Origin of the sequence: Novosphingobium sp. AAP83, assembly GCF_001295795.1 — a bacterium.
Taxonomy (GTDB): domain Bacteria; phylum Pseudomonadota; class Alphaproteobacteria; order Sphingomonadales; family Sphingomonadaceae; genus Novosphingobium.
Genome location: NZ_LJHY01000003.1, coordinates 1 through 57671 on the forward strand (window position 1 = coordinate 1; position 57671 = coordinate 57671).

General features: G+C 59.5%; 48 protein-coding genes, 2 tRNA genes and 1 pseudogene (1 of these 51 running past the window's edge). 18 read left to right on the forward strand and 33 right to left on the reverse strand.

Annotated elements, in window-relative coordinates:
• Position 1 precedes the first annotated feature (1 nt).
• The 9 genes from IP81_RS01765 (at position 2) to phoB (ending at position 7673) form a co-directional block, all read left to right on the forward strand.
• Positions 2-76 (forward strand) — tRNA-Glu (locus IP81_RS01765).
• 55 nt (positions 77-131) lie between these two features.
• Positions 132-206: transfer RNA gene (locus tag IP81_RS01770), tRNA-Glu, on the forward strand.
• Positions 207-359: 153 nt separating this feature from the next.
• Positions 360-1568: a cell wall metabolism sensor histidine kinase WalK gene (locus IP81_RS01775; protein WP_054106268.1), complete on the forward strand. Its 1209-nt coding sequence runs from the start codon at positions 360-362 to the stop codon at positions 1566-1568.
• A gap of 62 nt (positions 1569-1630) precedes the next feature.
• On the forward strand, positions 1631-2671 hold the full coding sequence (locus IP81_RS01780) for a substrate-binding domain-containing protein (protein ID WP_054106462.1): 1041 nt from the start codon (positions 1631-1633) through the stop codon (positions 2669-2671).
• A gap of 16 nt (positions 2672-2687) precedes the next feature.
• A complete protein-coding gene (pstC, locus tag IP81_RS01785; protein ID WP_054106269.1) occupies positions 2688-4070 on the forward strand; it encodes a phosphate ABC transporter permease subunit PstC in 1383 nt (460 codons plus the stop codon).
• Positions 4071-4080: 10 nt separating this feature from the next.
• Positions 4081-5349 carry a phosphate ABC transporter permease PstA gene (gene pstA / locus IP81_RS01790; protein ID WP_054106270.1) on the forward strand — a complete coding sequence of 423 codons (1269 nt, stop codon included), beginning with the start codon at positions 4081-4083 and terminating at the stop codon, positions 5347-5349.
• An 82-nt stretch (positions 5350-5431) separates the two neighbouring features.
• Positions 5432-6178: a phosphate ABC transporter ATP-binding protein PstB gene (gene pstB / locus IP81_RS01795; protein WP_304437622.1), complete on the forward strand. Its 747-nt coding sequence runs from the start codon at positions 5432-5434 to the stop codon at positions 6176-6178.
• Positions 6179-6201: 23 nt separating this feature from the next.
• Positions 6202-6885, forward strand: coding sequence for a phosphate signaling complex protein PhoU (gene phoU / locus IP81_RS01800; protein ID WP_054106271.1), 684 nt, complete (start codon positions 6202-6204; stop codon positions 6883-6885).
• A gap of 98 nt (positions 6886-6983) precedes the next feature.
• Entirely contained in the window at positions 6984-7673 is a 690-nt protein-coding gene (gene phoB / locus IP81_RS01805) for a phosphate regulon transcriptional regulator PhoB (protein WP_054106464.1), read from the forward strand.
• Here phoB and IP81_RS01810 read toward each other — a convergent pair.
• The 22 genes and pseudogenes from IP81_RS01810 to IP81_RS01915 all read right to left on the reverse strand — a co-directional run bounded on the left by IP81_RS01810 (position 7670) and on the right by IP81_RS01915 (position 29714).
• Positions 7670-9148, reverse strand: coding sequence for a mannosyltransferase (locus IP81_RS01810; RefSeq protein WP_197274487.1), 1479 nt, complete (start codon positions 9146-9148; stop codon positions 7670-7672). The genes phoB and IP81_RS01810 overlap by 4 nt on opposite strands.
• Before the next feature lie 14 nt (positions 9149-9162).
• A complete protein-coding gene (locus IP81_RS01815; RefSeq protein ID WP_054106273.1) occupies positions 9163-9435 on the reverse strand; it encodes a DUF1467 family protein in 273 nt (90 codons plus the stop codon).
• 5 nt (positions 9436-9440) lie between these two features.
• A complete protein-coding gene (locus IP81_RS01820; RefSeq protein WP_054106465.1) occupies positions 9441-11036 on the reverse strand; it encodes a ribonuclease J in 1596 nt (531 codons plus the stop codon).
• Between the two features lie 53 nt (positions 11037-11089).
• Positions 11090-11887 carry a type III pantothenate kinase gene (locus IP81_RS01825; protein WP_054106274.1) on the reverse strand — a complete coding sequence of 266 codons (798 nt, stop codon included), beginning with the start codon at positions 11885-11887 and terminating at the stop codon, positions 11090-11092.
• Positions 11871-12602, reverse strand: a complete 732-nt coding sequence (locus IP81_RS01830; RefSeq protein ID WP_197274488.1) for a biotin--[acetyl-CoA-carboxylase] ligase — start codon at positions 12600-12602, stop codon at positions 11871-11873. The genes IP81_RS01825 and IP81_RS01830 overlap by 17 nt, the downstream gene beginning before the upstream one ends.
• A gap of 13 nt (positions 12603-12615) precedes the next feature.
• Positions 12616-14079, reverse strand: coding sequence for an NADH-quinone oxidoreductase subunit NuoN (gene nuoN, locus IP81_RS01835; RefSeq protein WP_054106276.1), 1464 nt, complete (start codon positions 14077-14079; stop codon positions 12616-12618).
• The gene (locus IP81_RS01840) at positions 14079-15614 is read right to left on the reverse strand and encodes an NADH-quinone oxidoreductase subunit M (RefSeq protein ID WP_054106277.1); all 1536 of its coding nucleotides are present in this window, start codon (positions 15612-15614) and stop codon (positions 14079-14081) included. The genes nuoN and IP81_RS01840 overlap by 1 nt, the downstream gene beginning before the upstream one ends.
• Entirely contained in the window at positions 15611-17656 is a 2046-nt protein-coding gene (nuoL, locus tag IP81_RS01845; RefSeq protein WP_054106278.1) for an NADH-quinone oxidoreductase subunit L, read from the reverse strand. The genes IP81_RS01840 and nuoL overlap by 4 nt, the downstream gene beginning before the upstream one ends.
• Before the next feature lie 88 nt (positions 17657-17744).
• A complete protein-coding gene (gene nuoK / locus IP81_RS01850) occupies positions 17745-18050 on the reverse strand; it encodes an NADH-quinone oxidoreductase subunit NuoK (protein WP_054106279.1) in 306 nt (101 codons plus the stop codon).
• On the reverse strand, positions 18047-18664 hold the full coding sequence (locus IP81_RS01855) for an NADH-quinone oxidoreductase subunit J (RefSeq protein WP_054106280.1): 618 nt from the start codon (positions 18662-18664) through the stop codon (positions 18047-18049). The genes nuoK and IP81_RS01855 overlap by 4 nt, the downstream gene beginning before the upstream one ends.
• A 12-nt stretch (positions 18665-18676) precedes the next feature.
• On the reverse strand, positions 18677-19162 hold the full coding sequence (gene nuoI, locus IP81_RS01860) for an NADH-quinone oxidoreductase subunit NuoI (RefSeq protein ID WP_054106281.1): 486 nt from the start codon (positions 19160-19162) through the stop codon (positions 18677-18679).
• Positions 19159-20202, reverse strand: coding sequence for an NADH-quinone oxidoreductase subunit NuoH (nuoH, locus tag IP81_RS01865; RefSeq protein ID WP_054106282.1), 1044 nt, complete (start codon positions 20200-20202; stop codon positions 19159-19161). Before nuoH ends, nuoI begins: the two co-directional genes overlap by 4 nt.
• The gene (nuoG, locus tag IP81_RS01870; RefSeq protein ID WP_054106283.1) at positions 20199-22208 is read right to left on the reverse strand and encodes an NADH-quinone oxidoreductase subunit NuoG; all 2010 of its coding nucleotides are present in this window, start codon (positions 22206-22208) and stop codon (positions 20199-20201) included. Before nuoG ends, nuoH begins: the two co-directional genes overlap by 4 nt.
• The gene (nuoF, locus tag IP81_RS01875; protein WP_054106284.1) at positions 22208-23506 is read right to left on the reverse strand and encodes an NADH-quinone oxidoreductase subunit NuoF; all 1299 of its coding nucleotides are present in this window, start codon (positions 23504-23506) and stop codon (positions 22208-22210) included. The genes nuoG and nuoF overlap by 1 nt, the downstream gene beginning before the upstream one ends.
• 1 nt (position 23507) lies before the next feature.
• A complete protein-coding gene (locus tag IP81_RS01880; protein ID WP_054106285.1) occupies positions 23508-24176 on the reverse strand; it encodes an NAD(P)H-dependent oxidoreductase subunit E in 669 nt (222 codons plus the stop codon).
• The gene (locus tag IP81_RS01885) at positions 24176-24526 is read right to left on the reverse strand and encodes a nuclear transport factor 2 family protein (RefSeq protein WP_054106286.1); all 351 of its coding nucleotides are present in this window, start codon (positions 24524-24526) and stop codon (positions 24176-24178) included. Before IP81_RS01885 ends, IP81_RS01880 begins: the two co-directional genes overlap by 1 nt.
• Positions 24523-25734 (reverse strand): NADH-quinone oxidoreductase subunit D, encoded by a 1212-nt coding sequence (locus IP81_RS01890; RefSeq protein ID WP_054106287.1) that lies wholly within the window; start codon positions 25732-25734, stop codon positions 24523-24525. Before IP81_RS01890 ends, IP81_RS01885 begins: the two co-directional genes overlap by 4 nt.
• An 11-nt stretch (positions 25735-25745) precedes the next feature.
• Positions 25746-26360: pseudogene (locus IP81_RS01895) on the reverse strand (NADH-quinone oxidoreductase subunit C); the annotation flags it as partial.
• An 11-nt stretch (positions 26361-26371) separates the two neighbouring features.
• A complete protein-coding gene (locus IP81_RS01900) occupies positions 26372-26926 on the reverse strand; it encodes an NADH-quinone oxidoreductase subunit B family protein (protein WP_054106289.1) in 555 nt (184 codons plus the stop codon).
• Positions 26923-27309, reverse strand: coding sequence for an NADH-quinone oxidoreductase subunit A (locus IP81_RS01905; RefSeq protein ID WP_054106290.1), 387 nt, complete (start codon positions 27307-27309; stop codon positions 26923-26925). The genes IP81_RS01900 and IP81_RS01905 overlap by 4 nt, the downstream gene beginning before the upstream one ends.
• A 161-nt stretch (positions 27310-27470) precedes the next feature.
• Entirely contained in the window at positions 27471-28901 is a 1431-nt protein-coding gene (locus IP81_RS01910) for a coniferyl aldehyde dehydrogenase (protein ID WP_082355896.1), read from the reverse strand.
• Between the two features lie 27 nt (positions 28902-28928).
• Positions 28929-29714 (reverse strand): A24 family peptidase, encoded by a 786-nt coding sequence (locus IP81_RS01915; protein WP_082355898.1) that lies wholly within the window; start codon positions 29712-29714, stop codon positions 28929-28931.
• Between the two features lie 149 nt (positions 29715-29863).
• Between IP81_RS01915 and IP81_RS01920 the strand changes: the two genes are divergently transcribed.
• Complete coding sequence (locus IP81_RS01920) at positions 29864-31060, forward strand: acetyl-CoA C-acyltransferase (protein WP_054106292.1); 1197 nt, start codon at positions 29864-29866, stop codon at positions 31058-31060.
• A gap of 40 nt (positions 31061-31100) precedes the next feature.
• Here the strand turns inward: IP81_RS01920 and IP81_RS01925 are convergent, their stop codons facing one another.
• Complete coding sequence (locus IP81_RS01925; RefSeq protein WP_054106293.1) at positions 31101-31586, reverse strand: SH3 domain-containing protein; 486 nt, start codon at positions 31584-31586, stop codon at positions 31101-31103.
• A 129-nt stretch (positions 31587-31715) separates the two neighbouring features.
• Between IP81_RS01925 and IP81_RS01930 the strand changes: the two genes are divergently transcribed.
• Both IP81_RS01930 and IP81_RS01935 read left to right on the forward strand, forming a co-directional pair.
• On the forward strand, positions 31716-32735 hold the full coding sequence (locus IP81_RS01930; RefSeq protein WP_054106294.1) for a D-glycerate dehydrogenase: 1020 nt from the start codon (positions 31716-31718) through the stop codon (positions 32733-32735).
• 129 nt (positions 32736-32864) lie between these two features.
• A complete protein-coding gene (locus IP81_RS01935; RefSeq protein ID WP_054106467.1) occupies positions 32865-34190 on the forward strand; it encodes an ammonium transporter in 1326 nt (441 codons plus the stop codon).
• 124 nt (positions 34191-34314) lie between these two features.
• On the opposite strand, the gene IP81_RS01940 is transcribed toward IP81_RS01935, so the two are convergent.
• The 6 genes from IP81_RS01940 to IP81_RS01965 all read right to left on the reverse strand — a co-directional run bounded on the left by IP81_RS01940 (position 34315) and on the right by IP81_RS01965 (position 41844).
• Positions 34315-35724 (reverse strand): nitronate monooxygenase family protein, encoded by a 1410-nt coding sequence (locus tag IP81_RS01940; RefSeq protein ID WP_054106295.1) that lies wholly within the window; start codon positions 35722-35724, stop codon positions 34315-34317.
• Between the two features lie 27 nt (positions 35725-35751).
• The gene (locus tag IP81_RS01945; protein WP_054106296.1) at positions 35752-36492 is read right to left on the reverse strand and encodes a class I SAM-dependent methyltransferase; all 741 of its coding nucleotides are present in this window, start codon (positions 36490-36492) and stop codon (positions 35752-35754) included.
• Positions 36489-37616, reverse strand: coding sequence for a peptide chain release factor 2 (gene prfB / locus IP81_RS01950; protein ID WP_054106297.1), 1128 nt, complete (start codon positions 37614-37616; stop codon positions 36489-36491). Before prfB ends, IP81_RS01945 begins: the two co-directional genes overlap by 4 nt.
• Before the next feature lie 97 nt (positions 37617-37713).
• A complete protein-coding gene (locus tag IP81_RS01955) occupies positions 37714-38262 on the reverse strand; it encodes a peroxiredoxin (RefSeq protein ID WP_054106298.1) in 549 nt (182 codons plus the stop codon).
• Positions 38263-38315: 53 nt separating this feature from the next.
• Positions 38316-40850, reverse strand: coding sequence for a penicillin-binding protein 1A (locus IP81_RS01960; protein ID WP_054106299.1), 2535 nt, complete (start codon positions 40848-40850; stop codon positions 38316-38318).
• 64 nt (positions 40851-40914) lie between these two features.
• Positions 40915-41844: an N-acetylmuramoyl-L-alanine amidase gene (locus IP81_RS01965; protein ID WP_231626200.1), complete on the reverse strand. Its 930-nt coding sequence runs from the start codon at positions 41842-41844 to the stop codon at positions 40915-40917.
• Between the two features lie 649 nt (positions 41845-42493).
• Between IP81_RS01965 and IP81_RS01970 the strand changes: the two genes are divergently transcribed.
• Positions 42494-45316, forward strand: coding sequence for a ribonuclease E/G (locus tag IP81_RS01970; RefSeq protein ID WP_054106301.1), 2823 nt, complete (start codon positions 42494-42496; stop codon positions 45314-45316).
• 300 nt (positions 45317-45616) lie between these two features.
• Here IP81_RS01970 and IP81_RS01975 read toward each other — a convergent pair whose 3' ends face one another.
• Positions 45617-46249 carry a class I SAM-dependent methyltransferase gene (locus tag IP81_RS01975; protein ID WP_054106302.1) on the reverse strand — a complete coding sequence of 211 codons (633 nt, stop codon included), beginning with the start codon at positions 46247-46249 and terminating at the stop codon, positions 45617-45619.
• A gap of 86 nt (positions 46250-46335) precedes the next feature.
• Here IP81_RS01975 and IP81_RS01980 point away from each other — a divergent pair, with 86 nt between their 5' ends.
• The 5 genes from IP81_RS01980 to zapE all read left to right on the forward strand — a co-directional run bounded on the left by IP81_RS01980 (position 46336) and on the right by zapE (position 52153).
• Positions 46336-47772, forward strand: a complete 1437-nt coding sequence (locus IP81_RS01980; protein WP_231626201.1) for an amino acid permease — start codon at positions 46336-46338, stop codon at positions 47770-47772.
• Positions 47769-49475 carry an amidohydrolase gene (locus IP81_RS01985; RefSeq protein WP_054106303.1) on the forward strand — a complete coding sequence of 569 codons (1707 nt, stop codon included), beginning with the start codon at positions 47769-47771 and terminating at the stop codon, positions 49473-49475. Before IP81_RS01980 ends, IP81_RS01985 begins: the two co-directional genes overlap by 4 nt.
• A 296-nt stretch (positions 49476-49771) precedes the next feature.
• Complete coding sequence (locus IP81_RS01990; protein WP_054106469.1) at positions 49772-50554, forward strand: succinate dehydrogenase iron-sulfur subunit; 783 nt, start codon at positions 49772-49774, stop codon at positions 50552-50554.
• A gap of 67 nt (positions 50555-50621) precedes the next feature.
• Positions 50622-51023, forward strand: coding sequence for a PaaI family thioesterase (locus IP81_RS01995; RefSeq protein WP_369800697.1), 402 nt, complete (start codon positions 50622-50624; stop codon positions 51021-51023).
• Positions 51020-52153: a cell division protein ZapE gene (gene zapE, locus IP81_RS02000; RefSeq protein WP_054106305.1), complete on the forward strand. Its 1134-nt coding sequence runs from the start codon at positions 51020-51022 to the stop codon at positions 52151-52153. Before IP81_RS01995 ends, zapE begins: the two co-directional genes overlap by 4 nt.
• A gap of 273 nt (positions 52154-52426) precedes the next feature.
• On the opposite strand, the gene IP81_RS21205 is transcribed toward zapE, so the two are convergent.
• The 3 genes from IP81_RS21205 to xrtA all read right to left on the reverse strand — a co-directional run.
• On the reverse strand, positions 52427-54709 hold the full coding sequence (locus IP81_RS21205) for an EAL domain-containing protein (RefSeq protein WP_231626202.1): 2283 nt from the start codon (positions 54707-54709) through the stop codon (positions 52427-52429).
• 82 nt (positions 54710-54791) lie between these two features.
• Entirely contained in the window at positions 54792-56681 is a 1890-nt protein-coding gene (locus tag IP81_RS02010) for an XrtA/PEP-CTERM system amidotransferase (protein WP_054106306.1), read from the reverse strand.
• A gap of 10 nt (positions 56682-56691) precedes the next feature.
• Positions 56692-57671, reverse strand: partial view of an exosortase A gene (gene xrtA, locus IP81_RS02015; RefSeq protein ID WP_231626203.1) — the 3' portion only. 589 nt of this gene lie beyond the right edge of the window; 980 of the gene's 1569 nt are visible here — the last part of the coding sequence; the start codon falls outside the window, past its right edge — the gene reads right to left on this strand; it ends in the stop codon at positions 56692-56694.

The following is a 57671-nucleotide window of genomic DNA, read 5'->3' on the forward strand; positions in this document are numbered from 1 at the left end:
TGGCCCCTTCGTCTAGCGGTTAGGACGCGGCCCTTTCACGGCTGAAACACGGGTTCGATTCCCGTAGGGGTCACCATTCATCCTGCAAACGCAGAATGGTACAAGCAGCGCATGCCATGGGTTTTCCCAATGGCCCCTTCGTCTAGCGGTTAGGACGCGGCCCTTTCACGGCTGAAACACGGGTTCGATTCCCGTAGGGGTCACCAAGCGCTTTTCGCAACTTCTGCACAAGGCTTGTTTTTGACAGCGGCGTACTGCGCTTGCACTTGTCGATACCGCTAGCCTATCTCGACCTTGACGACGCCCGCTGAACCGGTTGGCGATTCGCATATTGCGGGCAAACTAAACGGCGTGATTCAATGACTGGTTTGTCGTTGCCCATTCCCAGCATCGTTGTTGCGCTGTGCGCGGCGGTAGTGATGTATTTTGCAGGTGCCGGGCTCTGGCTTTCACTTTCCATTCTGCTGGTCTGGCTAGCCACACTATGGCTGGCCCGCCCTGAGCCTACCGTCGAAACGCTAGCCCGCGATGATGGCAGCGTTTCGCGGCAAACCATGATAGAACTGGTGGAGCCGTTCGGCCTTCCGGTGCTGATGCTGGATGGGCAGCGCATCGCCGCAGCCAATGCCGCCGCACGCGAAGAACTCGGCACGCACCTTGTTGGACAGGACGCGCGCGTCGCCCTGCGCCATCCCGAAGCGATCCGCTTGCTCGCCAAGCCGGAAGGTCGCGCGCTAGTGCGCGGACTCACCGGCGCTCGCAGCATCTGGCAAGTCAGCCGCGTCCCGATTGATGAACGCTATTCGTTGATCGAAATGGTCAACCGCACAGCCGAAGCCGATATCAGCCGCGCACATACAGACTTTGTTGCCAATGCCAGCCACGAACTGCGCACGCCGCTCGCGTCTATCATCGGGTATGTTGAAACCCTTGCCGATCCTGATGCCAAAGTCGATGAGCCCACCGCTGCCCGTTTCCATGCAACGGTTTTGCGGGAATCGCGACGGTTGCAAAGCCTTGTCGAAGATCTCATGTCTCTCTCGCGGATTGAAGCCGAAAAGCATGAAGTTCCGCGTGACCGCATTGATCTTGGCCAACTGGTAGGCAGCATTGGTAGCGAAGTGGCGATGACATCCGGCGACGAGCGGATAGAAATCGATACCACAGAAGCCGTCGTGGGCGGAGACCGTCAGCAGCTTGACCAGCTCGTCCGTAATCTCATCGACAATGCTTTCAAATATGGCGACCAAACGGCTCCTGTAAAAGTAAAGCTCTCCACCGGCGCAGGCGAAGCGCATTTGACGGTGACGGACAAAGGCGAAGGTATCCATCCCGATCACCTGCCCTATCTCACCCGCCGGTTCTATCGCACCGATCCGGGCCGCAGCCGCACAGCCGGTGGCACCGGACTTGGCCTTGCCATCGTGAAGCATATTGTTGAACGTCACCGTGGAAAACTCGATATCGCCAGCACTCTCGGCGTAGGCACCACTGTTTCGGTCCGCATTCCTCTGGCAGCGCCAATTGTCGCAACGAGCGCTTCACCTGCCGCCGGATCATTGTCATAACGCTGTCACGAAACCGTCGCATTGGCCACAAAGCCAATAGGGATAGGGTCTTAAACATGTTGATGATTCGTAACATTTCGCTCTCCGTCGCTGCGCTTGGCGCGCTTTCGCTTGCCGGTTGCGGATCGCAGGATGGCGGCACGCGCGATCAGGTCCGCGCTGTTGGTTCATCCACTGTTTATCCTTTCGCCAAAGCGGTTGCTGAATCGCTGGCCAAATCCGACGCCTCGCTCAAATCGCCGATTATCGAATCGACCGGCACGGGCGCTGGCATGAAACTGTTTTGTGCAGGGGTCGGCGCACAATCGCCCGACATCGAAAACGCATCGCGCCGTATGAAGAAATCAGAATTCGAAGATTGCCAAAAGAACGGCGTCAAGGAAATCGTCGAAATCCAGGTTGGCCTTGATGGCGTCGCCTTCGCCGAAGCCGAAAACGGCCCCGGAATCGCGCTTACGCCTGAAGACGTTTACAAAGCGCTGGCCAAGAATCCTTACGGCAAGCCGCAAGCTGCCAAGACATGGAAAGACGTCAACCCGTCACTTCCCGCTCTCCCGATTCTGGTTTACGGCCCGCCATCAACTTCGGGCACCCGCGATGCACTCAAGGAACTGATTCTTGCCAAGGGTTGTGACGAGAGCGCCGAAATGAAGGCGCTCAAGGAAACCAACAAAGATTCGCACGAAAAGATATGTACCGAAGTGCGTGATGATGGCGCTTATGTCGATGCGGGCGAAAACGACAATCTGATCGTCCAGAAGATCGAAGCCAATCCCAAAGCTATCGGCATCTTCGGTTTTTCCTATCTTGAGGAAAATACTGGTCGAATCAAAGGCCTGGCCATGAAGGGTGTTGCGCCAACTTACGCCTCGATCTCGGACTTCAGCTATCCCGGTGCGCGCCCGCTCTACATTTATGTGAAGAAGGCTCACCTCAAAGCAATTCCCGGACTTCAGGCATTTGTCACAGAATGGTCAAAGCTTTGGGGCAAGGATGGCGCACTTGCAAAGCTTGGCATGGTCGTCGCACCTGACGATGTGCTTGCCGCAAGCGCAAAGGCTGTTAACGACCTTCCGGTTCTTGACGGTTCGCAGTTGAAGTAAGGGAATTTCGGGGGTTATGTCGTCTGCCATCCTGTTATTGCTCGCCTTTGGGCTGGGCCTGTTTGGTTGGCTGGCGGCACGGTCCCGTGCCTGGGCCTTCCGGCGATCCGCGCCGGGGGTCCGCCTGCATTCATTGCCCAATTTCCATGGCTGGTACGTCGCCCTTTGGGTGGCTGTACCGGCCGTATTGTTTGCAGGCCTGTGGAATGTAATCAGCCCAATGCTGATTACGGCGCAAGTGCTGGCCGATCCGGCTGCTTCCTTGCTCCCCACGTTCGGCTTTGAGCGGCAGACGCTTCTGGCCGAAGCACGTTCGGTCGCCGAAGGGCGCGCTTTCGGCGTGTTCAACGATGATGCGCAAGCTTTGATCGAACCATTCCGCACCGCGATCCAGTTTTATGGTTCGATCGGACTGGTCGTCACGCTGATCGTCGCATTTGCGGGCGGCGCGTTTGCGTTCACCCGGCTCAAGCCCGATTTCACCGCGCGGACGCGGGTAGAACGTGCGGTCATGGCGGCATTGCTTATCGCCTCGCTGGTCGCTGTGCTCACCACAATTGGCATCATCGCCAGCCTCGTTTTTGAAACCGTCCGCTTCTTCGGCATGGTTTCACCGCTCGACTTCCTGTTCGGTACCCATTGGTCGCCCGATCCGATGAGCGGCGGCGCACCTGATGGCAAAGATTATGGCGCGATCCCTTTGTTCTGGGGCACGATCTATATTGGTGCAATCATCGCCATGATCGTCGCAATCCCGCTCGGATTGATGAGCGCGATCTTCCTGACGCAATATGCCAGCAGCGGCGTGCGTAAGGTAATGAAGCCGCTGCTCGAAATTCTCGCTGGCGTGCCCACCGTTGTTTACGGCTATTTCGCCGCGCTTACCGTCGCGCCGATGGTGCGCGATGTGGCACAAGCCATCGGCATATCCAGCGCGTCGACAGAAAGCGCGGTTGCCGCGGGCCTTGTTATGGGCGTGATGATCATCCCGTTCGTGTCCTCGATGGCCGATGATAGCATTGCCGCCGTGCCCCAAGCCATGCGCGATGGCAGTCTGGCGATGGGCGCAACCACCGCAGAAACCATCCGCAAAGTGCTGGTTCCTGCCGCCCTGCCCGGTATCGTCGCAGGTGTCATGCTGGCGATCAGCCGCGCGATTGGCGAGACGATGATCGTCGTCATGGCCGCCGGTGCTTCTGCCAATCTCACAGCCAACCCGTTTGAAAGCATGACCACGGTCACTTTCCAGATCGTCGCCATGCTGACCGGTGAAGGCAGCTTCGATCATCCCGCAACGCTATCGGCGTTTGCGCTGGGCATGGTCCTCTTCCTTGTCACATTGGCCTTGAACTTCATCGCTCTGCGCGTGGTCAAGCGCTACCGCGAAGCTTATGAGTGAGGCCCCGTCGATGAGCGCCGCTTCCGAAACCGATCCTGCTGCTGTGCAGGCCCGCCGTCAGGCTATGATGGCGCGCGGACTTGCGCGCCGTAAAACCGCAGACCGTAACTTCCGCCTGCTCGGCTTCGTCGCCGTTGCCTTCTCGGGCCTGATGCTGCTTTTACTGCTCATCAATATGACGTCTGCCGGCATTGGCGGGTTTCAGCGCAGCGAATTGCGCTTCGAGATCCCCCTCGCTGGCGCCATGCAAATTGATGCCGAGCGTCTGACCCAGCCCGATCCTTTGGGCGGCCTCGAACTGGTCGGCCTGCCCAAAGTTGTCGAAAACGCTGCTGTCAAAGCGTTTGGACCGGATGCCGGAGATATGCTGGCTGAAGGCGCCTGGCGCGAAGTGGCCGACATGCTGATTGAAGACCCTTCGCGGCTGAGCAACACGTTGAAAGTTTCGCTTCCCGCAAGCGACGCTCTGGCATCTGCCCAGCGCGGCGAACGCGATCCAGCGATGCAAGTGGTTGCGCGCAAGCTTGTTTCCGAAGGCAAGCTTGTCCGCGCGTTCGATAAAGGCTTCCTTAGCCGGTCAGACGCCACCAGCCCGCAATCGGTCGGCATCTGGGGTGCGCTTAAAGGATCAATGCTGACGATGTTCGTCACGCTGATCCTCGCTTTCCCCGTTGGCGTGCTATCGGCTCTCTATCTTGAAGAATATGCGCCGAAGAACCGCTGGACCGAAATGATCGAGATCTCGATCAACAATCTGGCGGCGGTTCCATCGATCATCTTCGGTCTGCTCGGCCTTGCCGTATTCCTCGTGATTTTCCCGAACTTGCGCTCTGCCCCGCTGATCGGCGGCATGACGCTGGCGTTGATGACCATGCCGGTCATCGTGATCTCGGGCCGCAATGCGATCAAGGCCGTGCCGCCTTCGATCCGCGATGCCGCGCTGGCGATTGGCGCGAGCAAGGTGCAAGTCGTATTCAATCACGTCCTGCCACTCGCCCTACCCGGTATCCTCACCGGCACGATCATTGGCATGGCCCGCGCGCTTGGCGAAACCGCGCCACTGCTGATGATCGGCATGCGCGCATTCGTCGCCACGGCTCCATCAGGCTTTACCTCGCCGTCAAGCGTGCTGCCGGTGCAAATCTTCCTTTGGTCAGACGAGATCGACCGCGGCTTTGTCGAGCGCACCAGCGCTGCCATTGTCGTCCTGCTCGTCTTCCTGCTCATGATGAACGGTCTTGCGATCTACATGCGCAACCGCTTCGAAAAACGGTGGTAAAATGAACACTGAAGCGACCCAGTCTGTGGTTCACACCGAAGTAAAGGCGGATGATACGCCCTACTTTGACGCGCCTTTGAAGATGAGCGCGAAAAACGTCTCGGTGTTCTATGGCGACAAACGCGCGATTGATGACGTCTCGATCGACATCCCGCAGCGTTATGTCACGGCCTTCATCGGGCCGTCGGGCTGCGGCAAATCGACGTTCCTGCGCTCGCTCAATCGCATGAACGACACCATCGCGAACGCGCGCGTCGAAGGCGAGATCACGCTCGACGGCGCTGATATCTATCGTTCGGGAATGGACGTGGTGCAGTTGCGCGCCCGCGTGGGCATGGTGTTTCAAAAGCCCAACCCGTTCCCCAAATCGATTTACGAAAACATCGCTTATGGGCCGCGCATCCACGGGATCACCGGCTCCAAGACGGAACTCGATGAAATCGTCGAACAGTCCTTGCGCCGTGCGGGCCTGTGGGATGAAGTCAAAGACCGCCTGAATGATAGCGGCACCGCGCTTTCGGGCGGCCAACAGCAGCGCCTGTGCATTGCGCGTGCCATTGCAGTTGATCCCGAAGTCATCCTGATGGACGAGCCATGCTCAGCGCTTGATCCGATTGCAACGGCACGCATCGAGGAACTGATTGACGAGTTGCGCGGGCGTTACGCCATCGTCATCGTCACCCACTCGATGCAGCAGGCAGCGCGTGTTTCACAAAGAACGGCGTTCTTCCATCTCGGAAAGGTTGTGGAATACGGCAAAACTTCCGATATCTTCACCAATCCGCGTGAAGAACGTACCAAGGACTACATCACTGGACGCTACGGTTGAGCGGCAGGGACGAGGATTGAAACGTGGCTGAACATACCGTCAAGGCATTCGACGACGACATCACCCGGCTGCGCGGCCTTGTTGCCGAAATGGGCGGCCTGGCCGAACTTTCGGTGTCCGAGGCTATGGATGCCCTTATTCGTGCAGACCACGAATTGGCCGCGGGCGTCATCGCGCGCGACAAGCGCATCGACCAGCTTGAAGCCGAAGTCGATAAACTCGCCATCCGCGTGCTCGCCTTGCGCGCACCGATGGCTGACGATCTGCGCGAAGTTGTCGCTGCGCTCAAGATTGCAGGCGTGATCGAACGCATCGGTGATTACGCCAAGAACATCGCCAAGCGCGTAGGCATCATCGAAGGCCGTCGCCGATTTGAACCGCTGACGCTGATCCCAGCCATGAACGATCTCGCGGCCGAAATGGTCCACGATGTGTTGACCGCATTTGCCGCGCGCGATCCTGTCGCCGCCACTGAAATCGTTCAGCGCGACGCCAAAGTCGATGCGTTCTACGATTCGATCTTCCGCAACCTGATCTCGTTCATGGTCGAAGATCCCGCGACGATCAGCACAGCGGCACAGCTCCTGTTCGTCGCGCGCAATATCGAACGGATCGGCGATCACGCAACGAACATTGCTGAAATGGTCTATTACGCGGCCACCGGCGCAAAACTGCCAGAGCGTGAAGAGGTTATTCCGCCGGCCTGATGATTGTTTTTCGCTTGCCCGAATTACCATGCAAGAGTTTTGTCATACTGAGGTAACATCCGTCGTGCTTCAGCAAACTGACTGTCATGGAGGTTTGCGTGCCTGCTCCGAAACTGCTTCTGGTTGAAGACGATACGGCCCTTGCCGAGCTGGTTGAATACCGCTTTCGCGGTGAGGGCTACGACGTTCGCACAACCGATGATGGCGATGAAGCCTTGCTGCTCGCCGCTGAAGACGCACCCGATCTTGTCCTGCTGGACTGGATGATCGGCGGCACCAGCGGCATCGAAGTTTGCCGACGCCTGCGCCGCAACAAAGAAACCGCACACGTCCCCATCATCATGCTCACCGCACGATCTGATGAAGATGACCGTATTCGCGGGCTCGAAATCGGCGCGGATGATTATGTGACCAAGCCGTTCTCCCCGCGCGAACTGATCGCCCGGGTAGGCGCTGTCCTGCGCCGTGTGCGTCCTGCACTGGCTGGCGAGACAATCACGGTCGGCGATCTGGCGCTCGATCCCACCGCGCACCGCGTCATGCGGCGCGGCACGCCGATGAAAGTCGGCCCCACCGAGTTCCGCTTGCTGCGCCACTTTATGGAGCATCCGGGCCGGGTATTCTCGCGCGGGCAATTGCTTGATGCGGTATGGGGCAGCGGCAGCGACATCGAGTTACGCACGGTCGATGTACACATCCGCCGACTGCGCCAGGCTGTCGCCATTCCTGGTGCGGCTGATCCTGTCCGGACAGTACGTTCCGCTGGTTATGCGCTCGAAGGCGTCTAACGGTCCATCCGTTTGAGCGCGGTGTTGTATTCCAGCATACCGGGACGTTCACTACACGGCCCGGGCCTTGCCATCACGCAGTAATGCTCTTCGAACAGCGGCTTTTCCCGCGTCATGCAGCCTTTGAAGCGAAAGTCGCTCGGCAATTCGGACAGGTGCTCTGCCGGTGTGATCACCACGTTGTAGCGCTGTGTCGTAACGCGCATCGCTGCTTCTGAACTGATCAACATGACCGGCACCTCACGATTCAGCATCGCGCGGGAGACGAACGGCACATCGCGAATCCGGTATGTCGCAAGGCCACACAGCCCCGGTTGCGCACGAACCGTCCGAAAGGCGCGCAGCGGTGCCTGGCCAACGGTCCAGTTGATGCGGAACGGCTCAACAAGTGCTACTTGCACAGAGGCCACCAGCCATAGCGAAAGGATCATGGCGAGGGCTTTAGTTGATGAAACACATGCGCGGCGGGCCATCCACCATTTCAACAAATCGACCGAACCAATCGCCGCGAGCAGCACCAGCAAGGAGACGCCCAGCAGGATGAAGCGGTACTCCTTGTGCCCGATGGCAGAGTGTACCGCAATCACCGCCAGAGCGGTCAGCAGCAGCATCGGATAGCGCCGATACCCAAAAAATATACATGGAATCAATACAATAGCGATAAATTGCCACTGCCAAGCCAAGACACGCACGTACCAGTCGGGCGTTTCCACCCCGAAGGCCAAGCTGCGGTTTTCCACCACGTTGGCCAGCACATTGCGCACGATCCACAGCAGCGGTGGCTGGCCCATCGCGGCATTGGCCAAAATATCGCACAGCACCGCCAGCGATGCGCCGCCGAGCAGCGCAGGCCATGCCTTGCGGAAATCGCCCCGCCCTGCCCACAGGAACGGAATGGCGAGCGCCGGCCCTAGCGGGAACCGCGCAATGAAACCGAGGCCGAGCAGGAACCCCGCTCCCCACGCCAAGCGCGCAAGACCGCTATCGCGAAAGCGGGTGAGCAGCGCCAAACCCGGCAACACTGCCAGCACCGAAAGAGTATCACTTGATGTGCGCGAGGCGAAATAGGCAAAGTCTATCCACACCGCAGCCACAAAACCGGCTACAATCGCGTGGGTCCGGCTGATGCGCAGCCCCAGCGCCCACCCCGCCCATACCGATCCGAGCGAGGCGAGAGCCATAGCCAGACGCGGCAGAATCAAATGCAACTCACCCGCAGGATCAAGCGCATGGCCAATCCAGACGGGCGGCAAAAGGAGCAGCGGGATCAACCAGCTACGGATGCCAAGCCGGATATCCCACGTCTTGATCCAGTCTCCCGTGATCAGGCCATAGGCAGGTTCGACATACTGCCAGACTTCGTCTGCATGGTGATAGACAGTGAGCAAGGCGATGGGCACGCGCAATGCAAAAGCCAGCACCAGAAGCGCCAGCAAGGCCGGATCAAGCCGCAAGCGTCGAGCCCAATCGCGCACCCCCCGCGCGCCCGTCAGTGACCGATGTAGGTGGTCACGTCGAGATCGGCGACGGTGATCCATTCGTTGAAATAATTGGCATAAAAGAACGCAAACATCGCCGTTGCAAGAATCGTTGTGCGGATCACCAGCTTGCGCGCCGAGAAGTTGGCAGGCGCACTTTCGGCTTGTCCTTCAACTTTGACGGTGCCCATCTCATCGCTGGTGCGCACGCCGAACGGCAAAACAATAAAGCCCGCCATCACCCAGAAAAGGCCATAAATCGCAAGGATCGAAGTCCACTTCATTTGCCTCAGCCTTCACGCAACAAGACTTGGACGACAGGCTTCTTGCCAGACCAGCGCTGCCCACAGCGCCGCACCGCAAGTCGTACTGCTTCTGCTACAGCCGCGCGATCACGCTTGCGATCACCGCGCAGTTTCTTCACCGCGTCGGCGGCTTCAACTTTGGCATCAGCGACAAAGGCTTCCATGTCTTCATCGAGCGGTATGCCCATCGAACCGATATCGATATCGGACACCAATTGGCCATCGCTGCGCACGGCCAAAGCCACGCTGATCAAACCGTTCTCGGAAATCTTGCGGCGCGCGATGATCGCCTCGCCATTGGCGGGTGCGATAATGTCCCCATCAAGGATCAGCCGACCGGCGCGTTCTTCGGACAGCTTCTTCGGCCCATCGGGCGCAAGGCGGATCAGATCGCCATTCTTCTGGACAATCGCCTTGGGAATGCCTTCATCCAACCCCAATTGCGCCTGCTCTGCCATGTGGCGAATTTCGCCATGCACTGGAACCAGAATCTCCGGCCGAATCCAATCGTATAGCGCGACAAGTTCAGGCCGTCCGGGATGGCCTGAGACGTGAATCATCGATTGGCGATCCGTCACAATCCGGATACCCTTATCAGCCAACGAATTTTGAATGCGGCCAATCGCCAGTTCATTACCGGGGATTTGGCGGCTGGAAAACAACACAACATCGCCCTTTTCAAGACGGATCGGATGCTGTTCAGACGCGATCCTTCCCAGCGCTGCACGGGCCTCGCCCTGCCCGCCTGTAGCCAAAACCAGCAATTCACCGCGCGGCACGTCCATCGCATCTTCGATATGAACAAGGTCGGGCAAGTCTTTGAGATAGCCGCACGATTTGGCCACACGGATGATCCGGTCAAGCGAACGCCCGGCCACGCATAGCCGCCGCCCCGTCGCCTCGGCCACTTCGCCCAAAGTCTGAAGGCGCGCCACGTTGGACGCAAAGGTGGTGACGACGACGCGCCGTCCCTTTTGCGCGGCGACGGCTTCCATCAACCCGGCGCGCACTTCACCTTCAGACCCGGAAGCCTTGGGATTGAACACGTTGGTTGAATCGCAAACCAGCGCCAGCACACCCTCATCGCCGATTGCGGTGAGTTCTTCTTCGGTGGCAGGCGTGCCGATGCGCGGCTCGTCGTCGAGTTTCCAATCACCGGTGTGGAAGATATTGCCGTGCGGCGTATCGATCAGCAGCGCGTTGCCCTCGGCAATCGAGTGCGCGAGCGGCACATAACGGATGCCAAACGGGCCAAGCTCGAACCGGTCAAGGTGATCGATGACGTTAAGCTCGACCTCTTTCTCGATGCCTGCCTCAACCAGCTTTTCGTGCACCAGCTTCGCGGTGAACGGTGTGGCATAGAGCGGCACGCCAAGGTCTTGCGCGAAATAGGGCACCGCACCGATGTGATCTTCGTGCGCATGCGTGAGCACGACACCAATCAGATCGTCGAGCCGGTCTTCGATGAATTCAAGATCGGCAAAGACCAGATCGATCCCCGGATAGTGCGGATCGGCAAAGGTCATGCCCAGATCGACCATCAACCATTTGCCATCACAGCAATAAAGGTTGACGTTCATTCCAATTTCGCCCGACCCACCAAGGGCGATAAACAACAATTCCTTGGGTGATTTCACTGCGTAAAGCCTTGGTTGAGCGCGACCCGCTCGGCCAGAATGGCAAGGCCATCCAGCGTCAGGTCGGTATCGACATGATCGAAAATGTCTGTGTGTTCGCCAAATAGCACGGCGAGACCGCCCGTGGCGACAACTTTGGCGGGTCGTCCGATTTCGGCACGCATGCGCGAAATCAGCCCCTCCATCATCGCAACATAGCCCCAGAACACGCCGATGTGCATCTGGTCTTCGGTGTTGCGGCCAATAACGCTCTTGCTGCCCCGTGGCGCTTCAATGGCGATGCGCGGGAGCTTGGCGGCGGCGTTAACGAGCGCATCCAATGACAGGTTGATGCCGGGCGCAATGATGCCGCCCTTATAGGCCCCGTTGAAATCGACCACATCGAACGTGGTTGCCGTGCCGAAATCGACCACGATCAGATCACCAGCATAGCGCGCATGGGCGGCGATCGCATTGACCGCGCGATCCGCCCCCAGCGAACGGGGATCGTCAATGTCAGCTTCAAAGCCCCATTCAACAGGCGGCTGCCCTGCGACAAGCGGTTCGATGCCGAAGTACTTTTGCGAAAGCACCGTCAGGTTGTGCAGCGCACGTGGCACCACAGTTGAAATCAGGATTTGCCGGACCGACTTGTGATCAAACCCTTGCAACTGCATCAATTGCAGCAACCACACGGCGTATTCGTCCGCCGTCCGGCGCGGATCGGTGGCCACGCGCCAGCGCGATTTGATCGCACGGCCCTGAAACAGGGCAAAGACGATATTGGTATTGCCGACGTCAACCGCCAGAAGCATGGGAACCCACCATTTCTATGTCACCTGCGTGGATGGCACGGACAGTGCCATTCGCCAAGCGCAGAAGGGCAACGCCGTCGTCATCAATCCCGCCAAACGCACCCATGATCTCGCATTGGTCGCGATCCTTGACCGAAACAAGGGTCCCTGTGGGCATAGCCCGCGCCAGCCACTGCGTGCGCAATACGGCCCACTCGCCCAGATGCCAGCGGATCAGCGCATCGGCGAAGCGTTCGGCAAGGATTGCGGCAAAATCATCGCGGGGGACGGTCATGCCGAACCCGGCCAGGGATGCCGTTGCCCGCCCCGGCACATCGGGAGCTTGCGCCAGATTAACCCCGATGCCGACAACCACGGCATCGCCCTGCCGTTCGAGCAGGATGCCTGCCAATTTGGCATCGCCAACGAGCAAGTCGTTCGGCCATTTCAGTTTCAAACCGGCAAGGCCGCCCGTCGCCTCAACCACGGCCTCATGGACGGCCACGCCCGCGACAAGCGCCAGCGTTTGCGCCAAGGGATCGGACGTGCGCAAGCGCACCACGGTGGACCCCATGAAATTGCCGAAGCCGTCTGACCAGACGCGGCCTGCCCTGCCCCGTCCCGCGCTCTGGCGGTCAGCGACGAGCCACTGGCCTTCGGAAACCGGCTCACCCCGGCCAAGGCGGGCTAAAAGCTCGCCGTTGGTCGATGGAATATCGGCAATGGTTTCAATCAATGCTGGCGGCGTGTCAGTAAGCGAAGAACAGCGCCGCAGCGGCATTCCCCGCCAGCGTATCAAGGCACTTGGTCAGCAAATAGCCGAGCGGCGAATTGACCAGCAGCGCCAGCACAAGAATGACGGTGTGCGACAATTCGCCTGCGCCCTTCACCTTGTCCACCGCCTCGTCAAAATACATGACCTTGACAACTTTGAGGTAGTAGAACGCGCCGATGACCGAGGCGGCAATGCCGATGGCGGCAAGGACGATCAAATCCGCCTGAACCGCAGCCTGGAACACCACGAACTTGCCCCAGAAGCCGAACAGCGGCGGAATACCGGCAAGGCTGAACATCACCATCGCCAGCGACAGCGCAAGCCATGGCCGGGTTTTGGACAGGCCGCCAAAATCCGAAATCGCTTCGACCGCATCGCCATTTTCATCGCGCAACAGCAGGATAACGACAAAGCCTGCAACCGACATCGCGACATAGATCGCAAGATACACAAGCATGGCCGAGGCTCCTGCCTGCGTTGCCGTAGCAAGGCCGATCAGAATGAAGCCGACGTTGTTGATCGACGAATAGGCCATCAGGCGCTTGATGTTGTTCTGACCAATCGCGCCCAATGCACCGATCACAATCGAGAGCAATGAGGCGAAGATCACGACCTGCTGCCATGCAAACACTTGGTTGCCGAAAGCTTCCAATGTGACGCGCATCATAAGGCCAAGCGCGGCGACCTTTGGCGCGGTCGAGAAGAAGGTGGTGACTGGCGTTGGCGCGCCTTCATAGACGTCAGGCGTCCACATGTGGAACGGTGCGGCGCTGATCTTGAAAGCCAAGCCCGCGAGCACGAAGATCACGCCAAACAATGCGCCGGTCGCCATCTCGCCGGTCATCGCATCGTGAATGCCCGCAAAACTGGTCGTGCCCGTGAAACCGTAAAGCAGGCTCATGCCGAACAGCAGGATGCCCGAAGCGAGCGAGCCCAGCACGAAGTACTTGAGGCCGGCTTCTGCCGAGCGTTCATCGACGCGAAGGAACGATGCCAACACGTAAGAGGCAAGGCTGGTCAATTCGAGGCCGATATAGAGCGTCAGCAAATCAGCGGCTGATACCATCATGCCCATGCCGATGGAGGCGAAAATGATCAGCAGCGGAAATTCGGCCCGCATCGCCTTTACGCGATCAAAGAACGCAGGGGCGACCATCAAGGTGACGCCCGCGCTGGCATAGATCAAAAGCTTGCCATAGGCCGCAAAAGCATCGGCGCGGAACTGGCCGCCGAAGGCTTCGGTCTGCGGCCCCATCGCCGCGCCCCAAAGTGCGGGCGCGGCGATGATGGCGCAGACTGTCAACACGGCAACAGCGGCGATGGAGATGGCGCGCGAGGCCTTGTCACCGGCCCAGGCGGCGACCAGCAGCAGGATCAATCCCGATACCGAAAGCAGCGTTTCAGGGGCGACGAGCGCGAGTGAGCGGGCGAAATCCATCAGTGCGCCCCCCCATGGGCGGATTGTTCTTCAGCAGCGGGCTTTCCGGTTCCGGCCTTCACATCGGCATCGCCATGCGGCTTTGCGTGCGCGAGACGGGCGTCAAGCGTTGCGATATCTTTGCGCATCGGCGCAAGGAAACTTTCAGGATAGACGCCCATCCACAGCACGACAGCGGCCAGCGGCACCATCATCGCCCACTCGCGATTGTCGAGATCGAGCATGGCGGCGGCATCGGCGTTCTTCTGCTCACCATAGGCCACACGGCGGTATAGGTAGAGCATGTAGGCCGCGCCAAGGATGATCCCGGTGGTGCAGACCAACGCCACCCAGCTCGACATTTCATAAATGCCCAGCAGCGACAGGAATTCGCCAACGAAACCACTTGTTCCCGGAAGGCCGATGGAGGCCATCGTGAACAGCAGGAAAAAGATGCAATAGCGCGGCATGTTGATCGCAAGTCCGCCATAGCGACTGATCTCGCGTGTGTGCAGACGATCATAGATCACGCCAACGCAAAGGAACAATGCGCCTGCGACCAAGCCGTGGCTGAGCATCACGATCATCGAGCCTTCGAGGCCCTGTACGTTGAACGCGAACAGGCCGACCGTCACAATCGCCATGTGCGCGACCGAGGAATAGGCGATCAGCTTCTTCATATCGCTCTGCACCAGCGCGATCAGCGAGGTGATCACCACTGCGGCCATCGACATGGCGAAGATCAGCGGCGCGAACTGTGCCGAGGCTTCGGGGAACATCGGCAGCGAGAAGCGGATGAAGCCATAGCCCCCCATCTTGAGTAAGACGCCTGCAAGGATCACCGAACCGCCGGTTGGTGCCTGAACGTGGGCATCGGGCAGCCATGTGTGCACCGGCCACATCGGCATCTTCACCGCAAAGCTCGCGAAAAACGCCAGCCACAGCCACGTTTGCGCACCCGCCGGGAAGTTATAGGCCATCAGCGTCGGGATGTCGGTCGTGCCCGCTTCGTTGACCATCCAGAACATCGCGATCAGCATCAGCACCGAGCCAAGCAGCGTGTAGAGGAAGAACTTGTAGCTGGCGTAGATGCGGTCCGCCCCGCCCCACACGCCGATGATCAGGTACATCGGGATGAGGCCGGCTTCGAACATGATGTAGAACAGAAACAAGTCCTGCGCTGCAAACACGCCGATCATCAGCGTTTCCATCAGCAGGAACGCCGCATAATATTCGCCCTGACGTTTGTCGATCGACAGCCAGCTGGCGCCGATGCACACCGGCATCAGGAACACCGTCAGCGCGATCAGCATCAGCGCGATGCCATCAATGCCCAGCTTCCACGAGAAGCCTGCAAATAGCGAAGCGCTTTCGGTGAACTGCCACTGCGCGCCGCCAATATCGTAATTGGCCCACAACACCATGCCGAGCACGAAATCGACCAGTGTAGCGATCAGGGCAATACTGCGCGCCTGCTCGCGCGGTACAACAAGACACGCCACCGCAGCCACCAAAGGCACGAGCAGCATAGCCGAGAGGATCGGAAAACCCATCATTGTGCGATCACCCAGCTGATCGCGCCGACAAGTCCGACGAGCATGACCAGCGCATAGCTATAGAGATACCCCGACTGGAGCTTGGCGGCGGCGCGGCTGCCCTGGGCAACAACCCAGGCCGCACCGTTCGGACCGAACCGATCAATCACGCCCTGATCGATCACCGTCCAGAACTTGCGGCCCAGCCACATCGCCGGAACGACGAAGATCGCGTGATAGAGTTCGTCGAAGTACCACTTGTTGAGCAGGAACTTGTAGAGGAACCCGAACTGGTCAACGAAGGCTGCCGGGAACCTCGTGTTCTTGATATAGGCATACCAGGCTACAGCCAAGCCGGTGGCCATCACCGCGAACGGTGCCCACTTCACCCACAGCGGCACTTCGTGCATCGCGTGAATGGTGTGTTCGGCAAAGACGAGCGAGCCCTTCCAAAAGTGGCCGGTGCCTTCGCTGACGAAGGAATGATGGAACACAAAGCCAGCCAGAACCGCGCCAACCGACAAAACACCAAGCGGGATCAGCATGTTGAGCGGGCTTTCGTGTGGGTGATAGCCCGCTGTACCGTCGCTGTGTTCATCATGATGCGCGTGTGCTTGGGTCTCATGCCCGTGAGCATGATCGTCATGACCGTGATCATCGTGAACCGCGTGCTGGATATGCTCCGACTGTTCCCAGCGTGGTTTGCCGAAGAACGTCAGGAAGATCAGCCGCCACGAATAGAAGCTGGTCAGAAGCGCCGCAAAGATACCGAGGAAGAAGGCAAAATAGCCCAGTTCCGTGCCCTTGGCATAAGCCGCTTCAAGGATCGCGTCCTTCGAATAGAAGCCTGCAAAACCGAACACATCGACAATGCCGACGCCGGTGATGCCGAGCGTGCCCATCATCATCGCCCAATAGGTCAACGGGATACTTTTGCGCAACCCGCCATAGTACCGCATGTCCTGTTCATGGTGCATCGCGTGGATCACTGACCCTGCGCCGAGGAACAGCAGCGCTTTGAAGAAGGCGTGCGTGAACAGGTGGAACATCGACGCGCCATAAGCGCCAACGCCCGCTGCGAAGAACATATAGCCAAGCTGCGAACAGGTCGAATAGGCGATCACGCGCTTGATGTCGGTCTGCGTCGTGCCAACGGTTGCCGCAAAGATGCAGGTCATCGCGCCGATGAAAGTGACCAGCGCCAACGCGGTCGGGCTGACTTCGAACATCGGCGACAGGCGGCACACCATGAACACGCCTGCGGTGACCATCGTTGCCGCATGGATCAGTGCCGAAACCGGGGTCGGGCCTTCCATCGCGTCTGGCAACCAGGTGTGGAGCCCCAACTGTGCCGATTTGCCCATCGCGCCGATGAACAGCAGGATACACAGCACCGTCATCGTATCGAAACGGCCGCCAAGGAACCCGATGGTCGATCCGGCCATGCCGGGCGCGGCTGCAAGGATTTCGGGGATTGAAACGGTGCCGAACACAAGGAACGTGCCGAAAATGCCCATCATGAAGCCAAGGTCGCCCACGCGGTTGACCACAAAGGCCTTCATCGCGGCGGCATTGGCCGACGGTTTCTTGAACCAGAAACCGATCAGCAGGTACGAGGCAAGGCCCACACCTTCCCAACCGAAGAACATCTGCACGAGGTTGTCCGCCGTCACCAGCATCAACATCGCGAAGGTAAACAGCGAGAGGTAGGCAAAGAAGCGCGGCTGATCGGGCTCCTCGCTCATGTACCCCCATGAGTACAGGTGGACGAGCGCCGAGACGCTGGTGATAACCACCAGCATGACAGCGGTCAGTGTATCGACGCGGAGCGCCCATGCGAAATCGAGATTGCCCGACTTCACCCAGCTTAACACCGGCGTAACGCTAGCCTCGGCATGGCCGCCAAGGAAGCCGATGAAGATCGGCCACGACAGCGCGCACGAGATGAACAGCGCGCCGGTCGTGATGACCTTGGCGGGCACCATGCCCAGTTGCTTGTTGCCAAGCCCTGCGATGATCGCTGCCAGCAGCGGCAGGAAAACTATGATCAGGATGGCGTTCACCGCACACCTCCGTAAATAGGGACAGTCCCTATTTTTGCCGCACTGACGGAATAATAGGGACAGTCCCTATTTATCATTGCCACGATCATCAGCCTTTCATCCGGTTGACATCGTCAACGGCAATCGTGCCGCGACCACGGAAGTAGATGACGAGGATAGCAAGCCCGATGGCCGCTTCACCCGCCGCCACTGTGAGCACGAACATCGCGAAAACCTGACCCACGAGATCGCCAAGGAAGGCGCTGAACGCGACGAAGTTGATGTTCACCGACAGCAGGATCAATTCGATCGCCATCAGGATGATGATCACGTTCTTGCGGTTGAGGAAAATCCCCAACACGCCCAGCACGAACAGGATCGAGCTAACGACGAGATAGTGTTCGATGCCGATCACAGCTGAACTCCCTTGCCCGTTTCAGGCTGCATGTTGATCGTGGCGTCCTGCGGACGGCGTGCGTTCTGCTTGGCGATGATCTGGCCGCGTGTGCCCGAACGCTCACGGTGCGTCAGCACAATCGCGCCGATCATGGCGACCAGCAGAACAAGCCCTGCCGCTTCGAACAGGAACAGATACTTGCTGTAAAGCAGCGCGCCGATAGCCTGAATGTTCGACATATCAGCCGCTTGCGCCGCAGCGCCGCTGGCCTTGCCCAGTTGCACCCCGCCCGCGCCGTGAACGACCAGACCGACGAACAATTCAACGAACAGTACCACCGCCAGCGCAAGGCCGAGCGGGAAGTTCTTGATGAACCCTGCCCGCAGTTCGGCAAAATCGATGTCGAGCATCATCACCACGAACAGGAACAGCACCGCAACCGCGCCGACATAGACGATCACGAGCAGCATCGCGATGAACTCTGCCCCTACCAGCACCATCAGGCCGGCAGCGTTGAAGAACGCGAGGATCAGCCAGAGCACCGAATGCACCGGATTACGCGCAAGGATCGTCACGGCACCACTGAAGATGCACAGCGTGGCGAAGAGATAGAAGGCGATTACCTGGATCATGATCGCGGCCCCCTAGCGATACGGCGCATCGGCTTCAAGGTTCGCGGCCAGTGCCCGCTCCCACTTGTCCCCGTTCGCGAGCAGCTTGGCCTTGTCGTAAAGCAGCTCCTCGCGCGTTTCGGTCGCGTATTCGAAGTTCGGACCCTCGACGATGGCATCGACCGGGCAGGCTTCCTGACAGAAACCGCAGAAGATGCACTTGGTCATGTCGATGTCATAGCGCGTGGTACGGCGGCTGCCGTCTTCACGGGGTTCAGCCTCGATCGTGATCGCCTGCGCCGGACAGACCGCCTCGCACAGCTTGCACGCGATGCAGCGCTCTTCGCCGTTGGGATAACGGCGCAGCGCATGTTCACCACGGAAGCGCGGCGAAAGCGGGTTCTTCTCGAACGGGTAATTGATCGTCGCCTTGGGCTTGAAGAGATACTTCAAGGTCAGCCAATGCGCCTTGAGGAATTCCCAAAGCGTGAAGCTTTTGATGAGTTGCGAGACGCTCATGCGAAGTGTCCGGTTGCCATGAGATAACCGCTGACGAGAACCACGAACAGCAGCGAGGTGGGCAGGAAGATCTTCCAGCCAAGGCGCATCAGCTGGTCATAGCGATAGCGCGGGACGGTCGCCTTTACCCAACTGAAGATGAAGAAGAAGAACAGGATCTTGAGCAGGAGCCACACAAAGCCTGGCACCAGATAGAGCACCGGAATGTCGAGCGGCGGCAGGTATCCGCCCCAGAACAGCACGGCGTTCAGCGCGCACATCAGCAGCACGTTGGCATATTCGCCAAGCCAGTAGAGCGCGAAGGCCATCGACGAATATTCGGTCTGGTAACCGGCAACGAGTTCTGATTCCGCCTCGGTAAGATCGAACGGTGCGCGTGCGGTTTCAGCCATGCCCGAAATCAGGAACATCACCCACATCGGAAACAGCAGCGGGTTCGCGACGAAGCCGTTGATGATCCAGACGTGCGATTGCTGCGCCTTAACGATGTCGTTCAGGTTGAACGTGCCCGCCCACAGCACCACGCAGATCAGGATAAACCCGATCGAGACTTCATAGGAAATCATCTGCGCCGAGGCACGCATGGCCGAGAAGAACGGGTACTTCGAGTTGGACGACCAGCCCGCGATCACCACGCCGTAAACGCCGAGCGACGAAATCGCGAGCACATAGAGCAGGCCGACATTGATATCGGCCAGCACCGCGCCCGAATTGAACGGGATCACCGCCCAGGCCAGCAGCGCGACGGTAAAGGTGATGATCGGCGCGATCAGGAACAGGCCCTTGTTCGCCGCCGTCGGGATAATGGTTTCCTGCAGGAACACCTTCAGACCATCGGCGAAGGATTGTAGCAGACCCAGCGGCCCCACCACGTTCGGCCCCTTGCGCAGCGCCATCGCCGCCCAGATCTTGCGATCGGCATAGATGATCATCGCAACGCCCAGCATCAGCGGGAACGCGATCAGCAGGATGCCGCAGATGGTGGAGAGCCCCCAAGCCCACTCATATGAGAGGCCAAGACCCATGAAGAATTCTGTCATTCCGCGGCCTCCGCAAAGCTTTCACCGTGGAGTAATACTGCCGAGCAGCGCTGCAACGTCGGGCTGGAGCGCGCGATGGCGTTGGTCAGGTAGCGATCCTTGATCGGATAGCCCGCGATCACGCCTTCGGCCTTTGCGCCCGCAGGAGCCGCAGGAAGCGCGCCGTAATCGACCAAGCCTTCGACGCCCAGTGCGGGAACTTCGGCAATCATCGCGGCGCGAAGCTGCTCGAAGCTGTCAAAGCCGACCGAAACGCCCAGCGCATCGGCCATGGCGCGCAGGATCGTCCAGTCCTGCCGCGCATCGCCCGGCGCGAACACGGCCTGTTCGGCATATTGCACGCGGCCTTCGGTATTGACGTAAGTGCCGTCCTTTTCGCTAAACGCAGCGGCAGGCAGGATCACATCGGCAGCATGCGCCGCCTTGTCACCGTGGTGGCCAATGTGGACGATCATCGAGCCTGCAAACCTGGCAAAGTCCACCTCGTCCGCACCCAGCGAGATCACCATCTTGGGCGCAGCAGCAACCAGATCGGCAATGCCTCCCTTTTGCGCATAGCCCAGCATCAGTCCGCCCATGCGGGCAGCGGCCATGTGGACCACGTTGAAGCCGTTCCAGTCATCACGAACCAGATTGAACTTTTCAGCGAAGGCCAGCCCTTCCCCCAGCGCACCCTTGCCCAGCGCAGCACCGCCAAGGATGATCGCAGGTTTCTGCGCCGCGCTGAAGGCATCGCTGACGGCGGCAGGCAGATCGCCCAGCCCCGCCAAATCATCACCGATGAACGTGGCGGCATACGTCGGGTCCCACTGCGGGCCGACGATGAACACTTTGGCGCCCTTCTTCACAGCCTTGCGGATGCGGGTGTTGAGCAGCGGCGCTTCATCGCGGACCATCGAGCCGACGATCAGGATCGCGTCGGCCTCTTCAATCCCGGCAAGCGTGGAGTTGAAGTTTACCGCAGCAAGGTTCGACGCGTCATAAGCCAAACCGGTCTGGCGGCCTTCGAGCAGCGTGGATCCCAAGGCCCCTGCCAGCTTCTTGGCCGCAAACATCGTTTCGCAATCGACCAGATCACCCGCAACAACCGCTACCGACGAGCCGGGATTGATCTTGGCCACAGCATCGAAAGCTTCGGCCCACGTCGCCGCAACCAGCTTGCCGTCACGGCGCAGCCACGGTTTATCAAGGCGGCGACGGGTCAGGCCATCGACCACGTAGCGTGCGCGGTCAGACAGCCATTCCTCGTTCACGTCATCGTTGACGCGCGGCAGAATGCGCATCACTTCGCGGCCACGGCTGTCGAGCCGGATGTTGGAACCCACGGCGTCCGACACGTCGATCGACAGCGTCTTCTTCAATTCCCAAGGACGCGCTTCGAACGCGTAAGGCGCGCTGGTGAGCGCACCGACCGGGCACAAGTCGATCACATTGGCCGACAATTCGTGCGCCGCAGCCTTTTCGAGGTAGGTCGAAATCTGCATCGTTTCGCCGCGATAGAGCGCGCCGATTTCGTCCACGCCCGCCACTTCTTCGCTGAAGCGGACGCAGCGGGTGCAGTGGATGCAGCGCGTCATCGTCGTCTTGATCAGCGGGCCCATGTACTTCTCGGTCACCGCGCGCTTGTGCTCGTGATACCGCGAGGCACCACGCCCATAGGCAACCGACTGGTCCTGAAGATCGCACTCGCCGCCCTGATCGCAGATCGGGCAATCGAGCGGGTGATTGATCAGGAGAAACTCCATCACCCCTTCGCGTGCCTTCTTGACCATTTCGGAATCCGTGCGGATTTCCTGACCTTCGGACGCGGGCAGCGCGCACGACGCCTGCGGCTTTGGCGGCCCCGGCTTCACTTCGACCAGGCACATGCGGCAATTGCCCGCAATGGACAGCCGCTCATGATAGCAGAAGCGCGGAATTTCCTTACCGGCCAGCTCGCAAGCCTGCAGGACAGTAGCGCCTGCGGGGACTTCGAGTTCTACGCCATCGACTTTGACTTTAGGCATTACTCTGCTGCCTCCGACAGTTCTGGCCGCACGTTCTCGGCAATCCGGCGTTCGATCTCTGGGCGGAAGTGCTTGATGAGGCCTTGGATCGGCCATGCGGCGGCGTCACCAAGGGCGCAGATCGTGTGGCCTTCGACCTGCTTGGTCACGTTGTGGAGCATGTCGATTTCGCTGACGTCGGCATCGCCGGTGCGCAGGCGTTCCATCACGCGCCACATCCAGCCGGTGCCTTCGCGGCAGGGCGTGCACTGGCCGCAACTCTCGTGCTTGTAGAAGTATGACAGGCGGGCGATCGCACGGACGATGTCGGTGGACTTGTCCATGACGATCACCGCAGCCGTGCCCAGCCCTGAGCCGACCGCCTTGAGGCCGTCAAAGTCCATCGGCGCGTCCCAGATTTCGGAAGCGGGCACCAGCGGCACCGATGATCCGCCGGGGATCACCGCGAGCAAATTGTCACGCCCGCCGCGAATGCCGCCGCAGTGCTTTTCGATCAGCTCGCTGAACGGAATGCTCATCTCTTCTTCGACCACGCAGGGCCGGTTTACATGGCCGCTGATCTGGAAGAGCTTGGTGCCCTTGTTGTTGTCACGCCCGAAAGACGAGAACCACGAAGCGCCGCGCCGCAGAATCGTCGGCGCGACCGCGATCGATTCCACGTTGTTGACCGTAGTCGGGCAGCCATAAAGGCCTGCGCCTGCCGGGAATGGCGGCTTGAGGCGGGGCTGGCCCTTCTTGCCTTCAAGGCTTTCGATCATCGCGGTTTCTTCGCCGCAGATGTAAGCGCCCGCGCCGCGATGGACGAAGACGTCGAAATCATAGCCCGAACCGCAAGCGTTCTTGCCGATCAAACCAGCGTCATAGGCCTCCTGCACGGCGGCAAACAGCGTCTCGGCTTCGCGGATATATTCACCGCGAATGTAGATGTAAGCGGCGCGTGCGCGCATCGCATAGCCTGCCACCAGCGCGCCTTCGATCAGCTTGTGCGGATCGTGGCGGATGATTTCGCGGTCCTTGCACGAACCAGGCTCGGATTCATCGGCGTTGATCACGAGGAAGCTGGGACGTCCGTCCTTGCTTTCCTTGGGCATGAACGACCATTTCATGCCGGTGGGGAAGCCCGCACCGCCACGCCCGCGCAGGCCCGAAGCCTTGATTTCCTCGATGATCGCGTCTTGCCCTCGCTCCATCAGGGCCTTGGTATTGTCCCAATCGCCGCGCGCTTGCGCAGCTTTCAGGTTCCAGGGCTGGAAGCCATAGACGTTGGTGAAAATGCGGTCTTTATCTTGAAGAGCCATCTTACCACTCCCCTCGATAATCATGATTGGCATCAACCATCGCGGTCAGGTTGCTGAGCGCTCCTGCCGGTTCCACCGTGTGACGGCCCGGCAATTGCGTGCCCGTCTTCGGCTGCTTGCCCGCTGCCAGCTCGTCAAGGATGCGCTCCATGTCGGCGGCGGTCAGGTCTTCGTAGTTGTCATCGTTGATCTGGACCATCGGGGCCGAGGCGCAGTTGCCCATGCACTCGACCTCGGTCAGCGTGAACAGGCCGTCCGCCGTGGTGTGGCCCTTCTTCAGGCCCTTGCCCTTGCAGGCGGCCATGATGTCGTCCGACCCTCGCAGCATGCACGGCGTGGTGCCGCAAACCTGCACGTGGAAGCGGCCAATCGGCGCGATGTTGTACATCGTATAGAACGTCGCCACTTCGACCACGCGGATCACCGGCATGTCGAGGTACTTGGCCACGTATTCCATCACCGGAATCGGCAGCCAGCCTTGCGTGTTCTCTTCAGCGCCCACCTGACGTTGCGCCAGATCGAGCAGCGGCATCACGGCAGAGCGTTGACGCCCTTCAGGATAGCGGCCGACGATGACTTTGGCCTGTTCGGCGTTCGCCGCCGTCCATTCAAAGTTGCCCCAGCGCGCGCGCAGTTCGGGGCTGTCAGGTTCGATGTGACGATCAGCCATTAGCGAATGAACTCCACCCGAGAGCACTTGTCGCCCTCGAAAGAATAGACAGCGATCACGTCAAACGGGTCGACCAGCGCCGAACCATCGGTGGCGGGGCCGCGCGTTACGTGTTCGCGCATCAAAACATAATTGCCGATGGCCTGCGCCTCGACGATCTCGGCATGGTTCTGCGGCCAGCGCGCAAACGCGGCAGCAAGGCCAGAGCGTGTGCCCTCCTTGCCTTCACGCACCACATTCCCGCGATAGTTCGCCTCGCAGGCATCGTCGGTCATGTACGAGACGTAGGTATCCACGTCCTGCGCGTTATAGGCGGCGATCATGGACTTCGCCGTATCGAGGTTGCTCACCGGTCACACTCCCCGAACACCACGTCGATGGCGCCGATGATCGCAGTCACGTCGGGCAGCATGTGGCCAACGCTCATGAAGTCCATCGCCTGAAGGTGCGAGAACGCGGTCGGGCGGATCTTGCAGCGGTAGGGCTTGTTGCTGCCGTCCGACACCAGATAGACGCCGAATTCACCCTTGGGGCTTTCGGTGGCGACATAGACTTCGCCCGCCGGAACGTGGAAGCCTTCGGTGTAGAGCTTGAAGTGATGGATCAGCGCTTCCATCGACTGCTTCATCTCGGCGCGCTTGGGCGGCACAACCTTGCGGTCGGTGCTGGCAATCGGGCCTTCGGGCATTTCAGCGATACACTGCTGGATGATGCGCGCCGATTGGCGCACTTCTTCGACGCGGACCATGAAGCGATCATAGCAATCGCCGCTGGTGCCAACGGGAATGTCAAAGTCCATGCGGTCATAAACGTCGTAAGGCTGGCTCTTGCGCAAGTCCCACGCGATGCCCGAACCACGGATCATCGGGCCGGAGAAGCCCCAACGCACGGCGTCTTCCTTGGAAACGATGCCGATATCGACATTGCGCTGCTTGAAGATGCGGTTGTCGACCACCAAGCTCATCGCGTCGTTGAACAGCGGGTGGAGGCGCGTGTCGATCCAGTCGGCGATGTCGGCCAGCAGTTTGAGCGGCACGTCCTGATGTACGCCGCCGGGGCGGAACCATGCCGCGTGCATGCGCGCGCCCGATGCGCGTTCGAAGAAGTTGAGGCAGTCCTCGCGCACTTCGAACATCCACAGGTTCGGCGTCATCGCGCCGACGTCCATCACATGCGAACCCAAGTTGAGCATGTGGTTGCAGATGCGTGTCAGTTCGGCGAACAGCACGCGCAGGTATTGCGCCCGCAGCGGCACTTCGATGTTCAGCAGCTTTTCAACCGCCAGCACGTAAGAGTGCTCCATCGCGAGCGGCGAGCAATAATCAAGCCGGTCAAAATAGGGCAGCGCCTGAAGATAGGTCTTGTGCTCGATCAGCTTTTCGGTGCCGCGATGTAGCAGGCCGACGTGCGGATCAACGCGCTCGATGATTTCGCCATCAAGCTCCATGACCATGCGCAACACACCGTGCGCCGCAGGGTGCTGCGGGCCGAAGTTGATCGTGTAATTGCTGATGACTTCATCGCCGGTGGTGGGCGATTGTTCGAGTTGCAAGCTCATGGCTTTGCTCCCTCAGCCTTTTCATCGCCCGGCAAGACGTAATCAGCGCCTTCCCACGGGCTCATGAAATCAAACTGCCGCAGGTCTTGCGCAAGCTGCACCGGTTCATAGACAACGCGCTTGTCCTCTTCGGAATAGCGCAGTTCGACATAGCCGGTCAGCGGGAAGTCCTTGCGGAACGGATGGCCTTGGAAGCCATAGTCCGTCAGGATGCGGCGCAGATCGGGGTTGCCGGCAAACAACACGCCGAACATGTCGTAAACTTCACGCTCATACCAACCGGCGTTGGGCCAGAGTGTGGTGACGGTCGGCACCGGCGTTGCCTCGTCGGTCGAGACCTTCACCACAATACGGTGGTTCTTCGTCAGCGAGAGCAGGCAGTAGCACACCTCGAAGCGGTTCACCCGGCTCGGGTAATCGACGCCTGCGATGTCCATCAACTGCTGGTATTCGTGGGTGTCGCGAAGCAAGCGCAGAGCATCTTCGGCGCTTTCACGCGCCACTTCGATAACGATTTCGCCATGCTCTTCCTTGGAAGAGACGACCATATCACCGAGGGCGGCGACAAGCGCATCATGGACGCCCTCGTTAGAGGTCCAGCGCGGTGCGGAGTGGAGAACTGCCATGTGCCCGCCCCTCAACGCTCAAGCGTGCCAGCGCGGCGGATTTTCCGCTGCAACTGCATCACGCCGTAAAGCAACGCTTCGGCAGTCGGAGGGCAGCCGGGGATGTAGATATCCACCGGCACGATCCGGTCACACCCGCGCACGACGCTGTAGCTGTAGTGATAATAGCCGCCGCCGTTGGCGCATGATCCCATCGAGATCACATATTTCGGGTCGGACATCTGGTCATAGACCTTGCGCAGCGCAGGGGCCATCTTGTTGCACAGCGTGCCTGCCACGATCATCACGTCTGATTGGCGCGGAGAGGCGCGCGGGGCAACGCCGAAGCGCTCCATATCGTAACGCGGCATGTTCACGTGGATCATCTCGACCGCGCAGCAGGCAAGGCCGAAGGTCATCCACCACAGCGAACCGGTGCGCGCCCACTGGAACAGCTCTTCGGTGTTCGTGACGAGGAATCCCTTGTCAGACACCTCGGCATTGAGGCTATCGAAGAATGCCTGATCGGGCGCGGTAACCGCACCCTGATTAGCAGTGATGAGCGAAGATGTGGCCATGTTGCTCATTCCCAGTCCAACGCGCCTTTTTTCCAGGCGTAAATGAAGCCGATCACCAGTTCGGCAAGGAACACCATCATCGTGATCCAGCCTGCCCAGCCGGTTTCACCAAGGCTGACGGCCCAAGGGAACAGGAAGGCGGCTTCGAGATCGAAGATGATGAACAGTATTGCGACGAGATAGAACCGCACATCAAACTGGCTGCGCGGGTCTTCGAACGCGGGGAAGCCGCATTCATACTCGCTGTTCTTCTCGGCGTTCGGATTGTGTGTGCCTGTCAGACGGGCAATGCCCATCGGCAGGAACACAAATGCGGACGAAAGCGCCAAGGCGATCCCGAGGAATATCAGGATTGGCAGATACTGTGCCAAATAGCTGGATTGTTCGACCAAAGGGCTGACTCGCCTTGCTAGCAGGTTTCGAGTGCGCCCTAGTCCCGCTACCGCCATCGCGCAAGTGGTGTGCACCGCAATATGAGCGGTTTCCTCCCCCCTTTTCACGCCTGTTGAGCCGTATCGACGGCCTTTCAGCCTCACAGACTCGTATGCACTACTTACTTGAGCTGCATCTTGAGTGTGCGCGCGGTCGCCTTGCCATAAGGCGGCATCAGCCCGGCAAGCCCAGCCACGTTGATTTTCGGCTGGGTATAGACCGCGCGGCCATGGCTGAAGCTGCGGAAACCCTCGATTCCGTGATAGCTGCCCATGCCCGACGGCCCGATTCCGCCGAACGGCAAATCATCCGCCGAGACATGAAAAATAACATCGTTGAGTGACACCCCGCCCGAAATCGTCCGGCCAAGCACAGCTTCGCGTTCGACGGAATCATCGCCGAAGTAATAGAGTCCCAGCGGGCGATCATGGGCGTTGATGTAGTCAATCGCCTGATCAATCCCCTGATAGGTCTTGATCGGCAGGACCGGCCCGAAAATCTCGTCCTGCATCACCTTCATATCGTCAGTCACATGGCGCAGGATCGTCAGCGGCAGCTTGTTGCCGTTTGAACCCTCGAATGTCTCAGCCCCGGGGTTGACGACAATCGCCTCGGCCCCCTTGGCCACGGCATCATCTACCAGCCCCACCAAGCGGTCGCGATGGCGGCGGTTGATCACCGATGTATAGTCATCATTGGCCAGCATCGTCGGGTACATCTTCGCAACGCTTGCCTGCAAAGCGCCGATGGTCTGCATTTCCAGCGCTTGCGGAACGAGCAGGTAATCGGGCGCAAGGCAGATTTGCCCGGCGTTCATCGTCTTGCCCAGTGCAATCCGGTCCGCCGCCATGGCCACGTCAACGCCCTTGCCCAGAACTGTGGGCGATTTTCCGCCCAGTTCGAGCGTTACCGGAACCAGATTGTCCGCAGCGGCATGCAGCACATGCTTGCCGATCGAGGTCGCGCCGGTGAACAGCAGGTGATCAAACGCCAGCGAGCAGAAGTCCTGCCCCGTCTGCGGCCCGCCCAGCACGACGGCCACCTCCTCAGCGCTAAAGGCCTTGGCGAACAGCTCCGCCATCAGTTCCGATGTCCGTTCGGTGAATTCGCTGGGCTTGAGCATCGCACGGTTGCCCGCCGCCAGGGCTTGCGCCAGCGGTCCAAACGTCAAGCCTACGGGGAAGTTCCACGGAGCAACGATGCCGATCACGCCCTTGGGTTCGTAGCGGACCTCGGCCCTGGCCCCCAGCAGCCCCAGCGGGAAGTTCACGTGGCGCTTTTCGGGCTTGGACCACGCTTTCATCCGCTTTTGCGAATAGCGCACAAGGCTGAGCGCAGGCATCACATCGGTCAGCATCGATTGTTCATGGCTGCGGTGGCCGAAATCGGCGCTCATCGCCTTGGCCAGTGCATCGCCGTGATCGAGCAGGATGCGCGCGCAGCGTTCAAGCCGTTCGTGGCGGGTGGACAAAGGTTCGGGCCGCGCGGCCACAAAAGCCGCCTTCTGCCGTTCGAGCAGCGCCATCATCGCATCGCGTGTCGTTTCGTCCATGTGCTTCAGGCTCCCCGGCGAATCAGCTTATCCCAGCCCTTGCAGCAGGAACATCGGCCATGCCGTAGCGGCAAGACAGGTTCCCAAAGGCAGCGCCGTATCCGCAGCGATAGTACGCTTGCTTACAAGCATGACAATAGCTGCAATTATGCCGACGATGCTGGCCCCCAGCATCACTTCCACTACACCCAAAGGCCCCAGCCAGATGCCGATAGCCCCCATCAACGGCGGATCGCCCGATCCCATACCTTCATGCCCGCGCGCCTTCAGATAGAACCGCGCGATCATCCAAAACAGCAGATAACCAAGCGCCCCGCCGGTCAACGCCACCAGCAGCGGATCAAGCGCCTCCACCGCTATCGCCTGTGCGATAACCACCAACACGCCGCTGACTGCCAGCCATCCTACAAGCACACGTGGCAACCACAGATGCCGCAAATCAAGCAAGGCAAGCAGCAGCAATTGCCAGCCAAACAGCATCGCCGCCAATGCCAGAGTTTCGCGCGCCCACAGCACCGAGGCGACGCCAATCAGCGCGCCGCCCACTTCGCACACTATCTGCGCACCGCCGATGGATGCCCCGCAGTCCCGGCATTTACCCCGCTGGATGGCCCATGACAGCACCGGCACCAGTTCGACCACCGTTAGCGCCTTGCCGCACCCGTCACAGGCCGATCTGCCGCCCACTACGGAGCGGCCCGCTGGCAGGCGGACCAGCACCGCGCCCAGAAAGCTGCCGATCACCGCGCCAAACACCGCCGCTCCGGTCAGCAAAGCTCCGGTAGGCAACGCGATGATCATGTACGAATTCATGCGCCTCTCCCTGTCGCGATTTCGGCCTGCCCGATGGCCCTGTCTCTTTTACCTCTACTTACGTCTATTTGCTTTTGCTGCGCTGCACACTACATTGATAGCGACATTCCAGTGCATCACAGCACGCATTTAACAGGGGCCGTCAAGCCATGGCACAATTCTCGTCCTCAGATCCTGTCGTCATTCTCTCTTATGCGCGCACCCCGATGGGCGCGATGCAAGGGTCGTTGGCCGATGTGTCCGCCACCGATCTTGGCGCAACCGCGGTCAAGGCAGCGGTTGAACGTGCGGGAATTTTGCCCGATTCTATCGAACGCATCTATATGGGTTGTGTCCTGCCTGCTGGCCTTGGCCAAGCCCCGGCCCGCCAGGCCGCGATCAAGGCTGGCCTGCCCAAATCGGTCCAGGCCACCACGGTGAACAAAGTCTGTGGTTCGGGAATGCAAACCATCATCATGGGCGCAGAAGCCCTTGCCAGCGGCAGCATCGACATGGTCGTGGCAGGCGGTATGGAAAGCATGACCAACGCGCCATACTTGCTTAAAAAGCACCGTTCGGGCGCGCGCATCGGCCACGATACCGCTTATGACCATATGTTCCTCGATGGTCTTGAAGACGCTTATGAAGCAGGCCGCGCGATGGGTACATTCGCGCAAGATACCGCCAACGCCTATCAGCTGACCCGCGAACAGCAGGATTCATACGCGATTGAATCGCTGCGCCGCGCGCAGGCCGCGGTCGCCGATGGCAGCTTCACCGATGAAATCGCCCCCGTCACGGTCAAAAGCCGCGCGGGCGAAACCGTCGTTGCAACCGATGAAGCCCCCGGCAAGGGCCGCCCCGACAAGATTCCGTCGCTCAAGGCCGCCTTTGCCAAAGATGGCACGATTACTGCCGCCACTTCCTCCTCGATCTCGGACGGTGCAGCCGCTGTGACGCTCACCCGCGCCAGCGTCGCCGCAGCAGCAGGGCTGACACCTGTCGCAAAAATTGTCGCACTTTCAGGCCATGCACAAGAGCCCAAAGATTTTACGACCGCTCCGGTCGGTGCGATCAACAAGGTTCTGGAAAAAGCCGGCTGGTCAATCGCTGACGTCGATCTGTTCGAAGTCAACGAAGCCTTCGCCTGCGTTGCCATGTTTGCCATGCATGATCTGGGCATCGATCACGCCAAGATCAACGTCAATGGCGGCGCAACCGCGCTTGGCCACCCGATCGGCGCTTCGGGCACGCGAATCGTAACCACGCTGATCGCAGCGCTGAAAAAACATGGCCTGAAAAAGGGCGTTGCGAGCCTGTGCATCGGTGGTGGTGAAGCCACTGCGCTCGCCATTGAAATGATCTGATCCGATTAAAGTCCCCGGTCACCCGGCCGGGGACGCCGGTTTAGGGCTTCTGTGCGCCCCAAACATTGTTGGCGCGGATAAAGCCTTTGCGGCCCTCGATATCAAAGGCGCACCAGTCCGCTTCGCATTCACCCAGCTTGCCGATCACGCCGGGCTCCACGCGCCACATCACGCCCCCGCTGCCATCCTTTTTTTCCCGAACATCCGAAACAACGCCGATGACGAATGCGGTGCGTTCACGGCTGAGGAATTGCTGGAGGATCCATCCGCGCGATCCGTCCTTGTCTTCAACCAGACGCCAACCGCCCATCACGCGCAGGACTTTAAGTGGAACGCCCTTGCGCACATATGTCCAGCTTATCCGGTAATCCCGGCCCGGCCCGACACGCATATTCGCCTGGGCCTTGGACGTGGAGACCCAATACGCGTCCTCTGATTTTGCCATCAGCGGCTGGGCTGAACCAAGCACCAGCGCCAAAGCTGCGGCAATGGCGGCAGTATGTCGAAGTGCGAAGTTTACAGTCATTCCACTGCCGTCGCAAAATAATCAGCCAAGGGCAACACCCAAGAACCTGCTATGCCCAACGATCTCCACCATGACAATTCGTGCCAACGCTTGACCAGTTCCCCTGCCAGCGCCTAGCTTGCTTCCACCATGACCAGTTCAGCCGACTATCGCCCCACACGCCGCGTCGAAGGCAGCCCCCGCGTCACAGTAACGCGCAAGCTTTTGCCTGAAACCGAAGCGCGCATGCGTGAATTGTTCGATGTCACGCTCAGCGCTGATGATCGCCCAATGTCGCGCGATGCGCTGATTTCAGCCATGCAAACCGCCCATGTGCTCGTCCCCACGGTCACCGACGTGATCGGCGCCGATCTGATCGCACAAGCAGGTCCGCAACTGGGCCTGATCGCAAATTTCGGCGCAGGCACCGATCATATTGCGCTGGCCGCCGCACGTGCACGCAAGATCATTGTCACCAACACGCCGGGCGTATTCACCGATGATACGGCGGACATGACCATCGCCCTGATCATCTCGGTGGCCCGCCGCCTCAATCATGGTGGGCGGATCTTGCGCGCGGGCAAGTGGGAGGGCTGGGCGCCATCCACCATGCTCGGCCACCGGTTATCGGGCAAAGTCCTTGGCATCATCGGCATGGGCCGTATTGGCCAAGCCGTGGCTTGGCGCGCACGCGCCTTCGGCCTGACCGTGATTTATCACAGTCGTCATCGTCTGCCCCAATCACAAGAAACCATGTTTGGCGCGCAGTTTGAACCCGACCTCGACACGCTGGTTTCGCAATCCGATATTCTCAGCCTGCACTGCCCGGCAAGCCCCGAAACGCAACACATTATCGATGCCCGCCGCATCGCCCTGATGAAGCCCGGCGCTTATCTCGTAAACACTGCACGCGGCCAGTTGGTCGAGGAAGAGGCGCTGATCGCCGCGCTGGTCGAAGGGCGGATTGGCGGCGCGGGGCTGGATGTGTTCGAACACGAACCGCAAGTTGATCCTCGTCTGATCGCACATCACAACGTTGCAATCCTGCCACGCATGGGCAGCGCCACCTTTGAAGGGCGGCAAGCCTCGGGCGATAAAGTGATCGCCAATGTGCGCGTCTGGGCTGATGGCCACCGCCCACCAGATCAGGTGCTAGAAGGCCTCGTCTGAAAGGCCAACCTCCATTTCAAATAACAATCGTTCGCAACCCTGCTTGTGCGCACGTGTAAAATTGCTCTAGAGCCTTGCGTGAGAGGATCTTGTGCGGGGCTGCTCTGCGCGGATGGGGGAGACGTGTTGATGCGAAAAATGTTGGGCGGCGCAATTGGTGCGGCCACAATGCTCATGCCGATGCTGGCATTTGCACAAGTTGATGCGCAAGGCAGCGCTATCAGCGTCGAAGATGTCGCCGATACTGGCGATACCGCATGGATTCTCGTCTCCTCTGCTTTTGTGCTGCTGATGGCCATGCCCGGCCTCACCTTGTTTTACGGTGGCCTCGTTCGCGCCAAAGGCTTTCTGGCCGTGCTGGTGCAAGCAGGCGCGATTGCTGCGGTTGCATCGATCCTGTGGATCATGGTCGGCTATACGCTGGCTTTTGGCGATGTAAGCGGCGGCTGGATCGGTAGCGGCAATGCGTGGATGCTGCTCAATTTGGGCAATGTGCGGGCCAATACCGCAATCCCCGAAAGCGCCTTTGCGCTTTACCAGATGTGCTTTGCGCTGATCACGCCTGCGTTGATGATAGGCGCGTGGGTTGATCGCGCGCGTTTTGGCTGGGTCGTCGGGTTCTGCGCGCTGTGGGGCCTGATCGTCTACGCGCCATCGGCCCACTGGATCTGGGGCGGCGGCTGGCTCTCGTCCAAGTTCGGCACGCTCGATTTTGCAGGCGGCATCGTGGTTCACACCACGGCCGGTGTATCGGCGCTCGTCATCGCACTCTTGCTCGGCAAGCGCGCAGGCTTTCCCAAAACGCTGATGATGCCGCATAGCCCTTCACTCACGATGGCAGGCGCTGCCTTGCTGTGGGTGGGCTGGTTCGGCTTCAATGGTGGCTCGGCACTTGCCGCCAATGATGATGCTGCCTCGGCCATCATCAACACCCATGCTGCGGCTTGCGTTGCGGCGCTGGTCTGGTTGATCATTGAAAAATTCACCGTTGGCAAACCCACCTCGGTCGGCTTTGCCACGGGCGCTGTTGCGGGGCTTGCCACCGTAACGCCCGCCGCCGGGTTCATCGCTCCGGGTGCCGCCATGCTGTTCGGCGCGCTGGCAGCCCTCGTCTGCTACCCGATGATCCAAATGGTCAAGCAACGCCTGAAAATCGACGATTCGCTCGACGTGTTCGCGGTCCACGGCGTTGGCGGCATGATCGGTTCGATGCTGCTCGCAGTGTTCATCTCGCCATCATTCGGTGGCACCGGCTATGCCGAAGGCATGGACATGACGCGCCAGTTGATCGCGCAAATTGCAGGCGTCGGCGTGGTCGCTCTGTGGAGTGCCTTTGCCACGGTCATCTGCGCCCTTATGGTCTCGATGATCATCCCGATGCGCGTGACCGAAGACGAGGAGCGCGAAGGCCTCGACATTACCAGCCATGGCGAACGCGCTTGGGAGTTTGATTGATCGATCTGCCTTAGAAAGAACTGAAAAGGCGGGTTCGGACAAACCGGACCCGCCTTTTTCTTTATGCAGGAAGGCTGGGGGGGCGGGCTTGCGACAGCTTACAGGGCCAGCGCCAGCGCCCCAATCAATCCCCTGTCAAAATCCGCTCGACCAATTCCTTCACCGTCGGAGTGAAGTTGTTCGAATAAAACGGGTCCTGCTTGAACCGATATGCGGCATGGCCTGCAAACATCAGGTTCTTGTCGATGTCGCCGCCGTGCGCGATATCTTGCAATGTCTTCTGGATGCAGAAGCTGCGTGGATCGGCCAGACGGCCTGTGGTGTAATCATCATGGTCCTTCCACGATGAGAACCCGCAGTGCGAAAGGCAGCCCATGCAGTCTTTCTGGTCCTGCTGGATTTCTGCACGCTCATCGGGCGTAACAAACACCACGGTATCATCGGGCGTGCGCAGCGCATGGGTATAGCCTGCGCTGAACCAGGCCCGCGCGCGGTCAAGATCCTTGGGGGTAACCCAGAAGTTCTTGCCCTTCACGCCCACATCAAGCTGCACGGTATGCTCGCCCGCAGCGACTTTCGAGTAGGGAATTTGCCGTTCCGAGCGCGCTTCGAGCAAGCGCAGGAACGGGTTGCGGACAGCTGAGGAATAGAACCCCGTCGGCGAAAAGCGGTGCAACAGCACATCGCCCGGCTCCAATTCGCGCAAGTGGTCTTTCCACCCCTGCGGGATCGGGCTTTCCTTGGTCAACAGTGGGCGTGTGCCAAACTGGAATGCGATGGAGCCCAATTCGGGATTATCGATCCAATGCTCCCATTCGCTCAATTTCCAAACGCCGCCAGCCATCACGATGGGCACCGTATCGGCAATACCTTCGGCGCGCATGACGTCGCGCAGCGCTTTGACGCGGGGATAGGGGTCTTCGGGCTTCTTGGGGTCCTCAGCGTTGGACAAGCCATTATGCCCGCCTGCCAGCCAAGGATCTTCATAAACCACCGCGCCCAGCAATTCGGGTACTTTGTGATAGGCCCGCTTCCACAATGCGCGGAAAGCGCGGCCCGACGATACGATGGGCAGGTATTGCACGTTGAACCGCGCCGCGATTTCGGAAAGCTTGTATGGCATACCTGCACCACAGGTCACCCCTGTGATCAGACCTTTAGTCTGTTCCAGCACGCCTTCCAACACGGGTTGCGCGCCGCCCATTTCCCACAATACGTTGATGTTGATCGCGCCATTGCCGCCCGAAATCTCGTGCGCGCGCCGCACCTGCTCGACAGCGCCATCGATGGCATACTGGATCAGTTGCTCGTGGCGTTCACGCCGGGTCAGCGCATTATAAACCTGTGGAACAATTTTGCCCTCGGCATCGTAGCTATCGGCATTCACCGCGCTGACCGTGCCGATCCCTCCGGCAGCCGCCCACGCCCCTGAACTCATATGATTGGTTGCCGCAACACCCTTGCCGCCCTCAACCAGTGGCCAAACTTCACGGCCACCATAGAGAATCGGCTTCAACCCCTTGAACGCAGACATTAATTCCCTTTCAGCGCCTGTAGTCATTCAAACTTTTGCCGGTGCCAACCGGCATGACTTGATCTTCTTCGGCTCAGGCCGGACCGGTGCTAACACGAACTGCGCATAATACCCCGCCAGCTCTGGCTTACGGTGAAATTGATCCAAACGAAAGCCCGCCGCTTCCATCTCGCAAAACAACAAGGCGGGCGGAATGCCGTGAGCCGCAGTGGATTTGTCCACATCGACCACAACGACGCGCCCGCCCGGCTTGAGCGATGGCCACAGCCGCCACAAAAAGGCATAAGGCTCAGCCACTTCGTGATACATATGGACCAGAAACACGCGGTCAAAACTGCGCTCAGGCAAGCGTGGATCATCCTGCGCGCCTAGCTTGATCGAAACATTATCAAGCCGATCCTTTTCCACGCGGGCACCCAGCCTGCGCAAGGCCTCGCTATCAATATCTTGCGCCAGCACGCGGCCGCCTGCGCCCACCCGTTCAGCCAGACGCACGGTGTAATAGCCCTCACCCGCGCCGATATCGGCCACGCTCATTCCCGGCTTCACCCCGGCAAGGCTCATCACCGAATTGGCTTCATCGCGATTATCGCGTTCCGCTTCATTCGAAAACTGGGTGCTGACAATCTTCGAAACGGGGCGATCAGCCTTGGGAAACGCGCGCGATGTGTCGGGCCGGTTGTCCTGGGGCGCTTGTTCGCATCCGGACACGACAAAAGAAGCCAGCGCTGCCAGCGCAAGGGAGACAAGGGCCGCAGCCCTGCTCAATCGTCGTCCTCCACCGTCACCTTTTCGCCGGTCACCTTCTGCGAAAGCGCTGCGGCCATGAACGGATCAAGCGCCCCGTCCAGCACTTCGCTCGGGTTGGTAGACACCACGCCCGTGCGCAAATCCTTGATCTGCTGATAGGGCTGCAACACGTAAGAGCGGATTTGGTGCCCCCAGCCGATTTCGGTCTTGGCGGCATATTCGCCGCTGGCAGCCGCTTCGCGCTTGGCCAGTTCCGCTTCGTAAATCCGCGCCTTCAGCATGCCCATCGCGGTTGCGCGGTTCTTGTGCTGGCTGCGGTCATTCTGGCTGGCAACGATGATCCCGGTCGGCACATGGGTGATGCGCACCGCCGAATCGGTGGTGTTCACGTGCTGCCCACCCGCACCCGATGCGCGATAGGTATCGATCTTCAGGTCTGACGGATTGATCTCGACCTCGATGTTGTCATCGATTTCGGGATAGACCCAAACAGAGCTGAACGAGGTGTGCCGCCGTGCCGAGCTGTCATAAGGGCTGATCCGCACCAGACGATGCACGCCGCTTTCGGTCTTGGCATAACCATAGGCGTTCTCGCCCTTGATCAGCAGCGTCGCGCTTTTGATCCCGGCAGCTTCGCCCGCGTGATAATCGACCAGTTCCACCTTGTAACCATGCCGCTCACCCCAGCGTGTATACATGCGCTGAAGCATTTCGGCCCAGTCCTGGCTTTCCGTTCCGCCTGCGCCGGCGTGCACTTCAAGGAAGGCGTTGTTGGCATCAGCCTCGCCTGCCAGCAGCGCTTGCACTTTATCGTTATCGGCGCGCGCGGCAAGAGCGGCCAAAGTGGCGAGCCCCTCGCTGATCGTCGGCTCGTCGTCTTCAGCCTCGCCCATCTCGATGAACTCGACAGCGTCAGCCATTTCCTGACCGATTTCGTTAACGGTGCCGATCGACGCTTCCAGCCGACGACGCTCGCGCATCACTTCTTCGGCCTTCTTCGGATCATCCCACAACTTGGGGTCTTCGACACGGGCGTTCAACTCGTCGAGACGGCGCACGGCGCGGTCCCAGTCAAGGAACTTGCGTACCAGTGCCAGCGCGGCATTGATACGGTCGATATGGGCCTGCCCTTCGGCACGCATGGCGGTCACACTCCCGATATTCAGAACACAAAAAATGCCTGCCCGCGCTTAGCGCAGCGGACAGGCATGTAAAGCCCCGAGCGTATCACCCGGGTGTTTAAGCGCCTTTCAGCTTGCGCACGGCTTCCAGCGTCAGCTTCACATGGTCGCGGTAATCCATGTCCGAATGGACCATCGTCACTTTGCCGTTCCTGGCGATCACATAGCTCGTACGCTTGGTCAGGCCGGTGGAAATGCCTGCGGGCAGTTTCAGCGCCACGTCATAAGCCTTGATCACTGCAGGGCTGGCGGCTGCTACAGCAAACTTGTCACGGCATGCTTCGGTCGAAAACTTTTGCAGGGTGGCGATATCATCGTTCGACATGCCGATCACGGTTGCGCCAGCAGCCTTGAAATCATCGCTCGCCTCGGCAAAGGCGTGGGCTTCCAATGTGCAGCCTTTGGTAAAGGCCTTGGGATAGAAGTACAAAACCACAGGCCCCTTTTGCAGGGCCTGCTTCAAAGAAAACGCAAACGGCTTGCCCGCCAGCGCGCCATTGGCGGTAAAGTCGGGTGCCGTGGCCCCGCTTTTCAGTTCGGCCAAGGCCGGAGTCGTGGCAAAAAGGGCGAAGGCTGCACCGGCAGCGGCAAGGTTGCGAAGGTTCATGAGTTAACACGTACCAGATCGCAGCCAGTTCAACCAATGCCTTTGCGGGCAGATCAGTAAATCCCGCCTTGCTCTTCGATAAAGCTTTCCTCAACCGGCCCTTCATCAACCGCGCCGCTGGCAATTCCGCGCGCGGCGCGGGCTTTGCGCAAGGCATCAAGAACGGCTTGCTTCGCGCTCACCTCGCCCTGCTGCGCGGTGCGTTTGGGTTCGGTGTCGGGCTTGAACGCCTCCCAGATGATCGAGGCTTTGGCCACGTCATTTTCAGGCGTTCCGCCAAACACGCGCTTACCTGAAACGCGGTCAACTTTCACCATGCGCACGCCTTCGGGCACACGGAACGGGATGTCCTTCCATCGGCTGCGCGTTTCTTGCACCAGTTGCTTGAACACCGGTGCGGCAATCCGACCGCCTTGCGCATAGCCGCCAAGGCTGCGCGGCTGGTCATAGCCGATATAGACGCCCGCGATGATATCGGGCGATCCTCCCACGAACCAGACATTGGTCGGCCCCGAAGTCGTGCCCGTCTTGCCAAACAGCGGCAATCCCAAATCGCGCAAGGTAATGGCCGTGCCGCGCACCACCACACCTTCCAGCATGTGCACCACCTGATAGGCCGTGCGAGGATCGATCACCTGCTTTCCGGTCACGTTCAGGCGCGGCATCGGCTGGCCATCCCATCGCGGCATGCTGCACCCGTCACACCGCCGGTTGTCTGCGCGCCAGATCACCTTGCCGTTACGATCTTGCACATAGTCGACCATCGTCGGTTCGTGCTGGCGTCCCTGATTGGCAAGCGCTGCATAAGCGTTGACCATCTTGAGCACGGTCGTGTCGCCAGCGCCCAGCGCCATCGAAAGATATGGCGGGTATTCGCCCACGCCCGCCGCCTTGATCGTGCGCACCACTTTGTCCATGCCCACGTCATTGGCCACGCGCACGGTCATCAGGTTGCGCGATTGTTCCAGTCCCCAGCGCATCGTGTGGCTGCCAGAACCGCCTTCGCCGCCGAAGTTGCGAAAGCACTTTTCGCCCAGCGCCGCACCCTGATAGACACAGAACGTTCCGTCCACGACCATTGAGGCTGGCGTCATCCCGTTGTCCAGCGCGGTGGCATAGACGAACGGCTTGATCGTTGAGCCCGGCTGGCGGTTGGCTTGCGTGGCGCGGTTGAACGAACCCAACCGTGCGTCAAACCCGCCCTGCATCGCCAGAATGCGGCCACTTTGCGGGTCTTCAACAACCATCCCTCCCGATACTTCAGGGATCGTGCGCACCGCAAATGTGCCCGGATTGACCGGCGCAACAGCCGTGATATCGCCCGGCTTCATGATGTCAGGAATGCCGATCAGGTCGGCGGTCTTGCCATCAGAAAAGCCGATCTCGCCGCCCGAACCCTTGCGCGAAAGCAGCACGCCCACGCGCCAGTTCTGGTAATTGATCGCAATATTGCTGGTGATCAGTTGCGTTTGCCAATTGCCGTCATCCAGATCGATCCGCGCAATCGGCCCATGCCACGCCCGACCGCCGCCATAGCGCAGCAGCGCCGTCCGCAACGAATTCTGCGCTGCCGTTTGCAATTGCGTATCGAGCGAAGTGCGCACCCACAGCCCGCCTGCATAGATGCTGTTCGGGCCATCTTCGGCCTTTTCGCCAAAGCGACCGATCAGGCGGCGGCGCACTTCTTCAAGGAAGTAGCCCGCATCTGCGGTATAGCTTTCGGAACGGCGCGGTTTCAGGCCGAGCGGCATCGCCCCTGCTGCATTGGCCTGCGCTTGCGTGGCCCATCCGTTCTTCACCATCTGGTCGAGCACGTAATTGCGCCGCGCAATCGCCATGCCTTCATACTTGGCACGGCCATAACGCTCCGGCGCTTTGGGCAGAATCGCCAGAAACGCCGTCTCGTGCAGCGCCAGTTCGCCCACGTCCTTGTCGAAATAGGCGCGCGCTGCTGCCTGCACACCAAAGCTTTGCCGCCCCAGCGGAATTTCGTTGAGATACAATTCAAGGATCTGCTGCTTGTTCAGCACGCCTTCGATCCTGCGCGCCAGAATCATTTCCTTGAGCTTGCGCGTGATCGAATATTCATCGCCGATCAGGATATTCTTGGCCACTTGCTGCGTGATCGTCGATCCGCCGCGCGCGCGTTCATCCGATCCGAACTTGGTTGCATAATCGGCCACAGCGCCTGCAAAGCCGAAGTAATCGATGCCGCCATGCGTCCAGAACGTCTTGTCCTCAGCCGCCAGATACGCATTGATCATTGGCTCGGGAAAATCGACAAATCGCAATTGCACGCGCCGTTCACGGGCATAGCTCGATACGATCTCGCCATCATTGCCGCGCACCATGGTGGGCAAAGGCGGTTGATATGTCAGCAATTTGTCCGCCGATGGCAGCGTGCGTGCCACCGTCAGCCACAGCACGAACCACCCCAGCAAAAACGCGCCCAGCACATAGTTGCCAAAACGGAACAAGCGGCTGCCGTGCCACTTGCCGCGATACCACAGCGAAAATCCACGCCAACGGTCAGGAACCCCGCCGCGCCGCGTTACAAACCGGGTTTGCTCAGGTGTCTCGTCAGCCATCGTGCAGCGCCTCTAGCATGCTCACGCGGTTCCTTGCCAGAGGCCTATCGCAGCATCTTGCCATTCAGGGTACATCAGTCGGCCCAGATCCCGATACGGGCTCGGCAACCGGTGTCGCTGTAACCAAGGACGGGGCCGCACGTTCGGCCAGAAAAATCTCGATGGCGCGGGCCACCGAACCGGAAAAGCGTTTCCGCCACGCCTTGTCGCGCATCGTCTGAGCATCATCAAGATTGCTGATATAGCCAGCTTCAATCAGCGCCGATGGCAGGTCGAGCGATTTCAGCACAATGAACGCAGCTTCGCGCTGCGGTTGGGCATGAAAGGCGATCACGTCCTTGCCCTCGCGCACCACCAGTTCGCCAAATCTTTGCGAGCTTCCACGCATTTCGCGCCGGGCAAGATCGACCAGTATCGACGATACTGCCTGGCCTTTTCCGGCAAGGCTCACGCCATTCACTGCATCGGCGCGGTTCTCTCGCGCGGCCAGCGCTTCGGCCACCGAATCGGAAGCTTTATCTGATAGCGTATAAATCGTGGCACCATGCGCTTCGGCGACACTGGCCGCATCGGCATGGACAGAAATGAACAGATTCGCATTCAACCGGCGCGCAATATCTGCACGCTCATCGAGCGCCAAAAACCGGTCGTTATCACGCGTCAGCGCCACGCGAACACGGCCCGAAGCCACCAGCGCATCGCGCAACGAACGCGCCAACAACAGCGTCAAATCCTTTTCCCGCTCGCCATCCTGCCCGCTTGCACCGGGATCATGCCCGCCGTGGCCTGCATCAATTACCACCAGAGGGCGGCTGGCATCAGGCGGGCCTTCTACCACCGGCAAACCGATCTTGCCGGTGTGATCGGGCATGGCCAGTTTCACCACATAACGTGGCTCGACATCGGCAAGCCCTGTGGAAAGCGCAGCCCACAGCACGCCCATAGCCACGGCCGGCGCTGCAAATACTGCGGTCAAGATACCCCGGTCATCCATCCGCCATCGCCTATGCCCTGCCACACTTGTCCGGGTCCAGTGGGAAATACAGCCCATGGTTAACGCTTAAGATACACCTCGGGTGCGATAAGGATGCGTGGCATTCCTACAGGACAACATCGGTCATTGTTTTATTTGCCGCTTTGTCCTTGGAGTGCTAGCAATGGTCTATCGGGGCACTCAGCATCGGTACGTCTTACGCCCAAACCGTCTAAAAGCGCTGTTTTGCGCCACGGTGGGCTAAGAAACGTACTGTTGGCGATGATCCCGTAATCGCGGGGATGAAGATGCGGTCGCGCCTGATCCCCGTGCCACAAGGTTGATGCCGTAATGATGAGCTGCGTTTCGTTCCTGCCTGTTAGCCCCACCGGGGCAGCATCGGCGTGGACGAATGGCAGCACGCGCACCTCGCCGCGAGTTATCGTCACAGCAGACACAAACCAACCGCCGCCGGGCGGCGAGCGACAAGGCATGACAGGCACAAAGCCTCACGCCCCAACGCTCCGATCCGGCAAACCCGCATTCGTGCGCAGCAACGGCATCAGCCCAATCATGGCATTGGCTTGGCAAGGCAGCGCGCGCCTATCTCAAACGATCCGCGCCAGCAACGCAGGGGCAACCCGGCGACGGCGCGGCTGGAGAATTTATAATGACAACGCGCATGCTTATCGATGCGCGCCACCAGGAAGAAACCCGGGTGGCGGTGCTGAAGGGCAACCGGATTGAGGAGTTCGACTTTGAATCTGCGGATCACAAGCAGATCAAAGGCAATATCTATCTGGCCAAGGTTACACGTGTAGAGCCATCGCTTCAGGCGGCTTTTGTTGATTTTGGCGGCAACCGGCATGGATTCCTCGCGTTCAGCGAAATCCACCCTGATTACTATCAGATACCCAAGGAAGACCGTGAGGCGCTTCTGGCCGAAGAGGCCGCGCACGCCGAAGAAGAAGCCGCGCTGCGCGCTGCCGAAGACGGTGATGACGACGAATACGGCGATGGTGACGGTGACGGCTACGACGCCGATGATGGCGTAACCGAAGTCGATACGTCAGAAAAAGACCAGGTTGCCACGATCGAAGGCGGCGTTGTTGAAAACGGTTTCGATCACGAAGGCGAAGAAGGCGATGAAAACGCCTCTGATACTGGTGACGAAGACGAAAACGGCGAACGCTCAAATAACGGCCGCCAACGTCGCGGTCGCCGGCAGGGCGGTCGCTCACAAGGCAAAGAAGCCGACGAACTGCGCGCCAAGCGCATGGCGCTGCGCCGTCGCTACAAAATTCAGGACGTTATCCAGCGCCGTCAGGTTCTGCTCGTCCAGGTCGTCAAGGAAGAACGCGGCAACAAGGGCGCAGCCCTCACCACCTACCTCAGCCTCGCGGGCCGCTATTGCGTGCTCATGCCGAATTCGAGCCATGGCGGCGGCATCAGCCGCAAGATCAGCTCGACAACTGACCGCAAGCGCCTGAAATCGATCATCACGGAAATGGACTTGCCGCGTTCGATGTCTTGCATCGTGCGCACGGCAGGGCTTCAGCGCACCAAGCCTGAAATCAAGCGCGACTTCGATTACCTCGCCCGCCTGTGGGACGAGATTCGTGAACGCACCATTGGCTCGGTCGCCCCTGCCCTGATCCATTCGGACAGCGACCTGATCAAGCGCGCGATCCGCGACATCTACAACCGCGACATCGAGGATGTCGTTGTCGAAGGCGAGCACGGCTATCGCGCGGCCAAAGACTTCATGAAACTGCTGATGCCAAGCCACGCCAAGCGGGTTCAGCAATATGTCGATCCGGTGCCGCTGTTCCAGCGCTATGGTGCCGAAGACCAGCTTACCGCGATGTACGATCCTGTCGTGCAGTTGAAGTCGGGCGGCTACCTCGTCATCAACCCGACCGAAGCACTTGTTTCGATCGACATCAACTCGGGCCGCTCCACCAAGGAACACGGTATCGAGGCGACAGCGGTTTCCACCAACCTTGAAGCCGCGCGCGAAATCGCCCGCCAATTGCGCTTGCGCGATATGGCAGGTCTGGTCGTGATCGACTTTATCGATATGGAATACGGATCAAACATCCGTAAAGTCGAAAAGGCGATGAAGGATGCGTTGCGCAATGATCGCGCGCGCATTCAGGTTGGCCGCATTTCCGGCTTTGGCCTGATGGAAATGAGCCGCCAGCGCCTGCGCACCGGCGTTCTCGAAGCCACCACGCGTGGCTGCCCGCATTGCGATGGTTCGGGCCTGGTCCGCACCGCTTCGTCCGCCGGTCTTTCGGCCTTGCGCATGATCGAAGACGAAGCCGCGAAGGGCAAGGGCAACGTCGTCACGCTCTATGCTTCTCAAGAAGCAGCGATCTATGTGCTCAATGCCAAGCGTATTGATCTGGGCGAAATCGAAGAGCGTTATGGCGTAACCGTCGAAGTGATCCCTGAAGGTGAGAACGAAGGCGCGAAAATGCGCGTCGCCTCACGCGGACCACGCCCTGAATTCGTCCCCCGGTTCGAACCGATTATCGAGCCTGAGGAAGAAGACGATATCGTCGAGGACGATTACGACGCCGAAGAAGAAGTCGAAGAGCGTGAAGAACGCCCGGCCCGCGCCCCTCGCCCCGAAGGCGAAGATGGCGCTGACCGTGATGGTCGTCGCAAGCGTCGCAAGCGCCGCCGTGGTCGTAGCCGTGATCGCCGCGATGATGATGGCGCTGAAACGCAAGGCTCGGATGCTGATGCCGACGCGCAAGAAGGCAATGATGAAGCAGGCGATGAAGGCGCGGCTAGCGAAGCTGGCGAAGCGGGTCATGAAACCGAAACCGAAGCGGAACGCGGCCAGCGCAAGCGTCGCCGTCGCGGTCGTCGCCGTCGTGGCGGACGCGATGGCGCAGAAGGCCAAGGCACTGAAGGCAGCACCGAACAGGGTGGGACCGAACAGGATGGGGCCGATCAGGGCGATAGCGACGAAGGCTTTACCGCCGAAGCGCAGGCCGAACCTGCCGTTGTGGCCGAACCCGAAGCCGCTCCTGCACCCGTTGCAGAAGAAGCTCCGGCCAAGCCAAAGCGCGCACCGCGCAAGAAAAAGGCTGATGCTGTAGCCGATGAAGCCACAGTTGCCGAGCAGGTCGCAGAAGCAACGCCCGCACCTGTTGCTGCGGAACCCGTTGTCGAAGCAGAAGCCGCCCCGGCCAAGCCCAAGCGCGCCCCGCGCAAGAAAAAGGCTGACGCCGAAGCCGAAGCTGCACCGGCTCCTGCTCCTGCACCCGAACCGGTTGCAGAAGCAGCGCCTATCGAAGCAGAAGCCGCTCCGGCCAAACCAAAGCGTGCACCGCGCAAGAAAAAGGCTGACGCTGTTGCATCTGACGCAGCGCCTGCCGAAACGGTGACCGCTGAAGCCCCTATGGCTGAACCGGCAGCCGAAGAAACCGCTGCCGCCTCCCCGCGTCGCGGCTGGTGGCAGCGCACCTTCGGCGAATAAGCGCCGTAACCGCTAACCAGAAAAGGCCCCCGCCGGAGAACCGGTGGGGGCCTTTTTGATTGCGAACATAGCGTAATCAAACGCACACGTTGAAAGGGTTCCACGCAGAGACGCGGAGAAGAAGCGGAGGCGCCGAGGGAGTGGCTTTAGCGGCAAAGCCGCCCATAAATTCCGGCCATGGTGGTTGCCCTATGGCCGGATCATCGGGCGGCCTTGCGGCCCAAACTGCCCCCTCTGCGTCTCCCCTTCTTCTCTGCGTCTCTGCGTGAAACCAAAAAACCTTTGCTAACAGGGATCACCCTAAACCGTTTTCACTGCGGTTCCCCATTCCATCCAAGCCGCCCATTTCGGCATTTTCGGCATATATTGGTGCCCTGGATGCTCAATCTGGAAACCCGCCGCGATCACGGGCTTGGTCACTGTGCGCGCCAAATGGCACCCGCCCATCAGCGGTTTCCATACCGGTTCGATCCGCCGCTGCCATTTGGCAACGCCCGCATCCGGGCTCAACCCGTGTTCCAGAAACAGCAATTGCCCACCGCGCCGCAAAATCCGCCGCAATTCCCGCAAAACCTGATCCGGGTCTTGCACCGAACATAGCGTATAGGTGCAGACAACCGTATCAAAGCTCTCTTCGGCAAAGGGAATATTCTCGCCAACACCTTCGCGGATATCGGCGGACAGGCCCTTTTGCGCCGCTGCGGCCCGCGCATATTCGAGCAATTTTCCAGATGGATCGATTCCGGCAAAACCGGTCACCCGCGCAGGATCGTAGAACTGCTGGTTCAAACCGCCGCCGCAGCCAATTTCGAACACGCGCCCGTATGCGCGCGGGACAATGCCGGCACGCAATTCCATGATCCCCGGCGAAGCACATGCGCACTTTATCATGCGCGGCACCACTTGCGCCTCCCAAAAGGCTTTCACGCCCATCCTAGCTCCTGTTTTTATTCTGTAAGATTGCCTCGCTCTGCCGCAATCTGCAATCCCCAAACGTCCCGCTTCGCGCGAATGACGTATTGCCCGCCACCTGCTATTCATCCCCAAGGACAAGCAGCAACATCACCGGGGGATTTCTGAAACAAGCCGAACATCTGGAACAGGCCGAACACAAGCTTGAGGCATCGCTTCACGCCCGCCACGTGGCGATGATCGCCATCGGCGGCATCATCGGCGCAGGCCTCTTCGTCGGCTCATCCACCTCGATCGTGCAGATCGGCCCGGCGGTGATAGTCAGCTATGGCCTTGCAGGGCTGGTCATCCTGATGATCATGCGCATGCTCAGTGAAATGGCGATGCTGCACCCCGGCGCAGGCTCGTTCACCGAGCTGATCCGCATGGCCTTGGGGCCGCTCGCCGGCTTCGTCTCGGGCTGGCTCTATTGGTACTTCTGGGTGATAGTTGTGGCGATCGAGGCGATTGCAGGCGCAGTGATCCTGGCGCTGTGGCTCCCGTTCGAAGTGTGGCAAATCGGCTCGGTCCTCCTCGCCTTGATGACCGTGGTGAACCTCTTTTCCGCGCGCTCTTATGGCGAGTTCGAGTTCTGGCTCTCTGCTGCCAAAGTTGCCGCGATCCTCGGCTTCATCCTCATCGCCGGACTGTGGGCATTCGGCGTCACCTCGCCCGCTGGCAATACTTTTGCCAATCTTACCGCGCACGGCGGTTTTGCCCCCAAAGGCTGGGGCGCCGTCATCGGCGGCGTTACCTCGGTCATCTTCGCGCTCTGCGGCGCGGAAATCGCCACTGTTGCCGCCGCTGAATCCCACGCGCCTGCCAAAACTATCGCCCGTATGACCGGCTCGGTCGCCTTGCGCATCCTGCTGTTCTATGTCGTCTCGCTCATCCTGATCGTCGCGGTGCAACCGTGGAACACGGTCGTCGCGGGCCAATCCCCCTTCGCCAGTTCGCTCGGGCTCATGGGCATTCCCTATGCCGCCACGATCATGAACGCCGTCGTCCTCGTCGCGGTGCTGTCGTGCCTCAACTCGGGCCTCTATGTCACCTCGCGCGCGCTGTTCGGCCTTGCCCGCCACGGTGATGCACCGCAAAGCCTGATCCGCCTGAACAAGCGCAAGGTTCCTGCCCGCGCCACGCTTATCGCCAGCCTGTTCGGCTATGGCGCGATGGCCGCCTCGATCCTTTCGCCCCAAGGCGTGTTCAGCTTCCTCGTCAGCGCCTCGGGCGCGCTGATGCTGATCATTTATCTGATGGTCTGCCTCGCGCAGGTCCGCATGCGCAAACAGGTTGAGGCGACCGCGCCTGAAACCCTCGCCTTGCGCATGTGGCTGTTCCCTGGCCTCAGCTATGCCACCATCGCCGCCATTGCCGTGGTGCTCATCGCGATGGCTTTCGTGCCAGATTTGCGCCCCCAGGCCATCGCCAGCGCCATCACCTTTGCCATCGCCGCCGCCGCATGGGCCATCCTGCGCCGCCCCCACCTGAAAGGTCAGCCATGAAGACCGCACGCCGGCTTGCCCTGGCCCTCGCCGCGCTCCCGCTTCCCGCACTGGCTGCGCCTGCGCAAGCAGACTTGCTGTTCATCAACGGCAAAGTCCTCACCGTCGACAAAGACTTTACCATCGCCACCAGCGTCGCGGTCAAAGATGGCAAGATCGCAGCCGTCGGCGGCGCGGACCTTGCGAAAGACTGGCAAGCCCCCCGCACCATCGATCTCAAAGGCCGCACCCTGATGCCCGGCTTCGTCGATGCGCACTTGCACATGAAAGGCCTGTCGCACCGCTCGATCGAGCCCGAAAAGGCCAAATCGATCACCGAACTCGGCGCAATGGTTGCAGCCAAGGCCAAAGAGCTCGGCCCCGGCGAATGGGTCGCAGGCTCGGGCTGGGACGAAGCCCTGCTTGCCGAAAAGCGCAACCCCACCCGCGCCGATCTCGACAAGATCGCGCCCGATAACCCCGTCGTCCTCGTCCGCGCAGGCGCCCACAGCGCCGTTGCCAATTCGCTCGCGCTCAAAATCGCCGGGATCACCGACAAAACGCCCGATCCCGATGGCGGCTTGATTGAACATGGCCCCGATGGCCAGCTTAACGGCATGATCCGTGAACGCATGGACATCGTGCTCAAATTCGTCCCTGCCGACAGCCCAGCACAAATGCGCCCCAGCTATATCCGCGCGCTCAAAGACCTCCTGCGCCTCGGCATCACCAGCTATATGGAGGCGTGGACCACCATCGACGATGAACCCGTCGAACAGGGCGGCCTTGCGGGCGGCGGCGGCAATGGTGTGCGCGGCCACACCTTCAAACAGCTCGCCGCGATCTATGCCGATGAGGGCGAAAACCTGCCGCGCGGCACGCTCTACATCATGTATCCCGGCGCCGAACGCCTGCGCAAATTCCCGCATCACACGGGGTACGGCGATGATCGCCTGAAGCTCGGCCCCATCGGCGAAAGCGCCTATGACGGCGGCTTCACCGGCCCCACCGCGCGCACATCAAAAGACTACAAAGGCCAGCCCGGCTTTCGGGGCACCACGTTCATGAGCGAGGCCGCGCTTCAGGAAATGGTTGAAACCTCCGCCGCGCTCGGCTGGCAACTGGGGATCCATGCGATTGGCGATGAAGCCATCGATACCGTCGCCCAAGCCTATCACACTGCGCTTGCCGCAAAGCCCAAGGCCGACCACCGCTGGTTTATCTCGCATTTCACCATGCTGCCCACCGAACAGACGATGAAGACCATGGCCGCAGACGGCGTGTGGACCACCGCGCAGCCCAACTTCACCTATAACCTCGAAGGCCGCTATCTTTCGGTGCTTGATGGCGAGCGGCTTGATCACATCAACCCGATGGCCACCCCCATCAACCTCGGCGTCAACGTGGTGATGAGCAGCGACAACTTGCCCATCGGCCCGATGGTCGGCCTCTATTCCGCCGTCACCCGCAAAGGCATGAGCGGCCACCAGTTCGCCCTGTCCGAAGCCATCACCCGCGAACAAGCCATCCGCCTCTATACCGCCAAAGCCGCCGCCGTGGCGTGGGACGAGGCCAAAAAAGGCACCATCGAACCCGGCAAATTCGCCGACCTCATCGTGCTCGACAAAGACCCGCTCACGGTGCCCGCCGAACAACTCCTGCAAACGCAAGTCGATCAAACATACGTGGGCGGCAAACTTGTGTGGAGCCGCGCCGGGGAATAAACTCTGTCCTACAAGGCCAAGCGTTGGCAAAGTATGGCCATGACGATTCAGCTCATCCGCGCCGCGCCCCCGTCTTCTGGCAAAGGATCAAGGTGCAAAACGAAACGCGTTAAGCCTACTGCCCGTTTTCTTCCCAGAACAGTGTAAACTGTGTAAACTTGTTCATCTTACACCCAACCAACCTGAACGGAAACACCCCGAACCAATGTGCACGCCGCACCCCCTTGCCCCGCGCGCTGCAATTGCTAAGGACGATTCGGAAACACATTCGCGCACGCGCAAAACAGGACATGACGATGGCGACTTTCTCGCTTCCGAAGAACTCCAAGATCACCGGCAAGGCCCGCCATCACGCGGCACCCACGCAAGGAAAGGTCCGCAAGTTCAAGGTCTATCGCTATGATCCCGATAGCGGCCAGAACCCGCGTTACGATACCTTCGATATCGATCTCGATAACTGCGGCCCGATGGTGCTCGATGCGCTGATCAAGATGAAGAGCGAGCAGGACCCCACGCTCACCTTCCGCCGCTCATGCCGCGAAGGTATCTGCGGTTCATGCGCGATGAACATGAACGGTCGCAACGGCCTTGCCTGCACCACCGCGATCGAAGATCTTGCGGGCGAAGTGCGCATCACGCCGCTGCCGCACATGGAAGTGATCAAGGACCTCGTGCCCGATTTCACGCACTTCTATGCGCAATACGCCTCGATCCGCCCATGGCTTCAAACTGTCACGCCAACGCCATCGGGCAAGGAACGCCTGCAATCACCCGAACAGCGCGAAAAGCTGGACGGCCTTTATGAGTGCATCCTGTGCGCCTGTTGCAGCACATCGTGCCCCAGCTACTGGTGGAATTCCGACAAGTTCCTTGGCCCCGCCATCCTGCTTCAGGCCTACCGCTGGCTGGCCGATAGCCGCGATGAGATGACGGGTGAGCGTCTGGACGAACTGGAAGATCCGTTCCGTCTCTATCGCTGCCACACCATCATGAACTGTGCAAACGTGTGCCCCAAGGGTCTCTCGCCCGCGCGCGCCATCGCCGAAATCAAGAAGATGCAGGCCGAGCGTCTCGTATAATACGGTGGTAGATCAGGCATTCCAGTATGAACCAGCCCCGGACCAACCGGGCTGGTTCACTTGGGACATAAAAGACCCAACTCGCTTCAATGCCCAAACCATGGGCAAAATGGTTACCCGCGTCGAAGATCGGGCTGATGGTGGTAAGGCATGCCGCCTGCGGATGTTCCCGGAGCGACGCCACTCCAATCTGCTCGATTCGGTACACGGCGGCGTTACCCTCGCCCTGATCGACATTGCCTTGTTTGCTGCAATGCGGACGCTGCTCGATGGCGATGCCGCGGGGTCGGTCACGCTTGACCTTTCGAACCAGTTTATTGGCGCAGGCCGCGTTAGCGAACCGCTTGATGCCGTGGTCGAGGTTCTGCGCGAAACCGGCCGGCTCGTTTTCCTGCGCGGCCTCGTGGTACAAGGCGATGATACCATCGCCGCGTTCAGCGGTACGATTCGCAAGCCGACACAACGATGACAAGTGTGCTCCAGCGCTACGGCGAACTGGTGGCCGCCGGTGAATTAAAGCCCGACCCCGAACAAGCCGCCGCCGTCACCAAGCTGGCCGCGTTGCAACAGGATCTGGAAACACCGCCGCCCGTAGCGGGCATCTTCGGCAAGCTGCTGGGCCGCAAAGCTCCGCCTCCGCCGCGCGGCATTTATATGTGGGGCGGTGTCGGGCGCGGCAAATCCATGTTGATGGATTTGTTTCACGACAACCTGAACATCACCGCCAAACGCCGCGCGCACTTCCACGAATTCATGCTCGACGTCCACGCCCGCTTGCGCGAGGAACGCAAAAAGGAAAGCGGCGATCCGATCCTGCCCGTCGCAGCGGCGATTGCAACCGAAACGCGCGTGCTGTGCTTTGACGAAATGGTCGTCAACAACAGCGCCGACGCAATGATCATGAGCCGACTTTTCACCGCCCTTATGGTCGAAGGTGGCGTGACGATTATCACTACATCGAATCGCGCGCCCTCCGATCTCTACAAAAACGGGCTGAACCGCGAACACTTCCTGCCGTTCATCGTACTGGTCGAAAGCCGGCTTGAAGTGCTGACACTCAACGGTCCGACAGATTACCGGCTAGAACGCATGCAAGGCGTTGGCACATGGCACGTTCCCGTTGGCCCTGTGGCAACAGACGCCGTGCGCGAAGCCTTCTTTAGGCTAACGGATTATCCACCCGAAGACAGCGAACATGTTCCCAGCGCGGAACTGGATGTTGGTGGCGGGCGCTTGCTGCATGTGCCCAAAAGCTTGAAGGGGGTTGGCGTTTTCAGCTTCAAGCGGCTATGCAGTGAAGCGCGGGGGGCGGCGGATTACCTGGCGATCGCGCGCCATTTTCACACAGCCATTATCGTCGCGATCCCCCGCCTCGGCCCGGATTTGCGCAATGAAACCGCGCGGTTCATTACGCTGATTGATGCACTCTATGAGCACAAAGTGAAACTCATCGCCACGGCGGACGCAGAGCCTGCCGAGCTTTATGATTGGAGCGGCAAAGGGGATGATGAGGGGCGGTTCATGTTTGACCGCACGGTCAGCCGGTTAATGGAGATGCAGAGCCAGGATTATCTGGCTTTGGGCCATGGCGAAGACTAAAACTGCGCCTGCTTTAATTAAAGCAATTTTTGAGGCCATCAGGGCTTAGCCCCAGACAATTGCGGACGCTCTTAAAGCGACCGCGGCCAGCTATTAACGCAAGAACCCCACGTTAATTAAAAAGCGCTGAATTCCCTGGGGAATTCAGCGCGAAAAATTCAGTTGAAAAGCCAACGCATGATTTCCCAAACAGCATTTACAGCGAACAACATATGGGCCTCCATCCACATTTGGAGGCTTACAACTAACAGCAAATATAATGGTTAACAATATCTAAACAACCCGTTTTGGCATTTGTTCCCTTTTGAGAAGATTTTTCCGCAATTCAGCAATGGGTTGAGGACGCCCAAGATGATAGCCTTGGCCAACATCGCACCCTAGACGCCCCAGCATGCGATACGTTGCCTCATCCTCGATACCCTCGGCAACGACAGTCTGCCCCAGCGCGTGCGCAAGGTCGATTGTCGAGCGTACGATGTGCCGTTCACGCTCATGTGTAAGGATCCGCGAGACAAATCGCCGGTCCAGTTTGAGTTCATCGCTGGGAAGATCAGCAAGGTAGGCAAGACTTGCCTCACCCGTTCCGAAATCATCAATCGACAAGCGGAAGCCGATTGTGCGCAGTTGGGATAGATTCTGCACGGCTGCCGGTCGATTGCGAACACTGGATGTTTCGGTAACTTCAATGGTTAACTGCGTGGGATTGATTTGGCGCCGCCTTATGATTTCCATCAAGCTTGGCACCAATCCCGCCTTATCAACCATCTGCGCCGACAAGTTGATGCTCATTTGAATATGCCGCCCGATGGCGTTTAAGGCCAGGGCCGCTGTGATCGCCTCTTCCATCACCCAATACGTAAGAGCATCGATCCGCCCCGCCCGTTCGGCTTGCAGAATAAATGCATCAGGCGCGATTGGCCCGCGCGTGGGATGATTCCAGCGGATCAGCGCTTCTGCACCACAGAGCAATCCCGTCTTGATGTCCCACTGGCTCTGAAATGCCAGCCAAATTTCGCCATTGCGCAGGCCTTCATCGATACTGGCGTGTAGCGACAATTCCCACGATGCTTCTTCAAGACGCTCTGCCTCGAACAGTTCGACAGCACGGCCACTGGCCAAAGCATCATTGGCGCTGGCGAGTGCAGAATTAACACGGGTAAGTGCATCCAGGCCTTCGTTCCGGTCCAACCCGAAGTGGATATTCGTATCGAAAGTGAACTGGCCAATCTCGAGCGGCGCGGCGAAAAGCGCACGCATGCCTTCCAGATGATTGAGTTGCATCTCAAGAGGGCGCGCTTCTTCTGTCCAGGCAAAGTGCCCGCCTTCCCCGTTAAAAATGGTTTCGGTACCAGACCCAACCGACAAACGCCGCGCGATCTGTCGCGCACATTCACCATGCAAATCCTTGGGAAGCGTCGCCAATATTTCTTCGTAGCGCGCGATTACTGCGACAACCACATCGCGCCCCACGTCAAGGGGTTGCGCACTCAAAGCAAGAAGATTGGGCAGACCTGAAGCGCTGGTGTGCTGGACCCTGCGCATGCGCAATTGCCAAAGTCTGATGCCTCCGTACAAGGCCGCACAGACTATACCTGCGGCATTATCAAGCGTGATGCCAAGTACTTGCAGCGCAGCCGGCACCACCAATATTGTTACGAGCGCAAGACCGTGTAGGATCAGCTTGTTGCGCTTTCGTGTACTTTTGCTGCCTGCGCGGATAAAGAGCCAAGCTAGGATCAATATCGGAAAGGAACCTAACGCAACGGCAAAAGGTTTATCCAGAGCATCGGCTCCAGCAAGATCCAATGCAAGCGGATGAACTCTCCGTTGTCCGAAAAATCCAATTGGGGCCGTTACCCCAGCGGAATTTACAATAACTGTACGTCCGGTCAATTGTCCGAGTGTAAAATCTCCACCCTCAAACTTCTCTGCTTTTAGATGAGGAACCGTTTTAATATCAAAAAGATAGTCAGGCACAAATGATGGTTGCCAAATTTGGTTAACACCAGACAATGCCGGAGATAGAGTTGAATACTGTTTACCCGAAATTTTTATGGAAAATGGTGAAAAAATACCATAATCAATAAAATTTGTATTCCATGCAGACAATACAACAGGTGCACCACCTATCTTTTCATTATCAGGAATATCGAAATCTTGTGCTGAAAATTTGTAATCCGGTACACCAAGCTTACGGCTTCTGACTACGAAACTAACATCCGGGTTCAATTTGTGTATAGCACGAACAAGCGCCGCATCGCCTTCGATATCCTCGCCAAATTTAACCGGCGTATCGACGAACACGCGATGAGGCATTTGCGCACTCAGATTCTCAAGCACTCTGGCCAAGCGGCGTGTGCTGATTATCGATTTACCGCTTGCTTGTACCCCGCTGTCAAAACTCAGAACAATGGTAGAGGGGCTTGCTGGATGAACACCAATCTTGGCCCTCGAGTTTTTATAAACGTGGTCAATTGGTGAAAGCACATCGGTAAGAGTCAGCAATGCTGGGAGGAGCAGCGCGAGATACAACGGTGAGCGCAGTTTCTTCAGCATGGACCATCAGCGGTTGTTTCGCCGCCAAACTAGTCCGAAATGGTGAATATCCCCTTACCGCTCACCATCGATTAACGCCGTATCAACCAAGGCGATCCAATGATTTCCGTAACATGAGCAGTTGCCAGATCAGTCGGCTGTGATCCATGCGCCCCGCAATATGCGCCTCGGCAACGGCATCAATTTGCGCTGCATCAAACCAGCCCGTACGTGCCAGAGCGCCACTTGATGCCAAACCGCGCGCTTCATCGGCCAAAGGTCCGCGCAACCACTGCGCAATCGGCGTGACAAAACCCATTTTCGGGCGGAACAAAACATCCTCGGGCAAGTAGCGCCGCATGGTGTTTTTGACCAACCACTTGCCCGTATTCCCGCGAACGCGCAGATTTTCAGGCAGACTTGCGCCAAACTCGATCAGGCGGTGATCCAGCAACGGTTCACGCGCCTCAAGGCTGACCGCCATGCTCGTGCGGTCTACTTTGGTCAGGATATCGCCGGGCAAATAGAATTTCAAATCAGCATATTGTGCGCGATCAAGGCCACTGCGCGCTGGGGCATTGCGCATCAGATCAACGAAGGGTTGTTCCGCCCGGTAATCGCCCCGCAAGCGCCGGAAATCGGGGCTGTAAAGCCTAGCGCGCAATTCGGGAGACGTAACAGCCAAAGATCGCGCATAACCTTCCTCACCGCTTGTGGCGAGGCTGAGCAGTGTGGACTTCGCACGCAGAGGACGCGGTGCCCAATCGGCCTTGGGCCAAAGCTTGCCCAGCGTGCCGAACACCGGACCGCGCAAAGCGGAGGGCAACAGTCTGCGCACTTGCTCTTCGCGGTGCTGGAAGGTCTGGCGGCGATATCCCGCAAAAGCCTCGTCCGCACCATCGCCCGAAAGCGCAACCGTCACATGTTCGCGCGCAAGTTCGCAAACGCGGAAGGTGGGAAGCGCCGAGGCATCAGCGAAAGGTTCATCAAACATCCCCGCAAGGCGATCAACTAGGGAGAAGTCATCGGGAGAAACCGTACGTTTCCAATGCTGTGTACGGAACTGCGCAGCGATCTTGTCGGCGTAAGCCGTTTCATCGAGCGCAGCCACATCAAACCCGATCGAACAGGTTTTGACCGGCGACGTGCTGGCCTCAGCCATCAGGGCGACCACGCTGGAGCTGTCTACGCCGCCTGAGAGAAACGCGCCCAACGGCACATCAGCCAACATCCGCGAGGTTACCGCCTCGCGCATATGATGCAGCAAATGCGCTCCAAGATCATCGGCATTGCCCTTTGCGCGATCCGCGAACGAGACGTCCCACCACTGCACCGGCGCGAGTGCTGGCGCATCGTGGCGGAGCAATTGGTAATGGCCCGCAGGCAGCTTCTCGACGCCCTTGAGGATGGACCGGTGATCGGGGACATACCCCCATGCAAGGTAATCTTCGATCGCCAAGGGATCAATTTCATAGCGAAACGCAGGATGGGCAAGCAAAGCCTTGAGTTCTGACCCGAAAATGATCGAACCATCGGTAAGGCGTGCCGAAAACAGCGGCTTTACGCCAAGCCGGTCGCGCGCGAGCAGCAAGGTGCGCTGCCGCAGATCATAGAGCGCAAAGGCAAACATGCCGTGCAAGCGCTTAAGGCAATCGGTGCCCCAGTGGCGCCATGCCTGGAGGATTACCTCGGTATCGCCGTCAGTGCGGAACTTTGCGCCCAGCGCCTGAAGTTCGGCGCGCAAATCCATGAAATTATAGATCTCACCGTTGAAAACGATGATGGCGTCCTGTTCAACCGAGGCCATCGGTTGCGGCGATCCGGCAAGGTCGATGATCGACAGGCGGCGGTGGCCAAGCCCGACGCCGGGCGCGGTCCACACGCCTTCCCCATCTGGCCCGCGATGGGCAATGGCATCGCACATCAGGCGCACGCGATCAGGATCGACCGGCTTTTGGCCCTCGGTATGAAAAATTCCCGCTATTCCGCACATGGGGGCTGCCCTAGCGGCCCGCTGCGACGCGGTCCATCCACGCGTCAACAGGGCCTGTGGCGTTCAGGAACGCGTGGAGAGAATTATCGGCTGAGGGACGTCCGGACACTTCATCTTCGGATGAAATGATCAGTGTAGCCGTGGTGCGTCTTTGCAGCAGGAACCTGTCTGAAATGTTCTGCAATTTCAGACAGGTATTACTGCCTGTCAGCATCGTGCCAGAACGATAGAATGTTTCCGTCAGGCGATGGACAGGCCCGGCTGTCTGGATGCGGTCCGCTTGACCACCGCCAATCGGGTTGGCCGATCTTTCCCATGCCCATGCACCGTTCAGCGGCAATGCGCCTTGGCCGAATCCACCAGCTTCGCGGCCATCGCTTTGTGCTGCATAAAGCGCGAACGATACGTCAACGGTATGACCCGATGCATCGGCATAACGGCCTAGCACCACATGCTCTGCCCCGGTGTGCAATGGCTGCCAAGGTGCGAGCGGGGTGTAATCGACCTGCTTCCAGCCATTTACTTGCGGCAAGACGATCAGCGATGGCACCGGCGCTTCAAGGCGGTTGGCCCATGCGCCCCAGCCCGTGAATGTCAGTGCAAGCGCAATCATCACGGCAAAGCCTTTACCCGGACTGATGGTGAAACCGGCTACAAGCGCGAGGATCGGGTTGGCATTCACGGCATCGGCATCGATCATCCGGTCATCAATCGCACGATCGAAAAAGCGCCACGCAATCAACATGACAAGCGCCATGACGACAGCGAAGAATATCCAGCCATAAAAGATGTGATCGAAGCCGGCGGCAAAGGCGATGCCGTGGTATTCGGCGATGAAGATCGTGCCCCATGCGCGGACGCCATTGGCGAGAACAGGCATAGCGATGCTCAAGGCCATGAACGCCGCCCGGCGCGGCCACGACCGGAAGCAGACGTTGGCCACAAGCGCGCCATAGGCGATCATTGCGATCAGGAATTTGACCCCGGAAC

Bases quoted from the DNA above. Each gene is read 5' to 3' on its own strand.
- nuoG (WP_054106283.1), bottom strand. From the start codon at position 22,208: ATGCCTAAAGTCAAAGTCGATGGCGTAGAACTCGAAGTCCCCGCAGGC.
- nuoN (WP_054106276.1), bottom strand. From the start codon at position 14,079: ATGGATTTCGCCCGCTCACTCGCGCTCGTCGCCCCTGAAACGCTGCTT.
- IP81_RS01965 (WP_231626200.1), bottom strand. From the start codon at position 41,844: ATGGATGACCGGGGTATCTTGACCGCAGTATTTGCAGCGCCGGCCGTG.
- nuoI (WP_054106281.1), bottom strand. From the start codon at position 19,162: ATGAGCGTCTCGCAACTCATCAAAAGCTTCACGCTTTGGGAATTCCTC.
- IP81_RS01970 (WP_054106301.1), top strand. From the start codon at position 42,494: ATGACAACGCGCATGCTTATCGATGCGCGCCACCAGGAAGAAACCCGG.
- IP81_RS01990 (WP_054106469.1), top strand. From the start codon at position 49,772: ATGGCGACTTTCTCGCTTCCGAAGAACTCCAAGATCACCGGCAAGGCC.
- IP81_RS01935 (WP_054106467.1), top strand. From the start codon at position 32,865: ATGCGAAAAATGTTGGGCGGCGCAATTGGTGCGGCCACAATGCTCATG.
- IP81_RS21205 (WP_231626202.1), bottom strand. From the start codon at position 54,709: ATGCTGAAGAAACTGCGCTCACCGTTGTATCTCGCGCTGCTCCTCCCA.
- IP81_RS01825 (WP_054106274.1), bottom strand. From the start codon at position 11,887: ATGCTTCTGGCGGTTGACGTCGGCAATACCAATATCGTCTTTGCCCTG.
- pstC (WP_054106269.1), top strand. From the start codon at position 2,688: ATGTCGTCTGCCATCCTGTTATTGCTCGCCTTTGGGCTGGGCCTGTTT.
- IP81_RS01925 (WP_054106293.1), bottom strand. From the start codon at position 31,586: ATGACTGTAAACTTCGCACTTCGACATACTGCCGCCATTGCCGCAGCT.
- nuoH (WP_054106282.1), bottom strand. From the start codon at position 20,202: ATGACAGAATTCTTCATGGGTCTTGGCCTCTCATATGAGTGGGCTTGG.
- IP81_RS01820 (WP_054106465.1), bottom strand. From the start codon at position 11,036: ATGAACGTCAACCTTTATTGCTGTGATGGCAAATGGTTGATGGTCGAT.
- IP81_RS01900 (WP_054106289.1), bottom strand. From the start codon at position 26,926: ATGAGCAACATGGCCACATCTTCGCTCATCACTGCTAATCAGGGTGCG.
- IP81_RS01975 (WP_054106302.1), bottom strand. From the start codon at position 46,249: ATGGGCGTGAAAGCCTTTTGGGAGGCGCAAGTGGTGCCGCGCATGATA.
- IP81_RS01910 (WP_082355896.1), bottom strand. From the start codon at position 28,901: ATGGACGAAACGACACGCGATGCGATGATGGCGCTGCTCGAACGGCAG.
- prfB (WP_054106297.1), bottom strand. From the start codon at position 37,616: ATGCGTGCCGAAGGGCAGGCCCATATCGACCGTATCAATGCCGCGCTG.
- pstB (WP_304437622.1), top strand. From the start codon at position 5,432: ATGAGCGCGAAAAACGTCTCGGTGTTCTATGGCGACAAACGCGCGATT.
- IP81_RS01890 (WP_054106287.1), bottom strand. From the start codon at position 25,734: ATGAGCTTGCAACTCGAACAATCGCCCACCACCGGCGATGAAGTCATC.
- IP81_RS01940 (WP_054106295.1), bottom strand. From the start codon at position 35,724: ATGTCTGCGTTCAAGGGGTTGAAGCCGATTCTCTATGGTGGCCGTGAA.
- IP81_RS01775 (WP_054106268.1), top strand. From the start codon at position 360: ATGACTGGTTTGTCGTTGCCCATTCCCAGCATCGTTGTTGCGCTGTGC.
- IP81_RS01880 (WP_054106285.1), bottom strand. From the start codon at position 24,176: ATGGCTGATCGTCACATCGAACCTGACAGCCCCGAACTGCGCGCGCGC.
- IP81_RS01915 (WP_082355898.1), bottom strand. From the start codon at position 29,714: ATGAATTCGTACATGATCATCGCGTTGCCTACCGGAGCTTTGCTGACC.
- IP81_RS01840 (WP_054106277.1), bottom strand. From the start codon at position 15,614: ATGATGGGTTTTCCGATCCTCTCGGCTATGCTGCTCGTGCCTTTGGTG.
- nuoF (WP_054106284.1), bottom strand. From the start codon at position 23,506: ATGGCTCTTCAAGATAAAGACCGCATTTTCACCAACGTCTATGGCTTC.
- IP81_RS02010 (WP_054106306.1), bottom strand. From the start codon at position 56,681: ATGTGCGGAATAGCGGGAATTTTTCATACCGAGGGCCAAAAGCCGGTC.
- IP81_RS01815 (WP_054106273.1), bottom strand. From the start codon at position 9,435: ATGAAGTGGACTTCGATCCTTGCGATTTATGGCCTTTTCTGGGTGATG.
- IP81_RS01855 (WP_054106280.1), bottom strand. From the start codon at position 18,664: ATGATCCAGGTAATCGCCTTCTATCTCTTCGCCACGCTGTGCATCTTC.
- IP81_RS01955 (WP_054106298.1), bottom strand. From the start codon at position 38,262: ATGAACCTTCGCAACCTTGCCGCTGCCGGTGCAGCCTTCGCCCTTTTT.
- IP81_RS01985 (WP_054106303.1), top strand. From the start codon at position 47,769: ATGAAGACCGCACGCCGGCTTGCCCTGGCCCTCGCCGCGCTCCCGCTT.
- IP81_RS01920 (WP_054106292.1), top strand. From the start codon at position 29,864: ATGGCACAATTCTCGTCCTCAGATCCTGTCGTCATTCTCTCTTATGCG.
- zapE (WP_054106305.1), top strand. From the start codon at position 51,020: ATGACAAGTGTGCTCCAGCGCTACGGCGAACTGGTGGCCGCCGGTGAA.
- IP81_RS01930 (WP_054106294.1), top strand. From the start codon at position 31,716: ATGACCAGTTCAGCCGACTATCGCCCCACACGCCGCGTCGAAGGCAGC.
- pstA (WP_054106270.1), top strand. From the start codon at position 4,081: ATGAGCGCCGCTTCCGAAACCGATCCTGCTGCTGTGCAGGCCCGCCGT.
- IP81_RS01780 (WP_054106462.1), top strand. From the start codon at position 1,631: ATGATTCGTAACATTTCGCTCTCCGTCGCTGCGCTTGGCGCGCTTTCG.
- IP81_RS01960 (WP_054106299.1), bottom strand. From the start codon at position 40,850: ATGGCTGACGAGACACCTGAGCAAACCCGGTTTGTAACGCGGCGCGGC.